The organism is Bifidobacterium choerinum, from assembly GCF_000741135.1.
In the GTDB taxonomy this organism is placed as follows: Bacteria; Actinomycetota; Actinomycetes; order Actinomycetales; family Bifidobacteriaceae; genus Bifidobacterium; species Bifidobacterium choerinum.
Genome location: NZ_JGYU01000001.1, coordinates 115,344 through 172,524, shown reverse-complemented (window position 1 = coordinate 172,524; position 57,181 = coordinate 115,344). Strand labels below are relative to the sequence as shown.

General features: G+C 65.8%; 52 protein-coding genes, 1 tRNA gene and 1 pseudogene (2 of these 54 only partly in view). 42 read left to right on the top strand and 12 right to left on the bottom strand.

Features of this window, described 5'->3' with window-relative positions; translation table 11 throughout:
• From ftsX to BCHO_RS00665, 11 genes are all read left to right on the top strand, one after another.
• On the top strand, positions 1-447 hold the 3' portion of the coding sequence (gene ftsX, locus BCHO_RS00715; protein WP_024540292.1) for a permease-like cell division protein FtsX. It extends 477 nt beyond the left edge of the window; only the last 447 of its 924 coding nucleotides appear in the window; its start codon lies beyond the left edge, outside the window; its stop codon occupies positions 445-447.
• 144 nt (positions 448-591) lie between these two features.
• Positions 592-2,034 carry a CHAP domain-containing protein gene (locus BCHO_RS00710; protein WP_024540291.1) on the top strand — a complete coding sequence of 481 codons (1,443 nt, stop codon included), beginning with the start codon at positions 592-594 and terminating at the stop codon, positions 2,032-2,034.
• 181 nt (positions 2,035-2,215) lie between these two features.
• Positions 2,216-2,710 carry an SsrA-binding protein SmpB gene (smpB, locus tag BCHO_RS00705; RefSeq protein WP_024540290.1) on the top strand — a complete coding sequence of 165 codons (495 nt, stop codon included), beginning with the start codon at positions 2,216-2,218 and terminating at the stop codon, positions 2,708-2,710.
• A 129-nt stretch (positions 2,711-2,839) separates the two neighbouring features.
• Complete coding sequence (locus BCHO_RS00700; RefSeq protein ID WP_024540289.1) at positions 2,840-3,778, top strand: ABC transporter substrate-binding protein; 939 nt, start codon at positions 2,840-2,842, stop codon at positions 3,776-3,778.
• A gap of 289 nt (positions 3,779-4,067) precedes the next feature.
• Positions 4,068-4,991 (top strand): ABC transporter substrate-binding protein, encoded by a 924-nt coding sequence (locus BCHO_RS00695; RefSeq protein ID WP_099721216.1) that lies wholly within the window; start codon positions 4,068-4,070, stop codon positions 4,989-4,991.
• Positions 4,992-5,026: 35 nt separating this feature from the next.
• The gene (locus BCHO_RS00690) at positions 5,027-6,013 is read left to right on the top strand and encodes an amino acid ABC transporter permease (RefSeq protein WP_024540287.1); all 987 of its coding nucleotides are present in this window, start codon (positions 5,027-5,029) and stop codon (positions 6,011-6,013) included.
• A 60-nt stretch (positions 6,014-6,073) separates the two neighbouring features.
• Positions 6,074-6,901, top strand: a complete 828-nt coding sequence (locus tag BCHO_RS00685) for an amino acid ABC transporter ATP-binding protein (protein ID WP_024540286.1) — start codon at positions 6,074-6,076, stop codon at positions 6,899-6,901.
• Between the two features lie 186 nt (positions 6,902-7,087).
• Complete coding sequence (glmS, locus tag BCHO_RS00680; protein ID WP_024540285.1) at positions 7,088-8,980, top strand: glutamine--fructose-6-phosphate transaminase (isomerizing); 1,893 nt, start codon at positions 7,088-7,090, stop codon at positions 8,978-8,980.
• A gap of 53 nt (positions 8,981-9,033) precedes the next feature.
• On the top strand, positions 9,034-9,729 hold the full coding sequence (locus BCHO_RS00675) for a pseudouridine synthase (RefSeq protein WP_029675245.1): 696 nt from the start codon (positions 9,034-9,036) through the stop codon (positions 9,727-9,729).
• 129 nt (positions 9,730-9,858) lie between these two features.
• Positions 9,859-10,263, top strand: coding sequence for a hypothetical protein (locus BCHO_RS00670; RefSeq protein ID WP_024540283.1), 405 nt, complete (start codon positions 9,859-9,861; stop codon positions 10,261-10,263).
• A gap of 143 nt (positions 10,264-10,406) precedes the next feature.
• Positions 10,407-11,786 carry an ABC transporter substrate-binding protein gene (locus tag BCHO_RS00665; RefSeq protein WP_029675243.1) on the top strand — a complete coding sequence of 460 codons (1,380 nt, stop codon included), beginning with the start codon at positions 10,407-10,409 and terminating at the stop codon, positions 11,784-11,786.
• Between the two features lie 10 nt (positions 11,787-11,796).
• On the opposite strand, the gene BCHO_RS00660 is transcribed toward BCHO_RS00665, so the two are convergent.
• A complete protein-coding gene (locus tag BCHO_RS00660; protein ID WP_024540281.1) occupies positions 11,797-12,558 on the bottom strand; it encodes a type III pantothenate kinase in 762 nt (253 codons plus the stop codon).
• A gap of 165 nt (positions 12,559-12,723) precedes the next feature.
• Between BCHO_RS00660 and BCHO_RS00655 the strand changes: the two genes are divergently transcribed.
• The 8 genes and pseudogenes from BCHO_RS00655 (at position 12,724) to BCHO_RS00630 (ending at position 21,008) form a co-directional block, all read left to right on the top strand.
• Positions 12,724-14,394: an ABC transporter substrate-binding protein gene (locus BCHO_RS00655; RefSeq protein ID WP_024540280.1), complete on the top strand. Its 1,671-nt coding sequence runs from the start codon at positions 12,724-12,726 to the stop codon at positions 14,392-14,394.
• Between the two features lie 65 nt (positions 14,395-14,459).
• Positions 14,460-15,422 (top strand): ABC transporter permease, encoded by a 963-nt coding sequence (locus BCHO_RS00650; RefSeq protein ID WP_024540279.1) that lies wholly within the window; start codon positions 14,460-14,462, stop codon positions 15,420-15,422.
• A gap of 82 nt (positions 15,423-15,504) precedes the next feature.
• A pseudogene (locus BCHO_RS09455) lies at positions 15,505-16,308 on the top strand (ABC transporter permease); the annotation flags it as partial.
• 18 nt (positions 16,309-16,326) lie between these two features.
• Positions 16,327-17,205, top strand: coding sequence for an ABC transporter ATP-binding protein (locus tag BCHO_RS09450; RefSeq protein WP_024540277.1), 879 nt, complete (start codon positions 16,327-16,329; stop codon positions 17,203-17,205).
• Positions 17,205-18,068: an ABC transporter ATP-binding protein gene (locus BCHO_RS00640; RefSeq protein WP_024540276.1), complete on the top strand. Its 864-nt coding sequence runs from the start codon at positions 17,205-17,207 to the stop codon at positions 18,066-18,068. Before BCHO_RS09450 ends, BCHO_RS00640 begins: the two co-directional genes overlap by 1 nt.
• 445 nt (positions 18,069-18,513) lie before the next feature.
• On the top strand, positions 18,514-19,530 hold the full coding sequence (locus tag BCHO_RS00635; protein ID WP_418214990.1) for a pyridoxal-phosphate dependent enzyme: 1,017 nt from the start codon (positions 18,514-18,516) through the stop codon (positions 19,528-19,530).
• Positions 19,531-19,616: 86 nt separating this feature from the next.
• On the top strand, positions 19,617-19,757 hold the full coding sequence (locus BCHO_RS09125; protein ID WP_155803909.1) for a hypothetical protein: 141 nt from the start codon (positions 19,617-19,619) through the stop codon (positions 19,755-19,757).
• Positions 19,758-19,823: 66 nt separating this feature from the next.
• The gene (locus BCHO_RS00630) at positions 19,824-21,008 is read left to right on the top strand and encodes a cystathionine gamma-synthase (protein WP_024540710.1); all 1,185 of its coding nucleotides are present in this window, start codon (positions 19,824-19,826) and stop codon (positions 21,006-21,008) included.
• Positions 21,009-21,028: 20 nt separating this feature from the next.
• Here the strand turns inward: BCHO_RS00630 and BCHO_RS00625 are convergent, their stop codons facing one another.
• The 3 genes from BCHO_RS00625 to BCHO_RS00615 all read right to left on the bottom strand — a co-directional run bounded on the left by BCHO_RS00625 (position 21,029) and on the right by BCHO_RS00615 (position 24,650).
• On the bottom strand, positions 21,029-21,565 hold the full coding sequence (locus BCHO_RS00625) for a hypothetical protein (protein ID WP_024540711.1): 537 nt from the start codon (positions 21,563-21,565) through the stop codon (positions 21,029-21,031).
• Positions 21,566-21,746: 181 nt separating this feature from the next.
• Positions 21,747-23,684 (bottom strand): DNA helicase RecQ, encoded by a 1,938-nt coding sequence (recQ, locus tag BCHO_RS00620; protein WP_024540712.1) that lies wholly within the window; start codon positions 23,682-23,684, stop codon positions 21,747-21,749.
• Positions 23,685-24,068: 384 nt separating this feature from the next.
• Positions 24,069-24,650: a GNAT family N-acetyltransferase gene (locus BCHO_RS00615; RefSeq protein ID WP_024540713.1), complete on the bottom strand. Its 582-nt coding sequence runs from the start codon at positions 24,648-24,650 to the stop codon at positions 24,069-24,071.
• Positions 24,651-25,207: 557 nt separating this feature from the next.
• Between BCHO_RS00615 and BCHO_RS09655 the strand changes: the two genes are divergently transcribed.
• From BCHO_RS09655 to BCHO_RS00605, 3 genes are all read left to right on the top strand, one after another.
• Positions 25,208-25,330 (top strand): hypothetical protein, encoded by a 123-nt coding sequence (locus tag BCHO_RS09655; RefSeq protein WP_272944775.1) that lies wholly within the window; start codon positions 25,208-25,210, stop codon positions 25,328-25,330.
• A 323-nt stretch (positions 25,331-25,653) separates the two neighbouring features.
• On the top strand, positions 25,654-26,091 hold the full coding sequence (locus BCHO_RS00610; RefSeq protein WP_024540714.1) for a GNAT family N-acetyltransferase: 438 nt from the start codon (positions 25,654-25,656) through the stop codon (positions 26,089-26,091).
• Between the two features lie 45 nt (positions 26,092-26,136).
• Positions 26,137-26,898, top strand: coding sequence for a DNA alkylation repair protein (locus tag BCHO_RS00605; RefSeq protein ID WP_024540715.1), 762 nt, complete (start codon positions 26,137-26,139; stop codon positions 26,896-26,898).
• On the opposite strand, the gene BCHO_RS08915 is transcribed toward BCHO_RS00605, so the two are convergent.
• A complete protein-coding gene (locus BCHO_RS08915; protein WP_157775129.1) occupies positions 26,883-27,341 on the bottom strand; it encodes a manganese efflux pump MntP in 459 nt (152 codons plus the stop codon). The genes BCHO_RS00605 and BCHO_RS08915 overlap by 16 nt on opposite strands.
• Between BCHO_RS08915 and BCHO_RS09335 the strand changes: the two genes are divergently transcribed.
• The 4 genes from BCHO_RS09335 to BCHO_RS00585 all read left to right on the top strand — a co-directional run bounded on the left by BCHO_RS09335 (position 27,294) and on the right by BCHO_RS00585 (position 29,463).
• On the top strand, positions 27,294-27,557 hold the full coding sequence (locus tag BCHO_RS09335; RefSeq protein ID WP_162174550.1) for a hypothetical protein: 264 nt from the start codon (positions 27,294-27,296) through the stop codon (positions 27,555-27,557). The two genes, BCHO_RS08915 and BCHO_RS09335, sit on opposite strands and share 48 nt — an antisense overlap.
• Before the next feature lie 122 nt (positions 27,558-27,679).
• Positions 27,680-28,063 carry a hypothetical protein gene (locus tag BCHO_RS00595; RefSeq protein WP_024540717.1) on the top strand — a complete coding sequence of 128 codons (384 nt, stop codon included), beginning with the start codon at positions 27,680-27,682 and terminating at the stop codon, positions 28,061-28,063.
• A gap of 286 nt (positions 28,064-28,349) precedes the next feature.
• A complete protein-coding gene (locus BCHO_RS08910; RefSeq protein ID WP_081707942.1) occupies positions 28,350-28,880 on the top strand; it encodes a helix-turn-helix domain-containing protein in 531 nt (176 codons plus the stop codon).
• 16 nt (positions 28,881-28,896) lie between these two features.
• The gene (locus BCHO_RS00585; RefSeq protein WP_024540719.1) at positions 28,897-29,463 is read left to right on the top strand and encodes a PIN domain-containing protein; all 567 of its coding nucleotides are present in this window, start codon (positions 28,897-28,899) and stop codon (positions 29,461-29,463) included.
• Positions 29,464-29,701: 238 nt separating this feature from the next.
• On the opposite strand, the gene BCHO_RS00580 is transcribed toward BCHO_RS00585, so the two are convergent.
• Positions 29,702-30,115, bottom strand: a complete 414-nt coding sequence (locus tag BCHO_RS00580; RefSeq protein ID WP_237742999.1) for a hypothetical protein — start codon at positions 30,113-30,115, stop codon at positions 29,702-29,704.
• 439 nt (positions 30,116-30,554) lie between these two features.
• Here BCHO_RS00580 and BCHO_RS00575 point away from each other — a divergent pair, with 439 nt between their 5' ends.
• The 4 genes from BCHO_RS00575 to BCHO_RS00560 all read left to right on the top strand — a co-directional run bounded on the left by BCHO_RS00575 (position 30,555) and on the right by BCHO_RS00560 (position 35,297).
• On the top strand, positions 30,555-30,971 hold the full coding sequence (locus BCHO_RS00575; protein ID WP_029675392.1) for a (deoxy)nucleoside triphosphate pyrophosphohydrolase: 417 nt from the start codon (positions 30,555-30,557) through the stop codon (positions 30,969-30,971).
• A gap of 67 nt (positions 30,972-31,038) precedes the next feature.
• Positions 31,039-34,209: a DUF3427 domain-containing protein gene (locus BCHO_RS00570; RefSeq protein ID WP_029675393.1), complete on the top strand. Its 3,171-nt coding sequence runs from the start codon at positions 31,039-31,041 to the stop codon at positions 34,207-34,209.
• Between the two features lie 66 nt (positions 34,210-34,275).
• A complete protein-coding gene (locus BCHO_RS00565) occupies positions 34,276-34,788 on the top strand; it encodes a Panacea domain-containing protein (protein ID WP_024540723.1) in 513 nt (170 codons plus the stop codon).
• The gene (locus BCHO_RS00560; protein ID WP_232513755.1) at positions 34,788-35,297 is read left to right on the top strand and encodes a Fic family protein; all 510 of its coding nucleotides are present in this window, start codon (positions 34,788-34,790) and stop codon (positions 35,295-35,297) included. Before BCHO_RS00565 ends, BCHO_RS00560 begins: the two co-directional genes overlap by 1 nt.
• Positions 35,298-35,324: 27 nt before the next feature.
• Here BCHO_RS00560 and BCHO_RS00555 read toward each other — a convergent pair whose 3' ends face one another.
• The 3 genes from BCHO_RS00555 to BCHO_RS00545 all read right to left on the bottom strand — a co-directional run bounded on the left by BCHO_RS00555 (position 35,325) and on the right by BCHO_RS00545 (position 37,125).
• Positions 35,325-35,804, bottom strand: coding sequence for a GNAT family N-acetyltransferase (locus BCHO_RS00555; protein WP_024540725.1), 480 nt, complete (start codon positions 35,802-35,804; stop codon positions 35,325-35,327).
• Positions 35,805-35,975: 171 nt separating this feature from the next.
• A complete protein-coding gene (locus tag BCHO_RS00550) occupies positions 35,976-36,209 on the bottom strand; it encodes a hypothetical protein (RefSeq protein ID WP_152595862.1) in 234 nt (77 codons plus the stop codon).
• A 118-nt stretch (positions 36,210-36,327) separates the two neighbouring features.
• Positions 36,328-37,125: a DUF1295 domain-containing protein gene (locus BCHO_RS00545; protein WP_024540727.1), complete on the bottom strand. Its 798-nt coding sequence runs from the start codon at positions 37,123-37,125 to the stop codon at positions 36,328-36,330.
• Positions 37,126-37,580: 455 nt separating this feature from the next.
• Here BCHO_RS00545 and BCHO_RS00540 point away from each other — a divergent pair, with 455 nt between their 5' ends.
• The 7 genes from BCHO_RS00540 (at position 37,581) to BCHO_RS00510 (ending at position 45,668) form a co-directional block, all read left to right on the top strand.
• On the top strand, positions 37,581-38,075 hold the full coding sequence (locus BCHO_RS00540; protein ID WP_024540728.1) for an S-ribosylhomocysteine lyase: 495 nt from the start codon (positions 37,581-37,583) through the stop codon (positions 38,073-38,075).
• A gap of 138 nt (positions 38,076-38,213) precedes the next feature.
• Positions 38,214-38,738, top strand: coding sequence for a GNAT family N-acetyltransferase (locus BCHO_RS00535; RefSeq protein WP_024540729.1), 525 nt, complete (start codon positions 38,214-38,216; stop codon positions 38,736-38,738).
• 141 nt (positions 38,739-38,879) lie between these two features.
• On the top strand, positions 38,880-40,247 hold the full coding sequence (gene alr / locus BCHO_RS00530; RefSeq protein WP_024540730.1) for an alanine racemase: 1,368 nt from the start codon (positions 38,880-38,882) through the stop codon (positions 40,245-40,247).
• A 48-nt stretch (positions 40,248-40,295) separates the two neighbouring features.
• Positions 40,296-41,582 (top strand): deoxyguanosinetriphosphate triphosphohydrolase, encoded by a 1,287-nt coding sequence (locus BCHO_RS00525; protein WP_024540731.1) that lies wholly within the window; start codon positions 40,296-40,298, stop codon positions 41,580-41,582.
• An 84-nt stretch (positions 41,583-41,666) separates the two neighbouring features.
• Positions 41,667-43,733, top strand: a complete 2,067-nt coding sequence (dnaG, locus tag BCHO_RS00520; protein ID WP_029675394.1) for a DNA primase — start codon at positions 41,667-41,669, stop codon at positions 43,731-43,733.
• Between the two features lie 381 nt (positions 43,734-44,114).
• On the top strand, positions 44,115-45,308 hold the full coding sequence (locus tag BCHO_RS00515; RefSeq protein ID WP_024540732.1) for an SLC13 family permease: 1,194 nt from the start codon (positions 44,115-44,117) through the stop codon (positions 45,306-45,308).
• A gap of 286 nt (positions 45,309-45,594) precedes the next feature.
• Positions 45,595-45,668 (top strand) — tRNA-Arg (locus BCHO_RS00510).
• Between the two features lie 267 nt (positions 45,669-45,935).
• Here BCHO_RS00510 and BCHO_RS00505 read toward each other — a convergent pair.
• Complete coding sequence (locus tag BCHO_RS00505) at positions 45,936-46,934, bottom strand: zinc-binding dehydrogenase (RefSeq protein WP_024540733.1); 999 nt, start codon at positions 46,932-46,934, stop codon at positions 45,936-45,938.
• Between the two features lie 157 nt (positions 46,935-47,091).
• On the opposite strand from BCHO_RS00505, the gene BCHO_RS00500 reads away from it, so the two are divergent.
• The 4 genes from BCHO_RS00500 to BCHO_RS00485 all read left to right on the top strand — a co-directional run bounded on the left by BCHO_RS00500 (position 47,092) and on the right by BCHO_RS00485 (position 51,387).
• Entirely contained in the window at positions 47,092-48,951 is a 1,860-nt protein-coding gene (locus BCHO_RS00500) for a 1-deoxy-D-xylulose-5-phosphate synthase (RefSeq protein ID WP_024540734.1), read from the top strand.
• A gap of 193 nt (positions 48,952-49,144) precedes the next feature.
• Positions 49,145-49,642, top strand: a complete 498-nt coding sequence (gene purE, locus BCHO_RS00495; protein ID WP_024540735.1) for a 5-(carboxyamino)imidazole ribonucleotide mutase — start codon at positions 49,145-49,147, stop codon at positions 49,640-49,642.
• A complete protein-coding gene (gene purK, locus BCHO_RS00490) occupies positions 49,626-50,792 on the top strand; it encodes a 5-(carboxyamino)imidazole ribonucleotide synthase (protein WP_024540736.1) in 1,167 nt (388 codons plus the stop codon). Before purE ends, purK begins: the two co-directional genes overlap by 17 nt.
• Positions 50,793-50,955: 163 nt before the next feature.
• The gene (locus BCHO_RS00485; RefSeq protein ID WP_024540737.1) at positions 50,956-51,387 is read left to right on the top strand and encodes a Fur family transcriptional regulator; all 432 of its coding nucleotides are present in this window, start codon (positions 50,956-50,958) and stop codon (positions 51,385-51,387) included.
• 78 nt (positions 51,388-51,465) lie between these two features.
• Here BCHO_RS00485 and BCHO_RS00480 read toward each other — a convergent pair whose 3' ends face one another.
• On the bottom strand, positions 51,466-54,147 hold the full coding sequence (locus tag BCHO_RS00480) for a bifunctional lysylphosphatidylglycerol flippase/synthetase MprF (RefSeq protein ID WP_024540738.1): 2,682 nt from the start codon (positions 54,145-54,147) through the stop codon (positions 51,466-51,468).
• Complete coding sequence (locus BCHO_RS00475; RefSeq protein WP_024540739.1) at positions 54,144-55,559, bottom strand: alpha/beta hydrolase; 1,416 nt, start codon at positions 55,557-55,559, stop codon at positions 54,144-54,146. Before BCHO_RS00475 ends, BCHO_RS00480 begins: the two co-directional genes overlap by 4 nt.
• A 404-nt stretch (positions 55,560-55,963) precedes the next feature.
• Here BCHO_RS00475 and BCHO_RS00470 point away from each other — a divergent pair, with 404 nt between their 5' ends.
• A protein-coding gene (locus tag BCHO_RS00470; protein WP_081707943.1) for an LTA synthase family protein crosses the window boundary here: on the top strand, positions 55,964-57,181 show its 5' portion. It continues 798 nt past the right edge of the window; the window shows 1,218 of its 2,016 coding nt (coding positions 1-1,218); it begins with the start codon at positions 55,964-55,966; the stop codon falls past the right edge of the window.

Genomic DNA, 57,181 nt, shown 5'->3' with positions numbered 1-57,181 from the left:
GGCGTCGAGGACGTCGTCGACCAGCGGCAGATCTTCGAACCGGTCTTCGCCGTGCTCAACCACGCGACGGCGGCGACGGCGATGCTCGCGGCCGTCATGGTCGTCGTCGCCGTCATGCTCACCGGCACGACGATCCGCATGTCGGCGGCATCACGTAGCGAGGAGACCGAGATCATGCGCTTCGTCGGTGCGTCGAACTGGACGATCCGCCTGCCGTTCATCCTCGAGGGCGCCGTGGCCGCGCTGCTCGGCTCGCTGCTGTCGTGCCTGGCGCTCAGCGCCCTCGTCAAGGTCTTCATCACCGACTGGCTCGCCCAATCGGTCACCTGGATCCCGTACGTCACGCAGGGCACGGTGCTGATGATCTCGCCGATCCTCATCGTCGGCGCGATCGTATTGTCCGTCATCGCCTCGTCGGTCGCGCTCAACCGCTACCTCAAGGCCTGAGCGCGTCCCGCCGGAGCATGGCGGGGAGGAATGTGAAGAATCTGTGCGCAAAACGCATGCCGGTCGCGGCACGCCGGCATGCCCTCAGGTGGCAATGCTAGGCTTGGGTGCCGTGACTGCCGTCGAGACGTCGAAAGGTGTGCAATGACTCGAGGAACTGCAAGTCGTCCATGGATCGCGACGCTGCTCGCCGCTTCGCTGTGCGCGGTCGGATTCGCGGCGCCGGTGATCGCGCCGGTTCCGCAGGCGCATGCGGACACCTACAGCGACCTCGTCAACGCGCAGAACTCGCATCAGCAAAGCGTGCAGCGCGAGGCCGAGCTGCGCGACCAGCTCGCCGGCGTCAACAGCGACCTGGCAGACAAGGTCGTCGAACTCGACGACCTGACGAACAACCAGATCCCGGTGGCCGCCAAGGCGGTCCAGGAGGCGAACGCCGCCGCCGCGTCCGCCAAGGCCGAGGCCGAATCGGCCGCGCAGCGCCTCAAGGCCGCGCAGAAGGACAAGGAGAACCTCGAGGCCGAGATCAAGAAGACCGGCGAGGACTACGACGACGCGCACGCCGCCGTCGCACAGGTCGCCCGCGAGTCGATGCACGGCTCGGACACGTCGGACGTCATGAGCGTCATGACTGGCGCGACCGACACGAAGGAATTCATCCGCCAGATGCAGTCGCGCGACGCGTTGTCGCGCAGCGAGGCGAACGCCGCCTCCGAGGCCGCCGACGGCCTGAGCATCTCGATGAACCGCGGCGACCGCCTCAAGGCGATCGAGACGCGCATCACGAAGTACAAGTCGGACGCCGACGAGAAGTCGTCGGCCGCCCAGTTGGCCGCCGCCGACGCGCAGGCGAAGCGTGACTCGCTCGACGCGCAGCGCGTCAAGGGCGAGCAGATCCGCGCCGACCTCGAAAGCCGCAAGAGCGAACTGAGCACGGCCGCGGCGCAGCAGGCGGCCGAGACGGTCATGCTGCAGTCGCAGATCGACGCGAACAACCGCAAATACCAAGCCGAGCAGGCCGCCGAGGCCGAACATGTGCGCCAGCAGCAGGCGCAGGGCACGACGCGGCCGCCGACGAACACGAACACAGGCACGAACACCACACAGCCGACACAGCCCGTGCAGCCGAGCCAGCCGACACAGCCCGTGCAGCCGAGCCAGCCGACACAGCCTGTGCAGCCGACGCAGCCGACGCAGCCGACGCAGCCGACGCGGCCTTCGAGCGGAGGTCAGGGCACGTCGAACGGCGACTACGGCAACGCCTACGCCGCCGGCCAGTGCACCTGGTGGGCCTATGAGCGCCGCCGGCAGATGGGCATCGGCACGCCGTCCTACCTCGGCAACGGCGGCGACTGGGCGGCGAACGCGCCGCGCTACGGCCTGCGCGTCGACAACGTGCCGCAGGTCGGCGCCGCGCTGTCGTTCCTGCCAGGCCAGGAGGGCGCGTCGTCGCCGTGGGGCCACGTCGCCGTCGTCGAAAGCGTCGGCGCGAACTCGATCACGATCTCCGAATCGAACGTCGCCGGCCTGTACACGATCACATACCGCACGCTGTACAATCCGGGACGCTTCCGCTACGTGCACTGACCGCATCGTCGCACGTCGTGCCGAATCCGCCGTATCCGCCATGCGCGGGCGGCGGATTCGCGTATGCTGCGCTAATGTGGGAGGTCGGGCGGCGCGCCGCACGGCGGCCTCGGGCGGCGCGGGCATAAGGACAGACATAGGACACAGGACACGTCAAGGACGCATCACGAAAGGAGCGGCGATGGCGAAGCAGAAGAAGGTCGAGGGCGACCAGGTCGTCGCGCGCAACAAGCGGGCACGGCACGACTACGAGATCGAGGACCGCTACGAGGCGGGCATCGCGCTCACCGGCACCGAGGTGAAGTCGCTGCGCGAGGGACGGGCGTCGCTCGCCGAGGCGTTCATCAGCATCGACAAGCGCGGGGAGATCTGGCTCGAAGGCGCCAACATCCCCGAATACCTCAACGGCACATGGAACAACCACGCGCCCAAGCGCAAGCGCAAGCTGCTGCTGCACGCCGCGCAGATCGAGAAGCTCGGCCGCCAGATCCAGGCGAAGGGCTACACGATCGTGCCGCTGAGCATCTACTTCAACAAGGACGGCCGCGCGAAGGTCGAGATCGCGCTCGCCCGGGGCAAGAAGGAATACGACAAGCGCCAGGCGCTGCGCGAGGAGCAGGACAAGCGCGAGGCGCAGCGCATGCTGCGCTACCGCAACATGCATGCCCGCGGCTGACGCATATGGCCGGACATGTCCACACGTTGCACAGGCGAAACGCGTTCGTAGCATGAGGCTGCGTACGCTGTGTGCGGATTCGGGCGCGGGCCCGGACGGCATACAGCAGGGAAGACAGAGGGTACGCCTATGCAGAAGAAGAACACGTTCAGGAACCTCGCGGCGCTCGTGCTCGGCGCGTCGCTGTGCGTCGCGGCCGGCGCATGCGGCACGAGCGACGCCGCGGACGGCGGCACGAAGAACGCCGCCGGCAAGACGACGCAGGGCTACGACGTGACGAAGGTCGAGACCGTCGATGAGATCGCCGCGCTCGTGCCGGACAGCGTCAAGCAGGACGGCAAGCTCACCGTCGGCATGGACACCTCCTACGCGCCGGCCGAGTTCCTCGCCGACGACGGCAAGACGCCGGTCGGCTACGACGTCGACCTGTCGAAGGCGCTCGCGAAGGTCATGGGGCTCGAAGCCCAGAACAAGGTCGCGAGCTTCGACCTGATCATCCCGGCCGTCGGCTCGAAGTACGACGTCGGCATCTCGTCGTTCACGATCACGCCCGAACGCATGGACGCCGTCGACTTCGTCAGCATGTACAAGGCGGGCTCCACATGGGTGACGAAGAAGGGCAACCCCGACGGCATCGACCCGAAGGACGTGTGCGGCCAGACGATCGCCGTGCAGACGGCCACCACGCAGGAGGAGCAGGTGACCGAGATGAACGAGCAGTGCAAGGCCGCCGGCAAGAAGGAGATCGAGGTCCTCACGAACAAGCTGCAGACCGACGTGACGACGAACGTGACGACCGGCAAGGCCTCCGCCTTCTACGCGGACACGCCAGTGTCCGGCTACGCGATCGCGCAGACCGGCGGGCAGTTGGAGAAGCTCGGCGAGGACGTCGGCGTCACCAAGCAGGGCATCGTCGTCAAGAAAGGCGACAAGCAGATGGCCGAGGCGGTGCGCAAAGCGATGCAGCATCTGATGGACGACGGCACCTACGAGGCGATCCTCGAGGAGTGGGGCGTCCAGGACGGCGCGATCGACAAGGCCGAGATCAACCCGACCGATACGAAGTGAGTCCGCCTGCATGCGGGGCCGCATATGCCCCGCACGGACGGACGACGGCGTGACGAGACACGCCGGGCGATGACATGGCGTGGTTCGCGCACAGCGCAGAACCACGCCATGCATGTTTATGCACTCGACTACATATTTATTCAGTACGACGTGTGCGGCCGCGCGAGGATCGACGTAACCGTCCCGTAGCACACGATGCACTACACTGACTGACGTATTTCGAAGGTGCGACCGGAAGCGTCAACGTCGACGGCTGCCGTCGGCATGATGATCTGAGGAGTGAGGAAGCATGTCCATGCATGGATTGAAGAGGTTCGCCGCCGCGCTCGCGGGCGCGGCGCTGCTGTTCGGCGCCGCCGCCTGCGGCACAAGCGACGATTCCGGCGACGCCGGCGCGGCGAAGCAGGGCGCCTTCGACGTCGCGAGCGTCAAGAAGGACGACGCGATCGCCGCGATGGTACCCAAGTCGGTCGCCGACAGCGGCAAGCTGACCGTCGGCATGGAGCTGTCCTATGCGCCGGCCGAGTTCCTCGCCGACGACGGCAAGACGCCGCAGGGCTACGACGTCGACCTCGCGAAGGCGCTCGGACGCGTCTTCGGCCTCGACACCGAGATCGTCTCGTCGACCTTCGACTCGATCGTGCCGTCGGTGGGCTCCAAGTACGACCTCGGCATCACGGCGATGACGATCACGCAGGAGCGCATGGACGCCGTCGACTTCGTCAGCTACTACAAGGCCGGCTCGAGCTGGGCCGTCAAGAAGGGCAACCCCGAGAACGTCAACACCGACGACCTGTGCGGCATGAAGATCGCCGTCCAGGTGGGCACGACGCAGGAGGAAGAGGCCAACGAGATCAAGGCGCAGTGCAAGGCCGACGGCAAGAAGGCCGTCGAGGTCCTGCCGAGCAAGCTGCAGACCGACGCGGCGACGGCCGTCGTCACCGGCAAGGCCGACGTGTTCTACGCCGATTCGCCGGTCGCCGGCTACGCGATCTCGCAGACCGGCGACCAGCTCGAGGAGCTGGGCAGCGCCGAAGGCGTCGTCAAGCAGGGCATCGCGATCAAGAAGGGCGACACCGAGCTCGCGAAGGCCGTGCAGGCCGGCATGCAGCATCTGATGGACGACGGCGACTACATGAAGATCCTCAAGGCCTGGGGCGTCCAGAACGGCGCGATCGACAAGGCCGAGATCGACCCGACCGACCTCGACTGAGGCCCGGGCTCATACACAACAGCTAAGGAGAGACCATGCCGCATCATGTCGAACCGGACGGTGAGGGACTGCCGATCCCGAACCGCATCTCAGCGAAGCCGGTCAGGCGCACCGGCTCGATCGTCGCCGCCGTCATCGTGGCGATCCTCGCGGCGATGCTCGTCAAGGGCCTCGTCACGAACCCGCGCTTCGAATGGAACATCGTCTGGAAGTACCTGTTCAACGAACGCGTGCTCGAAGGCGTCGGCTACACGCTGCTGCTCACCGTGATCTCGATGGTCGTCGCGATCATCCTCGCCGTGATCCTCGCGATCATGCGCAAATCGGTCAACTCGGTGCTGCGCGGCGTCAGCTGGTTCTACATCTGGTTCTTCCGCGGCACGCCTGTCTACACGCAGCTCGTGTTCTGGGGCCTGTTCGCCGTGCTCATCCCAAGGCTGTCGATCGGCATCCCGCTGACGTCGATCGAGTTCTGGAGCGTCGACTCGCAGGCCGTCATCACCGCGTTCAACGCCGCATGGATCGGCCTGGCGCTCAACGAGGCAGCCTACCTCGCCGAGATCGTACGCGCCGGCCTCGAGGCGGTCGACCCGGGACAGGCCGAGGCCGCGCAGGCGCTCGGCATGAAGCGTTCGATGATTATGCGCCGCGTCATCCTGCCGCAGGCGATGCGCATCATCATCCCGCCGACCGGCAACGAGACGATCGGCATGCTCAAGACGACGTCGCTCGTGCTCGCCGTGCCGTTCACGCTCGAACTGCAGTACGCGACGAACGCGATCGCGAACCGCATCTACAAGCCGATCCCGCTGCTGCTCGTGGCGAGCATCTGGTACCTGCTCATCACGTCGATCCTGATGGTCATCCAGTCGATGCTCGAGAAGCACTTCGGCAAGGGCTTCGAGGCGCGTCCGGTCGGCACGAAGGGCAAGCAGCCGCCGCTGCCGGGCAAGACCGAAGGCGAACCGAAGGACGACGTCGACAAGACGAACGAGGCGGCGTTCCTCGGATACAACGCCTAGCGCATGACATACGGCCGCCCGCGCGGCGGCCAACCGGACGGGAAGGACGTGACGGAAAGCATGAGTGACGAAAACAAGGACCTCGCGGAGCAGGACACGGCCGCCGAGCAGCAGGCCGCCAGACCGGGGCAGCCGGCCGTCGAGGCCAAGCAGGTGCACAAGGCCTTCGGCGACCTGCATGTGCTCAAGGGCATCGACATGAAGGTCATGCCGGGCACGGTGACGGTGATCCTCGGCCCCTCGGGTTCGGGAAAGTCGACGTTCCTGCGCCTGATCAACCAGCTCGAGACGCTCACCGGCGGCGAGATCGACGTCAACGGCGAGATGATCGGCTACAAGCGGCTGCCCGACGGCACATTGCAGACGCTCAACGACAAGGAGATTGCCGCCCAGCGCGCCAAGCTCGGCATGGTGTTCCAGAAGTTCAACCTCTTCCCGCACATGACGGCGCTCGAGAACGTCATGGAGGCGCCGGTGCACGTCAAGAAGATGCCGAAGGCGCAGGCGCGCGAGCTCGCCGTCAGGGAGCTCACGCGCGTGGGGCTCGGCGAACGCCTCGACTACTATCCGGCGCAGCTGTCCGGCGGCCAGCAGCAGCGTGTCGCGATCGCCCGCGCGCTCGCGATGAAGCCGCAGATCATGCTCTTCGACGAACCGACATCGGCGCTCGACCCGGAGCTCGTCGGCGAGGTGCTCGGCGTCATGCGCCAGCTCGCCGACGAGGGCATGACGATGATCGTCGTCACCCATGAGATCGGCTTCGCGAAGGAGGTCGCCGACCAGGTCGTGTTCATGGACGGCGGCGTCGTCGTCGAGTCCGGCGGCCCCGAGATTATCGACAATCCGAAGGAGCCGCGCTTCAAGGACTTCCTGCAGCACGTGCTGTGAGTCCTTTAGGCGGACGTGTGCCGTCGGCGGCCGTCGCCCATCGCGGGCGGCGGCCGTCTCGCGTTTTGCGTCCGGCATCCATGCATACGTCGTCAGCGGCGCGCGATGTGGACGAATCGTGGGGGAGTGGCGGGTTTCGCTGCCGGACGCATGCATTTGCGCCCTATGTCCGTTATGCTGTTGCCTATGTGTGGAATCGTAGGTTATGCAGGTAATGTGAACTCCCCGTCGATGCGGCCGCTCGAGGTGTGCCTCCAGGGTCTTGAGCGTCTCGAGTACCGGGGCTATGATTCGGCCGGCGTGGCGCTGACCGCGCCGGGCATGGAGCGGGTGGCCGTGCGCAAGAAGGCGGGGCGGCTGTCCAATCTCATCGACGACATCAAGGCCGATCCGCTGCCGGAGGCGACGGTCGCGATCGGGCATACGCGCTGGGCGACGAACGGCGTGCCGAACGATGTCAACGCGCATCCGCACGCGAGCCGTGACGGCAAGGTCGCGATCATCCACAACGGCATCATCGAGAACGCCTCGCAGCTGCGCCTCGACCTGCAGGCCGAAGGCTACCGCTTCGCGTCGAGCACCGACACTGAGGTGGCCGCCAAGCTCTTGGGCAAGATCGTCGACAACATCATCGCCGAGACCGGCGAGCCGGACCTGTTCGAGGCGATGCGCCGCCTGGGGCGCATGCTCGAGGGCGCGTTCACGATCCTGGCGATCGACTGCCGCCAGCCGGGCGTCGTCGTCGGCGCGCGTCACGATTCGCCGCTCGTCGTGGGCCTGGGCGACGGCGAGAACTTCCTTGGCTCCGACGTGGCCGCGTTCGTCGCGTACACGAAGACGGCGATGGAGATCGACCAGGATCAGGCCGTCATGATCTCGGCCGACGGCGTGAGCGTGACCGACTTCGACGGCAACCCGGTGCCCGACCCGGCCGTCTACGAGATCGACTGGGACGCATCGGCGGCCGAGAAGGGCGGTTGGGACTCGTTCATGGACAAGGAGATCCACGAGGAGCCGGCCGCCGTGCAGCGCACGTTGTTCGGCCGTCTCGACGACGAGGGCAACATCAACCTCGACGAGGTGCGCATCGACGAGCACGACTTCAGGGCGATCGACAAGATCATCGTCGTCGCCTGCGGCACGGCGAGCTATGCGGGCATGGTCGCCAAATACGCGATCGAGCATTGGGTGCGCATCCCGGTCGAGGTCGAGCTCGCGCACGAGTTCCGCTACCGCGACCCGATCCTCACGCCGCGCACGCTCGTCGTCGCGATCTCGCAGTCGGGTGAGACGATGGACACATTGATGGCGCTGCGCCACGCGCGCGAGCAGGGCTCGAAGGTCCTCGCGATCTGCAACACCCAGGGCGCGAGCATCCCCAGGGAGGCCGACGCCGTGCTGTACACGCACGCCGGCCCCGAGGTCGCCGTCGCCTCGACGAAGGCCTTCGTCGCGCAGATCACGGCCGCCTACATCCTCGGCCTGTACCTCGCCCAGCTCAAGGGCACCGTCTTCCGCGACGAGATCCACCAGACGCTCGACTCGCTCAAGGCGATGCCGCAGAAGATCCAGCAGGTGCTCGACACGCAGCCGCCGCGCGTCGCCAAGGCCGCCGAACAGCTCGCCGACGCCAACTCGTTCCTGTTCCTCGGCCGCCATGTCGGCTATCCGGTGGCGCTCGAAGGGGCGTTGAAGCTCAAGGAGATCGCATACACCTTCACCGAGGGCTTCGCCGCCGGCGAGCTCAAGCACGGCCCGATCGCGCTCGTCGACGAAGGCGAGCCGGTCGTCTTCATCGTCCCTCCCGCGCGCGGGCGCAACATCCTGCACGCGAAGGTCATCTCCGGCATCGAGGAGGTCAAGGCACGCGGCGCGTTCATCATCGCCGTCGCCGAGGAGGGCGACAAGGACGTCGAACGCTACGCCGACATCATCTTCTGGCGCCCGCAGTGCCCGACGCTGATGAGCCCACTCGTCGACGTCGTCCCGCTGCAGCTGCTCGCGATGGACATGGCCAAGCAGAAGGGCTATGACGTCGACAAGCCGCGCAACCTCGCGAAGTCGGTCACCGTCGAGTGAGCACGCCACGGCGTCACCGCTGGGTCGTCGATGAGCCCGACATCCCCTTCGCGATGCCGGTGCTGCACGAGGACGCGGCGATCATCGTCATCGACAAGCCGCATTTCCTCGCGACGATGCCGCGCGGCATGTGGTATCGGCAGACGGCGCTGATGCGGCTGCGCGCACAGTACGACGACCCGGACATCACGCCCGCCCACCGGCTCGACCGGGCGACGGCGGGCGTGCTCGTCTTCGTGCGCGACCCGGCGGCGCGCGGCGCCTACCAGACGATGTTCCAGGAGCGGCGTGCCGTGAAGACCTACGAATGCGCGGCGCCGCTGCGTCCGGCGTCGAGGCCCCGCACCGGCACCGTGCGCCGCCTCGAGCCGCCGCGCCCGTTCCCGCTCGAACGCCGTTCGCGCATCGTCAAGACGCGCGGCGTGCTGCAGGCGTGCGAGACGCCCGGCATCGTCAACGCCGAAACGTACATCGAACGCGCGCAGTCGCTTGGACACGCTGCTGACGGCACGCCGATCGCCCGCTACGTGCTGCGACCGCGCACCGGCAAGACGCATCAGCTGCGCGTGCACATGAACGCGCTCGGGCTGCCGATCGTCGGTGACGACCTCTATCCGGCGATCGAGGAACGCGCGTCGGACGACTTCTCCCGCCCGCTCGAACTCGTCGCGCGCCGCCTCGAGTTCGCCGATCCGCTGAGCGGCGAACGTCGCGTCTTCACGTCGCAGGTCCCGCTGCTGCACGGGTGACGCGGCGCGTGTCGGTCGTCGGTCGGCTGTTTTTGATCGTCGATTGTTCACGGATCGCTTGTGCAGGTAGCGCAAAACAGTTCCGCGGCTGCCCGGATTTGCTACAACGGTAGTGACCAAGGAGCAGACATGGGATATGCAATCACGATGTGCGTCGTCGCGCTCGCGGCCTTCGCGGCGATCGCCTACGTGCTCGGACGCGACGACGGCGAACGCGAGGAGCGCTACTTCGCCGGCATCGACGCGGACAAGCAGGACGAGCTCTACCGCACGCCGATCATCTACGACGACGACAAGCGCAGCAGCTGGCATCAGAAGGGAATCGTCAACCACATCGATCCGAAATCGGACGGCACCGCCGACGTGCGGATCCTGTGGTACAACGCCCATCCGAGCAAGACGGCGCGCAAGACCGAGACCGGCGTGGACAAGGTCAGCGTCCCGCAGCAGCGTCTCGCCTCGAACGGCGTCAAGGAAGGCGACATCGTGCGCATCGCCGTGCGCCCCGGCGAAGGCGTCAGCATCGATATCTGACACATGGGCGGCCGTCGTCATGCAGCCGTCTGCGGGCGGCTGTACGACGACGGCCGATAGCGCACATCGGCTATATTGAAACGGTGCAGTTTTTCCGCTTTGCGAAGATCCGCTTTCCGAGGACCGTCGGCGCGCGCCGACGGCTGACGCGTGCGCTCGCGGCGCTCCTCGCGCTCGCCGGCGCCGTGTCCGCGGCCGGCTGCGGACACGGCGACACGCGCACGCAGATCAGCGTGTGGTCGTGGGAGCCGAGCATGGCCGCGCTCATCCGGGGATTCGAGAAGGACAACCCGGACATCCACGTCACGCAGATCGGCACCGCCGACTATGCGAAGCTCAACTCGGCGATCCAGGACGGCTACGGCACGCCGGACGTCGTGCAGCTCGAATACTTCGCGCTGCCGCAGTACGCGGTCAGCGGACAACTGCGCGACCTGACCGACCGTACGAAGGGGTACGGCGATTTCTACACGCCCGGCTCGTGGGCGTCGGTGCAGTTGGCGGGCCGTGTCTACGGCGTGCCGATGGATTCGGGCCCGATGGCCTTCTTCTACAACGAGGACGTGTTCCGTCAGGCCGGCGTCGACGCGACGAAGATCCGCAGCTGGGACGACTACCGCGAGGCCGCCGTGAAGCTCAAGAGGATCGGCGTGTCGATCGCCGCCGACGCCGGCGACGCGAGCTTCTACAATGCGATGATCTGGCTCGCCGGCGGCACGCCCTACCATACGAGCCCGGATGGCAAGGACGTTTCGATCACGCTCGATACCGACGCCGGCACGCAGGCCTTCACCGAGTTCTGGCAGCGGATGATCGACGACGACCTCGTCGACACGACGCTCGTCACCTGGTCGGACCGTTGGAAGCAGGCGCTCGGCTCGGGCAGGGTTGCATCGGTCTTCGCCGGCGCATGGATGCCGTCGCTGCTGCTCGCCGATGTGCCCGGCACGGCCGGCCTGTGGCGCGTCGCGCAAATGCCGACGCGAGACGGCAAGGCGACGAACGCCGAGAACGGAGGATCCGCGCTCGGCGTGCTCAATTCGAGCCGCAAACCCGACGCTGCGTTCCGGCTCGTCGACTACGTATGCCACAGCCGCGCCGGCATCCGCACGCGCGTCGACGGCGGCTCGTTCCCCGCCGACAATGCGACGCTCGGCAGCGAGGCCTTCCTCGACAAGACGACCGTCACCGACGCGCGTGGCATCGACGTGCCGTATTTCGGCGGCCAGAAGTTCAACCGCGTGCTCGCGCAGGCGGCGGGACGCGTGAGCACGCGTTTCAGTTACCTGCCCTTCGAGGTGTATGCGCGCGCCGACTTCCGTGCGACCGTTGGCACCGCGTACACGTGGGCGAACGAGGCGGAACGCTACAACGACGCGATACGCCGCCTGCAGGAGGGGCTCGTCGACGTCAAGGACCTGCCGGAGAAGCCCGGAGCGAAGGTCACGCTGCGCGACGGCATCGCGCTGTGGCAGTCCGACCTCAAGGAGTACGGCGCCAACCAGGGCTTCACGATGCGCTGAGCCGCGCGGCTCACACGTTGCGGCGCCAGATCGCGAACATGCCTTTGAAGATGAGGTCGGGGTCGACGACGTCGATCATCGGCGTCTCGATGACGCGCGCGAGTCCGCCGGTGGCGATGACGCGGAAGTCGTCGTCGATCTCGCGGTGGAACTGCGTGATGATCCGTTCGATGCCACCGAGGAAATCGTAGTAGAGGCCCGCCTGGATCGCGCTCGTCGTATTCTTCGCGAGGATCGTCGTCGGCCGCGCGATCTGCACCTCCGGCAGCTGCGCCGTCGCCGAGGCGAGCGCCTCCGAGGCCGTGCGGATGCCGGTCGTCACGAGGCCGCAGGTGATCGTGCCGTGCGCGTCGACGTAGTTGTACGTCGTCGCCGTGCCCATGTCGATGACGAGGACGCGGCCGCCGTAGGTCGCGTACGCGCCCGCGCAGTCGGCGAGGCAGTCGGCGCCGAGCGAACGCGGATCGTCGATCCGGATGTTCATGCCCGTCCTGATGCCGGGGCCGACGACGATCGGGTCGACGTCGAGGAACTTGATGATGCTCGACGTGAACGAATGCATGACCTTTGGCACGACGGAGGCGATGATGACGTCGTCGACGTCGGCCGGCTTGAGCTTGTTGAGCGCGAGGAACTGCAGCAGCATCAGGCCGTACTCGTCCGACGTGTGGTTCGCCTTTGTCGTGACGCGGTAGGTGCCGAAGATCCGTTCGTCGTCGTCGACGAATCCCATGACGATGTTCGTGTTGCCGATATCGACCGCGATCAGCATATGCGCTCCTTTGCTTGGTGATGACGCCGCGCCTGGCACGGCAGATATGGACCGTCCTCTACAATAACGCGTGGTGGCCGACCCATCGAGGCGGCCAACCGCCCGCCGCGTGCCGACTGCACCCGTAAGCGGGGAACCCGACCAACGAAAACGAAAGACCAGAAGATGGCATCACCAGATGGTGCGCACGGCGAGGCCGGCGCAACCGAGAACCAGCACAGCAACCAGCAGCCGCAGCAGGCGGACACGAACACTTCGATGACGACGGATGCGTCGCTCGCCGCGAAGTCGAAGCGGCCGGGCGGCCCGCGTAAGGCGGCGCCGTGGATCGGCGTCGTCCTCGTCCTCGTCGTCCTCGTCGCCGTGATCTTCGGCGTGCGCGCCGCCAACTCGCGCGGCGGCGGCAAGGCCGACGACGGCGCCGCGTCGAGCGTCGCGATCGGCCTCAAGCTCGCGCCGACGAACCTCGACATCCGCAACACGGCCGGCTCGAGCCTCGACCAGATCCTCATCGGCAACGTCTACGAGGGGCTCGTCGCGCGTGACAGCGAGAACAAGGTCGTCCCGGCGCTCGCGAAAAGCTGGGAGGTGTCCGACGACGGCCTCAAGTACACGTTCCATCTGCGAGACGGCGTGAAATTCTCGAACGGCGACGCGTTGACGGCCGAGGACGTCGTCTGGTCGCTCGACGAACTCGTCTCCAAGCAGTACCACGACGCCGACTCGCTCAAGAACCTCGAGACGATCGGCGCGAGCGGCGACGACACCGTCGTCATCACATTGTCACAGCCGTATTCGCAGCTGCTGTGGGCGCTCACCGGACGCGCCGGACTCGTCTTCGACAAGGACGCGAAGTACGTCGCGAAGACGCAGGCCGTCGGCTCCGGCCCGTACCTCGTCAAGGACTTCAAGCCGAACACGATGATCACGCTCGAGGAGAACCCGACGTACTGGGGCGCCAAGCCGAAGACGCCGACCATCGTCGTGCGCTACTACGCCGACGACAACGCGGCCGTCAACGCGCTCAGGTCCGGCGAGGTGCAGGTGCTCGCGCCGATCAGCGCGCAGCTGGCCGAACCGTTCAGGAAGGACACGGCCAAATACGTCGTCAAGACCGGCGAAGGCACCGACAAGTACGTGCTCGGCATGAACAACGCGGCCGGCAGGCCGACGGCCGACAAGAAGGTGCGCCAGGCGATCCGCTACGCGATCGACCACGACCAGCTCATCGCGGCACGCGGCGGCGTCGACAAGGCGCTCGGCGGCCCGATCCCGTCGCTCGACCCCGGCTACGAGGACCTGACGAAGCTGTACCCGCACGACGCGGCCAAGGCGGAAGCGCTGCTCAAGGAGGCCGGCTACACGAAGGACCATCCGCTCAAGCTCACGCTCACCTACGCGAACACCTACGGCAGCGAGATCGGCGACCAGCTGCGCTCGCAGCTCAAGGAGGTCGGCATCGACCTCAAGGTCAACGTCGTCGAGTTCTCGACATGGCTGCAGGACGTGTACACCGACAAGGACTACGACCTCTCGCTCGTCGACCACAACGAAAGCCACGACTTCACGCAGTGGTCGAACCCCGACTACTACTACGGCTACGACAACAAGGACGTCCAGAAGCTCACCGACGAGGCGCTGCACGCGACCGACGACGCGACGCGCGACGAGAAGCTCGCGAAGGCCGCGCGCATCGTCAGCGAGGACGCGGCCGCCGACTGGTTGCTCAACTACCGCATCACGACGGCGATGGACAAGGGCGTGACCGGCTTCCCGCTCAACATGAACCAGACGTATCTGCCGCTGTGGAACGTCGCCTACACGCCGGCGAAGTGACGCCGTGCGCCGACTGATTTCCGATGATCCCCGATGATCCCCGATGACTGAAGGCTAACCCGCCGATGCTCAAGTACCTCGCACGCCGCTGCGCGCTGTTCGCGCTCGCGCTGTTCGTCGTCTCCGTCGTCGTGTTCCTTGCACTGCGCGTGCTGCCGGGCGACCTCGCGACGATCATGGCGGGACTCAACTCGCCACCCGAACGCGTCGCCGCGCTGCGCGCCGAACTCGGACTCGACCGTCCGCTCGTCGCCCAGTACGGCGCGTGGATCGCGGGACTCGCGCACGGCGACTTCGGCACGACGATGCTCACCGGGCAGCCGGTCGCGTCCGTCGTCGGCGCACGCGCGCAGATCACGTTCCCGCTCATCGTGCTGGGTCTGCTGATCGCGCTCGTGCTCGGCGTGCCGCTCGGCTGCGCGTCGGTGATGGCGAAATCCGCGCGCGCCCGCGGCCTCTACCAGGCGGTCGCGATCGTCGGCGGTGCCGTGCCGGCGTTGTGGGCGGGGCTCGTGCTCATCCTGCTGTTCGGGCGCGGCACCGGCCTGCTGCCGATCCTGCCGGCCTCCGGATTCCCGCAGGACGGCTGGTCCAGCCCCGGGCGTGCGTTCGCCGCGCTCGTGCTGCCGGCGGTCACCGTCGGCGTCATCGTCGGCGCGTCGATCATGCGTTACACGCGTTCGGCGCTGCAGTCGGTCGCCTCGACCGGCGCGATCGAGATGGCGATGGCCTGTGGCATGACGCGCCGACGCGCGCTCACGCACGTCGGCCTGCGCCTCGCGATGCCGCAGCTTGTCTCCGTCGTCGGACTGACCTTCGCCGAGATGATCACCGGCGTCATGGTCATCGAGAACCTGTTCGCGCTGCCCGGCATCGGCTCTGGGCTCGTCGACGACCTGACGCACCGCGACCTGATCGCCGTGCAGAGCGAACTGTTCATGCTCGCGGCGTTCTTCCTCGTCATCGGCCTGCTCGTCGACCTGACGCACCGCGCGCTCGACCCGAGATTGGGGCAGGACGATGAATGACAGTCAACACGCATCCTCTGCGGCCGCGCACGGCGTCGTCGAGTGCGGCCGGCTGCGGCGCGCCGGCGTCGTCGTCGCGTCGATGTGGGCGCGCGGCACCGGCCGCTTCGCGCTCGTCACGCTCGGCCTGTGGATCCTCGTCTCGCTTGTCTCGCTCGTCTGGACGCCGCGTTCGCTGTGGGAGACGAACGGCTACGACGTGTGGGCGAAGCCGTCCGCCGACCACTGGCTCGGCACCGACGGCGTCGGCGCCGACGTCTTCAGCTGGCTGATGGCCGGCTCGCGCACCGACCTCGTCATCGTCGCGCTCACCGTCCTCGTCGCGCTCGCGATCGGGCTGCTGCTCGTCGCCGCGATGACGTCGCGCGCCGCCGCGCTCGCGCACGGCTCGGTCGTGCTCATCGACGCGCTGATCTCGATTCCGACGGTGCTCATTGCGCTGATGCTCGCCGTGCCGCTCGGCGCGTCGGTCGCCGTCATCGTGCTCGCCTGCGGCTTCGGCTACGGCCTCAACCTCGCGCGCGTCGCGCGCCCGTCGGCGATGCTCGCCGCGCGCAGCATGTACGTCGAATCGGCGCGTGCGGACGGCGCAAGCGCGATGCGCGTCTTCGCCACGCACATCGTGCCGAACGTCATGCCGACGCTCGTCGTGCAGTGCTCGCTGTCGGCGGGCACGGCCGTCCTCGCCGAGGCCGGATTGACGTACCTCGGCGTCGGCGTGCCGTCGGGTGTGCCCAGCTGGGGGCATTCGCTGAGCACGTCGGTGCGTTTCATCAACATCTATCCGTTGACGGTGCTGTGGCCGGGCCTGCTCGTGACCGTCGTCGTCGTGGCGCTCAACCTCTTCGGCGACGCGCTGCGTGAGGCCGCCGACCCACTCACCAACCGAGATTGCGAGGTGACGATGGGCGTCGTCGTCGATGATCTGCGGGTCGCGATCGCATCGCGGCCGATCCTGCACGGCGTGCATCTCGAGGTGCGCGACGGGCAGCGCGTGGGGCTCGTCGGACCTTCCGGTTCGGGCAAGTCGATGATCTCGCGCGCGATCATGGGACTGCTGCCGCCGACGGCCGAGCGCAGCGGCTCGATTGAACTCGGCGGCCGCCAGCTCGTCGGGCTGCCGGACGTCGAGATGGCTGCGCTGCGCGGTGCCGCCGTCGGCATGGTCTTCCAGAATCCGGGAACGTCGCTCAACCCGCTGCTCACCGTCGGCAGGCAGATCGCGCTGCCGCTCGCGCTGCACTACGAGCTGACGGCCGACGAACGCGAAGCGCGCGTGCGCGCGATGATGCGCAAGGTCGGGCTGCCCGCCGATCTGTACGGCAGGCGGCCGCATGAACTGTCCGGCGGCCAGCAGCAGCGCGTCGGCATCGCGACGGCGCTCATCACGTCGCCGCGCCTAATCATCGCCGACGAACCGACGACGGCGCTTGATTCGATGACGCAGCGGCAGATCGTCGACCTGCTCGTCTCGCTCGTCGACGAGGCCGGCGCGGCGCTGCTGTTCATTACGCACGATTTCTCGGTGCTCGCGCGCGCCACGCGCTACTGCTATGTGCTCGACGCCGGGCGCATCGTCGAACAGGGGCGCACGCAGGCGCTGCTCGACGATCCGCATACGCCGCAGGCGCGCACGCTCGTCGGGGCGGCGCGTCGGCTGACATTGCACGTCGGCGATTCGCACGCGCGGGAGACGGCGGTCATGAGGGAAACGACTGTAGCGGAGACGACTACGGAGGAGACGGTCGTGGAGACTTCGACGACGGGAACGGAGGAGTGGTGATGAACGGGACGGATGGGAGGACCACGGCGGCTGCGACGACCGTATCCACCGCGACCTCCGTTGCGGACGCGCCGACGCTGCTCGAAGGCATCGGCATCCATAAGAGCTTCGGCAAGGGCAGGCGGCGGCACGAGGTGCTGCACGGCTGCTCGATCCGGGTGCACGAGGGCGAATGCGTCGCCGTCATCGGGGGTTCGGGTTCGGGAAAATCGACGTTGACGCGGATCCTGCTCGGGCTCGAGGCGCCCGACGTGGGCGACGTGCGCTTCGACGGCGAGCCGATCGCATCGGCCGACGGGAGGCATCGGCTGCGGCGGGCGTCGGGAATCGTCTATCAGGATCCGTTCTCGTCGCTCGACCCCAGATGGACGGCGTTCCAATCGGTGAGCGAACCGCTGCGGCTGCGTGCGCACGACAGGGGCGATGGCGGGAAACACGATGTGAAACATTCCGATGATGGGTTCGTCGCACGTGTATGCGAAGCGCTGCGCCTCGTGGCGCTCGATCCGCAGGAGTTCCTCGACCGCTATCCGATCGACATGTCCGGCGGGCAGGCGCAGCGCGTCGCGATCGCGCGCGCGATCGTCACCGGGCCGCGGCTGCTGCTCGCCGACGAGGCGATGAGCGCAATCGACGTCGCCGCGCGCCTGCAGATCCTCGACGCCTTCGCCGCGGTGCGCGCACGCGACCCGCGCATGGGGATGCTGCTCGTCTCGCACGACCTCGGCGTCGTGCAGTCGATCGCCGACACGATCGTCGTGCTCCACGACGGCGTCGTCGTCGAACAGGGGTGCGTTGCCGCCGTGCTCGGCGACCCGCAGGTCCCGTACACGCGCGAGCTCGTCGCCGCGGCGACGCTGTGAGCGGCCGGCTCATGGGCGACGGCGTTCAATATATGGACGCCGTATTTTTTGATTGTCGGTGTGGCGTTATATTCTTGCAACCATGATCAATCGCTCATGTTGTTGTTGTCGCTGACCGACGCCTCCGGCGCGCGGATATCGACGCATAACTTGAGACAGCAGAATCATTCATCGGGGTCATTCATCAGTACGAATCGACGCCAATATCTGATACTTCATCTGCGAAATCCAATGATTCCAAGCCTTTTCGGTCGTAGTCATCACGACTTCGACGAGAGGGAAACAGCGGAATCCATCGGTGTCTCCTAACGAAAAACTGTGCGTAATACGGTTCCAATGCGAGCATGTGGCGTCTCGAAAACCGCTGACCGAACATGAACAATCGCGTCGGCGAAGCAAACAAACAGACCACAGACCAGAACAATCGAACGCCGAAGGAACCATCATGCTGCAGGACACCATCGCCGAGAACATCGGCAACACGCCGATCGTCAAGCTCCACCACGTCACCGAGGGCGTGCGCGCCACAATCGCCGTCAAGGTCGAATACTTCAATCCGGGCGGCTCGTCGAAGGACCGCATCGCCGAACGCATCATCGACGCCGCCGAACGCGACGGCAGGCTCAAGCCGGGCGGCGTCATCGTCGAGCCGACCTCCGGCAACACCGGCGTCGGCCTCGCGCTCGTCGCCCAGCAGCGCGGCTACCGCGCGATCTTCGTGCTGCCGGACAAGGTCAGCGAGACGAAGCGCGCCGTGCTGCGCGCCTACGGCGCCGAGGTCGTCGTGACGCCGACCGACGTCGCGCCGGACGATCCGCGCTCCTACTACCGCGTCTCCGATCGCCTCGCGCAGCAGATCCCGGGCGCGTTCAAGCCGAACCAGTACTTCAATCCGGCCGGACCGCGCAGCCACTACGAGACGACCGGCCCGGAGATCTGGAAGCAGACCGACCATCAAGTCACGCATTTCGTCGCCGGCATCGGCACCGGCGGCACGATCTCCGGCACCGGCAACTACCTCAAGGACGTCTCCGACGGCGCCGTCACCGTCATCGGCGCCGACCCGGAAGGCTCGATCTACTCGAATCCGGACAACATCCACGGCTACAACATCGAAGGCGTCGGCGAGGACTTCATGCCCGGCGCCTACGACCAGCACATCGCCGACGAGATCGTGCAGATCACCGACTCCGAGGCGTTCCTGATGACGCGCCGCCTCGCCGCCGAGGAGGGGCTGCTTGTCGGCGGCTCGAGCGGCATGGCCGTCGCCGCCGCCGTCAAATACGCAAAGGAGCATGACCTCGACGAGACGCAGACCGTCGTCGTGCTGCTGCCCGATTCCGGCCGCGGCTACCTCGAGAAGATCTTCAACGATGACTGGATGATCGACCACGGCTACGCGGACGTCGTCGCCGCGACGGCGCGCCCGTCGATCGTCGACGAGGCGCTGCTGCAGATCTGAACGCGGCACATCACGACGGATACGACGGATACGACGGATACGACGGATACGACGGATACGACGGATACGACAGAGGAGACGGACCTATGAAGCACGACACGGTACACACGGCGCGCACGACGACGAGGACGGCCGGCGGCACGACCTTCATCATCCACCACGCGCCGCTGCGCGGGCACGGCAGCGGCAGCGTCACGAGCTACATCGCGAGGCCGCGCCGCGCTTGAACGCGCGCATGAATCGCCGAATCATCAATCATCAATCGCAGAGCATCCAAAGGAACAACAGCACCCATGAGCAACTTCGACGTCAACGAAACCACGACTTACGGCACCGCGACGCGCGGCATCCACGCCGGACAGGAGCCTGACCCGATCACCGGCGCCGTCTCCACGCCGATCTACATGACCTCGACATTCAAGCAGGACGGCGTCGGCGGACTGCGCCACGGCTACGACTACAGCCGCTCCGTCAACCCGACGCGCGACTCGTTCACCGAACAGCTCGCCGCCGTCGAAGGCGCAAGGCACGCGGTCGCGTTCTCCTCCGGACTCGCCGCGATCGACGTGCTGCTGCGTTCGACGCTCAAGCCGGGCGACGCGATCCTCATCGGCAACGACGTCTACGGCGGCACCTACCGACTGCTCGCGAAGGTCTTCGTGCCGTGGGGCGTCGAACTCGACGTCGTCGACATCACCGACCCGGCCGCCGTCAACACGGCGCTCGCGCGCAAGTCGTACCGCTACATCTGGGTGGAGACGCCGTCGAACCCGCTGCTGAACATCACCGACATCGCATTGACGGCGTCGCTCGCGCACGAGCACGGCACGCGCGTCGTCGTCGACAACACCTTCGCGTCGCCGATCCTGCAGCATCCGCTCACCGACGGCGCCGACGCCGTCGTCTACTCGACGACGAAGTACATCGGCGGGCATTCGGACGTCGTCGGCGGCGCCGTCGTCACGAACGACGACGAGCTCGCGCAGCGGGTCATGTTCCTGCAGAACGCGGCCGGCGCCGTGCCGTCGCCCTTCGATTCGTGGCTCGACATCCGCGGGCTCAAGACTCTCGACCTGCGCGTGCGCAAGCACAGCGAGAACGCGATGACGATCGCGCATTGGCTCGAAGGGCACGCCGGCGTGGAGCGCGTCTGGTATCCGGGGCTCGAATCACATCCGGGCCACGAGGTCGCCGAACGGCAGATGCACGGCGGCTTCGGCGGCATGATCTCGGTCGAGATCACCGGCGGCAAGGAGGCGGCGGAGCGTTTCGCCGCCTCGACGCGGCTGTTCACGCTCGCCGAATCGCTCGGCGGCGTCGAATCGCTCATCGAGGTGCCGGCCGCGATGACGCACATGTCCGTTTCGGGCACGGCGCTCGAGGTGCCGGCGAACCTCGTGCGCCTGTCCGTCGGTATCGAGGACGTCGACGACCTCATCGGCGACCTCGAAGGCGCCTTCGAAGCGCTGGGGAAGTAGCGGGCGGGTTTTCCGGTTCCTCATGTGGCCATCGCGGCACCCGTGGCGCAATCCGCCTCGGTCTGCTGCGAAACGGCGTACGGGACGACGCCGTCCGACATCGGCGGCGTCGTCCCGGTGAGCGCCCAACTGAGCGCGAGGGACGATGCGAGGACGGCGGCGACGACGCCGATTGCGATCTTCGCGTCGGATCCGTGCCGTTCGGGTTGCTTCGGCATCGAAAAATACGGGAACGAGCCGTACCGGTCGTAGGGACGGTCGTAGGGGCCGTACGGACCACGCTGCGGTCTGGGGCCTCGGTCGTGCGGCGACTGTCCGGGGCGGTATCCGTATCCGGAACCGGAGCCGGCCGTCGGATATGGGAACGGCGACTGCGTCGTGCCGAGATTCGGCTGGGCGTCTCCGGCGCCGTTCGCGCCCGTGCCGCCCTGACCGGGACAGCCGTACGGATCGGCCGGTCTGCCGTATTGGCCGAAGGACGGCCCTTGCGAATACGGATGTGGATGATCGGAGTCGCCGAACGGTGGTCCGTATGACGGGTCGTCGCCGTAGCCCATGATGTTCTCCTTCTCTGTTTCCTCGGTTCCAGGGCGGCCTTGTCCCGACCATTCCATCGCACCGGCGCTGGACGTTCCCCAGACGCCCCACTGTAGCAGCGACCATGGCGCCCGCGGCCATCGTGTCCGCATCGCAACAAGCGGCGGTGAGACGGGCGCGGACCGGGGAGACAGGGAAGCGTCACTCCTCGAAGTCGGCGATCGCCTGCATGAAGCGCTCGCCGTACTTGCTGAGCTTCGACGCGCCGACGCCGCTGACCTCGAGGAACTCGTCGTCGGTGTGCGGACGGCGCGTCGCCATGTCGCGAAGGGACCGGTCCGAGAACACGATGTACGGCGGCTTGCCGATCTCGCGCGCGATGTCGAGACGCAGCCCGCGCAGGCGTTCGAACAATGCCTCGTCGGTGCCGCCGTGCCCGCCGCCGAAGGTCGTCGGCTCGAGCGCCGGATTCGACTGCCGCGCCGGACGCACCGGCTTCGGTCGCGTGATGCTCTTCATCTCGTAGTGGAACGCCGGGTCGATCGTCTCGGCCGCGCGGGCGCCGAACATGACGATCGGCAGCCGCCCCTCGGTGATCGTCAGGAACCCGTCCGACACCATCTGGTTGAGCACATCGCGCACCGTCGACTGCGACACGTCGGCGAGCCTGCCGAAGGTCGGCACATGGTCGAGGCCGCGGTCGAGCACGTCCTTCGCCTGCGAGCCGCGCAGCACGGCGACGATCTTGCCGCTGCCGTACGACTGTCCCAGATCGTGCACGCACATGCTGATCGTGCGCGCGATGCGCGAGACGTCGGTCGTCGAGAACGTGCTGTCGCAGTTCACGCACCCGCCGACGCAGTGCGCGCCGGCCGGCATCTCGCCGTCCTCGCCGAAGTAGCGCGTCATATAGCGGTGCAGGCATTCGGTCGTGCGGCAGTAGCCGACCATCGCGTCGAGCAGATGGCGTTTCCAGCGGCGCACCTGCTCCTGCTCGTCCTCGGTGAGGCGCTCGTTGGCGCCGCCGTTGTCGAGCAGCCGGCGCCGCGTGACGATGTCCGACTCGTTCCACAGCAGCGTGCAGCGGCTCGGCTCGCCGTCGCGGCCGGCGCGTCCCGCCTCCTGGTAGTAGGCCTCGATGCTCTCCGGCATGTTGTGGTGGATGACGTAGCGCACGTTCGACTTGTCGATGCCCATGCCGAACGCGTTCGTCGCGACGACGAGCGGCACCGCGTCGGTTACGAAGTCGCGCTGCGCGCGCTCGCGCTGCGCCGGCGGCAGGCCTGCGTGATAGGCGACGGCGATAGGGGAGGACGACGGCGAGGCGGCGCCGGACACGGCGCGCAGCTGCGGGACGAGCGCGTTGATCGTGTCGGCGAGCTCCTCGGTCTGCTTGCGCGTCGCGCAGTAGATGATGCCGGATTCGTCGGCGTGTTCGGCCACGTAGCGCGCGATCCAGTTCGCCTTGTCGCGCGTGCCGAGCTTGAGGATGTCGAAGTACAGGTTCGTGCGGTCGAAGCCGGTGACGACGACCTGGGGGTCGCGCAGGCCGAGCATCTGGATGATGTCGCGGCGCACGCGTTCGGTGGCCGTCGCCGTGAACGCGGCGAGCGTCGGACGGTCGGGCAGCGCGTCGATGAAGTCGCCGATGCCGAGGTACGACGAACGGAAGTCCTGGCCCCATTGGGACACGCAGTGCGCCTCGTCGACGGCGACGAGCGCGATGTCCGCATGGGTCGCGAAGTTCACGAAGCGCTGCGTCTCCAGTCGTTCCGGCGCCACGTACAGCAGGCGGACGCGGCCGGCGTTCGCGGCGGCGAACACGTCCTCCTGCTCGTCGATCGACTGCGAGCCGTTGATGAAGGCCGCCGGGATGCCGATCTCGTTCGCGCCGTCCACCTGGTCCTTCATCAATGAGATCAGCGGGGAGATGACGATCGTCAGGCCATGCAGCAAGAGCGAGGGGATCTGGTAGCACAGCGACTTGCCGGAGCCGGTCGGCATGACGCCGAGCACATCGCGGCCGCCCAGGATGGCGCGGATGAGCGCGCCCTGTCCGGGACGGAAATCCTCATAGCCAAAGTATTGGCGCAATGTCGCGAGCGACTGCGCGTCGAGCTCCTCCTGCGAAATCGTCATAGCGCACCAGTGTAACCGCCGGGCGTGGTTTGGCATAGATGCCGCGCGTGTGTGCGGGCGCGGGGCTGGAGCGTCGCGACCGGCGTATGCGTGCGCAGACCGGTACGCTGCTGGGCTGGTATGTGGCCCGGATGGCGTATGCGTGCGCAGGCCGTGACGCTGCGGGGCTGGTGCGTGACCCGGATGGCGTACCTGTGCGCAGGCCGGGACGCTGTGGGGCTGGTATGCGACTTGGATTGCGTATGCGTGCGCGTTTGGAGACTCGGTGCGCTGCCTGGATGCGATCCGGAAGGTAGCCGCTATGTAATTTGATAGGTGGACCTTATGCAATTTGGATGTTAGGGATGGGTAAGCCTTACTGGCGCATGGCTTTTCCGATTTTCGTCAGCTCGACTGGAGCTCCTGCCAGCGGGCAAGCGTCATCCGGTTCTCATGGGCGGTGCGCGTCTCGTGCAGCAGCGGCACCGGCACGTCCGGTGTGACGCGTACAGGTTCGAAGCCGATCTTCTGCTGGGCGCGCGCCGATTTCGTGTTGCCGTCGTAGTACGCGCACCAGATCGCGGTCAGATTCAGGTCCTCGAAGCCGTGCCGCAGCAGTTCACGGGCCGCTTCGGGAACATAGCCGTTGCCCCAGAACGGTTCGCCGATCCAGAAACCGAGTTCGGTCTGTGTCATGTCGTCCTCGGGGAAGAGGTCGGAGTCGCCGGCGAACTTGAGCGCGATCGCGCCGATCGCCGTGTCCTGATCCTCGGCGAGCGTGATCGCGTAATCCTCGGGGCCGTTGAGCACGGTGCGGATCACGTCAAGGCTTTCCTCGACGCTGCGGTGCGCCGGCCATCCGGCGATCGGCCCGATGTTCGGGTTCTTCGCGTATTCATACAGCGCCTCCGCGTCCGATTCGCGCCATGGCCTGAGCGCCAATCGTTCCGTCGTCAGTGTCTCCGTCGTGTTCGCCATGTTCGTCATGGCCCCAAGCATAGCGGGTCCGCCATGGCGAACACCCTTTGAGACATTTCAGGATGGTTCCGCGGGTCCGTAAACGGCCGTTTTACGGGTGAGATCACCTGCAAAAAGTCCCCCAAATGGCCGTTTATGAGTAAGGTCACCCGTAGAGTGCCGTTGTTAGTGGACTGGGTGGCATTCTCCGGGTGAGGTCACCTGCAAAGTGCCGTTACCGGTGGGTCGGGCGGCATTCTGTGGGTGTCGCCACCCGTAAAGGGCCATTGGTGGTTGACTGGGCGGCACTCTGTGGGTGAGGTCACCTGCAAAGGGTCCAGGACGGATTCCCGAATGGCGGCTTCCCAGGCCGAGGTGCGAGCCGAATCTCATCAACCGACGTCCCCCTTCCGAGCCAGTCATTCCTCGTATCATCCTCGGGGCTCATCCTCAAGGCTGAGGGAACGCCGCCCAGCCTTGAGGATTCATCCCGAAGCCCGATGGGAAGCCCCGCGCGCAGACCGTATCTTGCAATCATCAGGCAACAAGAACGGCGCCGCAAGCGCCACGAACGAAAGGACAGAGCGATGAGCTTCCTCAGCATGATCTTCGGTTTCGACCACACGACCACCGGCGTCCCGACGACGTCGATGAACTCGGCGGCCACCGTCTCCGCGATGAGCGAGATCGCGGAGCGTCAGGCGAAGTGACGGCCCGCACAACCCGCGTACGCCGCGTACGCCGCAGACGACAACCGCACACCGATTCCCGACAACGAGAAGGGCGCCGACGATGAAGTCGGCGCCCTTCTCGTGTATCTTTCCCAACGATCCATTTCCGCCGGTTGCGCTCTCACGACCCGGTTTCGAAGAACCTCCGATACGATTCCCGTCGGTCTCGCCGTCCATGACCCGCCCGCATGCCGCATGACCGTCCGCATGACGCACCCGATTCCGCTATCTTGGGATGCGAAGCAATATCCGAGTGCATGGCCCAAGGCGCAACACGGCGTCCATCGACGAAACGGAGCGGGATGCATCTGACGATCCAGCAAGACACATTGACCCCCGAACTGTTCCTGACGCTGTACCGATCGGTCGGCTGGGACGCGCCCGGCATCGACCAGATGCATGTCGCGCTCGCCAATTCGACCGCCACCGTCACCGCTTACGCCGCCGAATCCGAAGCCGACCCTGAGCCGGTGAGCATGGTCCGTCTGATCGGCGACGGCGGTATGTCCTTCTACGTCAAGGATTTCGCCGTCGTCCCGGCCATGCAGTCCCAAGGCGTCGGCGCCGCGCTGATCGACGCGCTCGAACGCCATGTGCGCAGCCTGATCGAACCCGGCTGGGCCGTGAGCCTCGAACTCATCTCCTCGCAGGGCGCCGTCGCATTCTACGAGCGCCACGGCTTCGAGCGGCGTCCCAACGACTGGGACGGCCCCGGCATGTTCACGATGATCCGTGCATAGCCGACCGCCGACCGCCGCCCGCCCACGTTCAGCAAGGAGCCGCCCATGCCTTCGCCCATCCTCCCCGCAACGCCTCCCAACGGCGCGGCGTCGGTCCGCGCATGCTTGGAATCCCTCGCCGACCCCGACTACAAGACCTTCAACGCGAAGCTCGTCCCGACCGTCGACCCCGCCACGATGATCGGTATCCGCGTGCCGCGGCTGCGCGCGCTCGCGAAGCAGCTGCGTCGCGGCGACGCGCACGTCGTCGAGGAGTTCCTCGCCGACCTTCCGCACCGCTATTTCGAGGAGAACATGCTGCACGCGATCCTGATCGGCGACATGTACCCGTCACTCGCGCAGACGATCGCCGCGCTATCACGTTTCCTGCCGTACGCCGACAACTGGGCCGTCACCGACACGATCCGCGTTCCGATCCGCATCGACGCCGACGCGCGCGCATGGCTCGACCAACTCGCACGTTGGATGCGCGCCGACCACATCTACACAATCCGCTACGCCGTCGTGGCGTTGATGACCGATTTCCTCGACGAACGTTTCGACCCCGCGCAACTGCGGCTCGTCGAGCAGATTCACTCCGATGATTACTACGTGAACATGGCGCGCGCATGGTACTTCGCGACCGCGCTCGCCAAGCAGTGGGGGAGCGCGCTGCCGCTGATCGAGCAGCGGCGTCTGGATCCGTGGACCCACAATAAGACGATCCAGAAGGCCTGCGAATCCTACCGCGTATCCGCTGGACACAAGACGATGCTGCGCTCGCTGCGCATCCCGCAACGGCCGCCGCGCACTCAGAGCACCTTGTAGTACTGCAGCAGCTCGAACAGACCGAGCAGGATCAGGATCGCGCCGCCCTTCGACCCGATCTTGTGCCCGATCCTGTGCCCCGCGAACATCGCCGGAACGGTGATCGCCAACGACACGAGCGCCGCCGACAGCGCCGCCCACCAGATGACGAGCCTGTGCCCGAGCGCGAGCGATACGTCGACGGCGAGCGCGTCGAGGCTCATCGTCAGCGCCAACACGCTCATCGAACGCACGTCCATCTTCGCGAGCAGATCCTGCTGCTTGGCGTCGTCGCCGTCGTTGGAGAAGGCCTCGCGCACCATGTTGGCGCCGATGAGCATGAGCAGTCCGTCGGCGATCCACTCGGTGACGCGCTCGACCCTTTCGAGAACAGGCTTGCGCCGCAGAATCCGATGATGAGCATGACACCCTGGAACACGGCGAAATATGCGCCGGTGATCCACGGATCGCGCCGCCGCATGTCCTTGACCTGCGCGCCCTTGACGGTGCCGACCGCGAGTTCGTCCAGCGAGACGCTGACGCCGATGAGCAGATACTTCAGGAATTCCACGATGCTCCTCCAAGCCGGTGCCGCCCGTCATTTGCCGATTGCTACAGCCAGCCTAACCATTTCGCCGTCCTCCGCCGCGCGCTGCGCTCGCCGCGTATCCGCCGACTGATTCCGCGGACCAAGATGGGTGGGGCGCGGCCATGGCGTCCGCTGCTACGGTGTGACGGACGGAACCGTTGCCGTTCCTCCGACCGATGCCGACCGATACGACCGATATGACGAGGAGCGACGATGACCCAGCCGACTGCCGATGCCGATATGACGATGCCGACCGTAAGCGACGCCGCGCGCGATGACGCCGCGCACGACGACCGAACCTGCGACTGCGGCCGCCGCGCCGACGCCGGCCGCGCATGCCCGGTCAAGCCGTGGATTCAGCGTCACCGCACCGTGCTGCTCGTGTGCCTCGGCGTGTTCGGCCTGGTACTGCTGCTTATGCTCGGCAACCGCAAGACCGTGCTGAACGTGGCGAACCAGCCGTCGCAGGCCGGCGGCAACAACGCGAAGGTGGTCGTGATCGACAACCACGGCTTCTCGATGTTCCAGTGGATCTTCGTCGGCAACGGCTCGGGCAACAGCGGCAACTCGGGCTGCGCACATCCGGGTCGAGCGTAAGCGTTTTCTGCCGTATCTGCGCTGAGGCGGAGCATTTTCTCCGATATGGCCAAGTATCGCCTGCATAAACCGCATGATTCTGATGCGATCTGAGGCCGATATCCGGCGTCCCCCGAGAAAATGCTCCGCTTCAGCGCAGATATGGCAGAAGGAAGTGTCAGCTGATGCGTTGTTAGTGGTATGACCACGCCGATGTTTTCGAATATTGCGAATATTCTGTTAGACTGATGATGCAAGAAGTTCAAGTAGATGCATTTGTTGCAGCGCCGCGGGAAGGAGTTCGATGATGGCCAAACGCAGTATGTCGCAAGGTGGTGTGGCTTACATGCCTCCAACCGAGCCCGAGGCGCGGCGCAGAACGCGCGATGTTGGTGAGGCGCTTTCGCAATCGCGTTCACTGGGCGATTCCACAAATCGTGATTTTGAAGATATCGCCGCACAGCGTGATTTTCCCCTCCCGCTGCTCAAGATTCCCGGCGAGGAGGACCGTCCTCTGACGCCCGAACTCGCACGAATTCTGTTGCGTGTCGCTGAGTTGCTGTCGGGTGGAAAGGCCGTCTATATGGTCGAGTACGACACTCAACTCACGACTCAGGAGGCTGCCGATTTGTTGGGCGTCTCTCGGCCCACGCTGGTGAAGCTGCTTGAGGATGGCCATATTCCCTTCACCAAGGTCGGGCGTCATCGTCGTGTCATGCTGGATGATCTGCAGAAGTATGCCGCTCAGAGGCATCAAGAGCATATCGCTATGTTTGATGAGCTGGCCGCCGATGAGGATCCATCGCTTACCCTTGACAATCCGTTGATCCGACATTGAGAGGAGACAGCGAAGCATGGGATTCCCTGTCTTTTTCGACACCTGCACCTTATATGGCGAAATGGTGAATGACGTGATTCTACGGTTGGCAGAAGAACTGTTGTTCGTGCCATATTGGTCCAGTGGTGTATTGGAAGAGCTGGAGAGGAATCTCGCACCGCGTATCGGGGAAGGGCGGGCCAAGAAGCGCATAGATGCTATGTGTTCCGCCTTTCCCGACGCGACTGTGACCGGTTATGACGCTTTGATTGAAGATATGACCTGTGACGATAAGGACCGGCATGTATTGGCTGCAGCTGCCTATTCGCCGGCGGAAACGTTGGTGACCTTCAATCTCAAGGATTTCCCGTCGCAGTCGGTTCAAGATGTCGGTGTTGAGCTGAGGCATCCTGATGACTTCTTGCAGGATGTGCTCGATCTGGATCCTGGAAGGGTCAGCAGGGCATGTTATGCGGCACTGCTGAGCAACCGTTTATATCCGCAAACTCCTGTAGATTATGCGGATATGCTCAGCAGGAGCGCGCTACCGAATTTCGCAAATAGTTTATTGCCTTTGTTGGAAACACTGCACGAGTCTTGCTGATCTCGTGCGGTACGGAAGCCGTTGTGCCTTTGCTTCCGTTAACCTGAACGCCAACAGGTCCAATGTTCAGAATGAGCGTCGATTCTGAACATTGACGGCATCTGTGTTCAGAATGAGGCGTCACGATGAACATAGAGGCCGACTGTGCTCATCCATGCGAGCGCAGATTTCATTTTTGTTCATCGATGCGCCGGCCGATGCATTCAATGTGGCGTGGCAACGATGCCGAACGAAGACCTCACGTTTCTGATTCGCCGACCAGTTCCGCGATGCGCTCCGACAACACCTTCGGCGCCATGAGCGTATACAGGTCCCGTGAGGATTTGCCGATGACCGCCGGCGCGAACATCGACGTCAGCGCGTCGGCGTCGCACCGTTCGGTCAAGGCGCGGTACAACGACGATTTGCGCGGGAACCGCGAGACCGTGTCGTCACCATCCTCGAGCGCCCATGCGACCTCCGTATGTTCGTCGTCGTCCAGTTCATCCTTGCCCGGATAGAGCTTGCTTTCCATGAGTTCGAAGAGCATGTCGAGCAGCGTGACATGCTCGGTGCGTGCGCCCTCGTCGATCGTGCGTGCGACGAGCCGCGGATCGATCCGCTCAGGCGACGAGATCCGTTCGCGCCGCATCCGGTGTCCATGCGATTCCATGCCGGCATCGTAAACCGTGATCCTGTCATCCGTATTCGCGGATGCGTGACGCCGCCATGCATCCATGCCATGCATTACGCATTACTTATCCTTGTGCGCATATGCCGTGTTCCGATGTCGCCCGCTTGGCGCGCGCATATATCGCTTTTCCATCTGAACTCCTGATATATGCGACGACGTTCCTTGCGCGCGCCGACCGGCATCGACGAGGTCGTGCGATTGTGTCCGACGACGTGCATTCATGCGCGTATACGACTGATCGATTGTGCCATGTTGTTCGATTTCCTCCGATGCGCAGGGGAGTGCCGGCGCACTCCGACACATAGCTCGATCGTTCGCTCGAAAAGCCGAGTTATGCGACTGCGGACTCTTCAAAGGCACGACACCAAGGATCCGCGTTGTATCCTGGATCCAACCATTGTTCGTGAAAAGGGGATATATGACGGCTGATGAACCCAATGAGCCGAAACTGATCCGCGTGGTTGGCGCGGCGATCGTCAAGGACGGCAAAGTGCTGTGCGCGCAAAGAGGCGCCGGGAAATCGCTCGCCGGATACTGGGAGTTTCCCGGAGGCAAGATCGAAGCCGAAGAGACGCCGCGGCAGGCGCTCAGGCGCGAGATCGAAGAGGAGCTGCTGTGTGAGATCGACGTCGATAAGGAGATCTGCACAAGCGATTACCTCTACGATTTCGGTCGAGTGGAGCTGACGACGTTCCTGTGCCATCTGATCGAAGACACGCCGGTGCTGACCGAACATGAACGCATCGAATGGATGAATCCGGCCGGCATGCCGCAGCTCGATTGGGCGCCGGTCGATCACGACGCCGTGGAGCGTATCGCGAAAATGACGTTGTGACCGCATGGGCGGCGAACGTATTCATCATTGATCATCACAGATTGGGAGGGGAAACATGCAAAGCGGCATGGAAGAAGCGATTGCTCAGGGAACGCAGACGGCTCACGATGGTCGAAGCGACATCAACACAAGCATCATCGACGGTGTACTGAGCGGCCTGATACGACAGAATGACTCTGCTGATGAACGCTTCGTGCCCAGACTCATCTCGAACCAGTCGGGAAGTACGATGGGCAGCGCAATCCGCGAGGAAATCCGGGAAAGCGAAACCTTTGACATCTCGGTGGCATTTATCAACGAAAACGCATTGAAATCGATGTATCAGGCTTTCGTCGAACATGCGGACAACGGCGGGAAACGCAACCGCATTATCACGTCGACGAAAGAGTACTTCAACAAGCCTGGTGCCTTCAAGGAACTGATGAAACTCCAGCAGTACGCCAATGTGGAGGTGCTCATCTGGGAACGTCCGGGCAGCACGACAACGGACGACATAACCACACAGGACCAGCCGTTCCATCCGAAAGGCTACCTATTTGCACGGCATATGGAAGACGGTCGCACCTACTACAACCTGTACGTCGGCAGCTCGAACCTGACATCCTCTGCGTTGCAGACCCAACGCGAGTGGAACCTGCGTGTTTCATCGACCGGCGAGGCGCAGCTCATCGAACAGGTCAAGGAAGAACTGGACGATCAGGTGCGCCAGTCCGTCCCGCTCACCGATGAATGGCTTGCGCAATACGAGAAGGACTACAATCGGCATACGCCGCCGCGCGAGCAGATCCTCCAGCAGCTGCGCGACGAACAAATCGAGCCGAACGCGATGCAGCGCGAGGCGCTCGCGAACATCCAGCAGCTGCGCGACGATGGCGAGCAGCGAGCCATCGTCATCTCGGCGACAGGCACCGGCAAGACCTATCTTTCCGCATTCGACGTCCGGGCGTTCCACCCGAAGCGCATGCTATACGTCGCCAATCGCGACACAATTCTCAAAGCGGCGCGCGCATCCTACCAGCGCGTGCTCGGGTGCGACGAGAGCGAGCTGGGATTGCTCACCGGCAGCAGCAAGCAGCATGACACGAAATACGTGTTCGCCTCCGTGGATACGCTGCGTCTCCACATGATGGAATGGTATGAGCCTGACGATTTCGATTACGTGCTCATCGATGAGGCGCATCATTCCGGCGCGAACAACTACCGTTCGGTCATTGACTACTTCTCCGGTGCAGATTTCATGCTCGGCATGACGGCGACACCGGAACGTACCGACAATTTCGACATCTTCTCGCTGTTCGACCACAACATCGCCTATGAGATCCGTCTACAGAAGGCGCTCGACGAGAACATGCTGTGTCCGTTCCACTACTATGGCGTACATGAATTCCTCGGATCGGACGGCACCTACGTCGACTCGACTGAGGGGATCTCGACGCGAGACAAGCAGCACATGCAGTATTCACTCGAAGAGCTTACCGACTCGGATCGTGTGCGCTACATCATCCGCAAGCTCGAGCAGTACGGCTCATACGACGAGCGGGTGACCGGCTTGGTGTTCTGCTCCAAGATTGAAGAAGCGGAACGACTGTCCACGATGTTCAACAAGGAAATCAATCAGCAGGCCGAACGGACCTACCAGACGGTTGCAATCAGCGGCAACACGCCGCCCAAGCAAGTGGAGAAGGCAGTCAAACAGCTTGAGGGCGGAGACCTCGACTACATCTTCACCGTCGACAAATTCAACGAAGGTGTCGACATCCCCGCGATCAACCAGATCGTGATGCTGCGCAACACCCAATCCAGCATCGTGTTCACGCAGCAGCTGGGACGAGGCCTGCGCAAGTTCCCCCATAAGACATGCGTCACCGTCATCGATTTCATCGGCAACTACCAGAACAACTACCTCATCCCGGTCGCGCTGTACGGCAACGCGGGCGACAGAGACAAAGCGCGTAAGAACATGCAGCGGGAGGCAATCGGCCTGTCATCAATCAGCTTCGATGAAATCTCACGCAAACGTGTGCTCAAATCGTTGGACACGGCGTCGTGGTCCGATATGAAGATGCTGCGTGACAAGTATGCGGTGATTCGCAACGAACTTGGACGCGTGCCGATGCTGACGGACATCTATCTGCATGATCCATCATTGGTGATGACGATGGCGCAGAAGGGCAACAGCTATTACGAATTCGCGCGTGGATCGGAAACGGCGCTGTCGCGCAAGGAGAGCGAAGGAGGATTCATCGATACGTTTGCGCCGGTCGACACGCAGGGCGAGCAGTGGCTCAAAATGGCCACGGAAGTGCTGTTGGTCGCAATCCGTCCGCAGGAGCTGGTCATCCTCGACGAATTACTCGAGCCGGCGCCATCCCTCAGCCCGGCATCGGATCGATTGATCCCTGCGGAGCGTCTGAAGGAAGCGGTCGCACGGCGGTTCCCGACGTCGTACCATACCGATGCGCAGTTCGAATCGGCGCTTCGTGTGCTTGATTGGTCGTTCTTCGATTCGACGGCGAAGAAATCATATGGCGAGCGTGCGCTCATCAGGCGCGTCGGCGGCGAAATCGGTCTGACGTCTGAATTCGCGGCAATGCTTGCCGGCAACGACACGTTCGCGCGGTTCTTCGCGGACAATGTACGCACCGGGCTGCAACGATTCGCCGACCTTCTCGAGGAATCGGCGAAGACCGGACGTTCGCTGCAGGACGACCGCGGATTCGTTTATGAGCATCGGTACAAGATGTTCGAAGTGGAACGGCTGCTCGGCTGGCCTAAGCAGATCAACGGCAGCAGCGTCGGCGGCTACCTACTGCCCAAAGATGACGACAGCAGCGTCGGCGGCTATCGGATTCCGAAGTACGGCGACAGCATGCCGATATTCGTCAAGTATGCGAACAGCCAGTATGAGGATCGCTTTCTCAACCCGCAGGAGATGCACTGGTTCAGCAAGGACAAGCACAGCCTCAAGTCCAGTGAGATCACATGGATGATGCACGGACACGGCGAGGAAAACTGGACTTCGACGCACTTCATTCCGCTGTTCGTCATGCGCAAGGCGGATGCTGAGAAGCTCAAGCTGTACTACTACGTCGGGCATGTCGGATCGTATTCGAATCTGCATGAGACGACGCGCGACAAGAAAGGCGAGAAGGTCAGACTCGTGGAGATGGATCTGCGGCTGACCAAGCCGCTGAGCGCCGAGCTCTACCGGCATCTGACCGGCGACTACGAAGAATGAGTCGGCATGTATTGTTGAAGCTGCGTGAACATGGACGACGGACGAAGTCAGAAGGAATCGGACGATATGAACGCACTGCAGGTCGCACGGCGGATCGTCGCGGCATACGGGAGCGAACGGTTCCTGACGAATCTCAAACTCAATCTGCTCGTCTACTGGTGTCAGGTCGAAGCGCTGCGCACGACCGGCGCGCCGCTGTTCGCGGATGCGGTCGCCGTCGGGGAGCGCGGTCCCGTCGAGACGGACGTGTGGGACGAATATGCATCGTTCGGCTCGAGGATGATACGGCAGCGCGACGAATGGCAGGAGCCGACGCTCGGCGAATCGGCGGAACGGATCGTCGCGCATGTCGTCGATACGCTCGGCGCGCTGACCGCGATCGATCTGCTGGAGATGTCGGGCGCCGACGACGGTGCATGGCGACGCGCGAAGGACAGGGGATCGGCGACGGTCGACGTCGACGACACCCTCACGTCGGCGGACATGCGGCGCACGGTGCCGGCGCGCACGCTCGCCGGCTGTGTCGACAAGGTGACGCGGGAATACCCGAACGCGCTGCGGCTGTTGGAGAACTCGTGATGAACAGAGAGCAGGACATGCGCGGTACGACGGACGACGCTGCGCCGATCGAACTCGACGGCGATGTGATGCAGATGGACGCGATCGCCGAATCGATCTTCGAAGTGTATCTGGACACGATCCGCGGCACCGGACTCGACATCACGCCGACCGCGCCCGCCACCGTGGACGAGAAGATCCTCGGACGCGTGCAGTCGGTGCTCGGCGCGACCTTCCTGAGCTTCTTCGGCGTCACGCCGCGGCAACGCTACGCGGACGTGTTCGCACAGGTCGCCGACTTCGCGACGCGCTTCGCGAAGGACCACATCTTCCCCGACGGCAACAAGCGCACGGCGGTGAAGATGGCGCTCGCAATACTCGCGATGCGCGGCTGGGACGTGCGGGCCGTGGACGCCGAGGACGCCGAAGGCAACGAGCTGTATCAGTGGGTGCAGGACATCGTCACCGGACGCGGCGGCGCGGACGAGCTCGCCGGCTTCCTGCGCGATCACGCGGTGCGGGTGGGGTAGGCAATCGCAAGCTGAGCGGGCGCGCCGTTACAGCAGCTGCTCCATGCCGTACTTGTAGACGCGCATGCCGAGCGACTCGTAGAACCTGACAGCGGCGGGATTCGCGGCCCAGGCGTTGAGCGTCACGTTGTGGTAGCCGTGCGCGCGGGCGTAGTCGAGGATGTGACGGTACAGCGCGGTGCCCACATGTTTGCCGCGGGCGGCCTCGTCGACGCAGATGTCGTCGATGTACAGCGTGGCGATCGGCTGCAGGTTGTTGCTGCCGGCATGGTCCTCGCGCACGCAGAAGGCGTAGCCGAGCACGTCGCCGTGCTCGGCTACGGCGACGAAGATCGGACGGTCGTCATCGCCGATGATCCGTGCAAGCTCGTCGGACGTGTACTTGGTGCGGCCCTCGATGAACAGGTCGGGGCGGCCGTGCGCGTGCACGTCGTTGACCTGACGCAGCAGGTCCATGATGGCGGCGGAATCGGAAAGCCGGGCGCGGCGGATGGTGAGATTCGACATGTTCCCTATAGTACGCGCGTAGTACGCGCGGAAAGGGACGCCGGAGCTGGCGTCCATCGGTCGAATCGACGTGCGTTACCGGTCGCGTGTCCGCTGCGTCCGCTTCGCCTGCTGGACGCGTTCCTGCAACGCCTGTCGGATCAGACGGATCCGGGCTTCCGGCATGAGTCCTTACTCTCTCAAGTGGCGGGTGACGTCCTCGGGCCGGTCGTCCAGCGCATCCGGATCATAGCGGCCCCAATGGCGTATCGGATGCAGCTGCCTGCGCGCTGTGGGAGATTTGGTCGTGACGAAGAACGGCCTGGCCCTGTAGTCCGCATTGCTGATGCGCAGTTCGCGCCGGCCCACAGCGAGGCTCCCGTATCGAACAGGATCGAACGCCAAGGTCTCGTGGGTGCGGGTCATGATGATGCTACACCGCGTGATCGCTCGGATTCTCGTCTGCATACCCGAGCACAGCAGTAGAACAGCGCCTCCCGGAGAATATCGGGAGAGGCGGCTCTACTGCGCGATGCGTCGGATTTCAGCCGATGAGCCACTTGGCGTTGCTCAGGCTGCGCAACGGGATGAAGGGGATGAGGATCGGGGTGTGCTCAGCGTAGCGCCGATAGTGGGGGTCATCGGCGTATTCCTTGTTCTGACGAAGCTCGAGTCTGCGGGCGCCGCCGAACATGATCCAGCAGATGCACAGATAGCCGCCAATCGCGGCGATCCACTGCCAGACGCCGTTGAGGATGGTGACGCCGGAGATGAATACGCCGGTCCATGTGATGATTTCGCCCAGATAGTTCGGGCAGCGCACGAGACGGAACAGACCGACGTCGCACAAGTCGTGCGGATGCTGCTGCTTGAAACGGTTCTTCGTCAGGTCCGCTGTCGATTCGAGGATGATGCCGGCCGCCATGATCGCGGCGCCCGTGATGGCGACGGCGTCGGTGCCCGCATGGTTCTGCAGGCGGAACACGATTGGCGAGGCTTCGCACGCATACAGCAGCGCGCACCCGACCCAGGTCAGGAGCTTGAGCGGCAGCTTGACCTGCGAGCCGTTGTCGATCGCCTGCTGCATCACTTGTCGGTAGGAGGAGCTGCGGTACTCGCGGATGAGCAGATATCCGCCGAGCCGTAGTCCGTAGACGATGAGCAGCGCAGCCATGACGGCCGTGACCGTCGTTAGTCCGCCGCGGAGCCCGAAGTAGATGAGCAGCGTCGCGCCGATGCCAGCGATTGAGAAGCCGTAGCCGATTGAGATGAACCATATGTAGCGGTGAAAGCCCACTGCGCTGATCGCCAGCGCCACGATAAACACGATTAAGAATGCCATAGGCCAAGCGTATCGGACTGCGGATGGTCGCATCGGTCGCACGACGAATAGCGCTGTGGGCGCATATCCGGGCGTGTCGGCGCGTTGCGCTGATACGACGATTAGTATTCCGGCTGAGGGGGCGGCACATACAGTTTGCGAACAGGATGGTGGTGGAATGCGCCGGTGGTGATCGCCGGGACGCTCCATGGGAGGGTACGGGCGGCGGCGAAGAACTGGTGATGTACCGGCGCGCCGGCGCGCCTGCGCGCTGATACACTCGCGGCGATACACTGTGGGTTGGCATGCGCCCGGACGGCTTCGGCATGATGTCCGCCCGGCGTCCCGGACGCCATCACAAGGTGGCAAGTACCATCCGCACGGCGTCCCGCATCGTGCCGTCCAGGCGACATGGATCCGCCGGGGCGCGACGGTCAAACGGCATGACGAACAACGACGAAACGAAAGAGGAGACCATGGCACAGGAGCAGCAGGACAAGCCGGTCGTCGAAAGCTTCCAGCTCGACCACACGAAGGTCAAGGCGCCGTACGTGCGTTACATCGACACGCAGACCGGACCGAACGGCGACGTCATCTCGAACTACGACCTGCGTCTCGTCCAGCCGAACGAGAACGCGATCCCGACCGGCGGCCTGCACACGATCGAGCACACGATCGCCGTGCTGCTGCGCGAACGCATCCCCGGCTACATCGACTGCTCGCCGTTCGGCTGCCGCACCGGCTTCCATCTGCTCACCTGGGGCGAGCATTCGACCGAGGACGTCGCGAAGGCGCTCAAGGAGTCGCTCGAGTTCATCGCGAACGAGGCGACGTGGGACGACGTGCCGGCCACGACGATCGAAAGTTGCGGCAACTACCGCGACCACAGCCTGTTCACGGCGAAGGAGTGGGCGAGGGACATCCTCGCGAAGGGCATCAGCTCCGACCCCTTCGAGCGCAGGATCGTCTGAACCGCAGCATCATCTGCATCAATCGTCGGAATCAACCGTCGTCACATCGTCCGTCCGCAGGCGGTCGTCCGTGCCGCCGCGCGCCGTGGCGGCACGGACGGACACGGCATCGACAACAAGGAAGAGGCACAAGAGGCAATGGCCAGCGCATCGACACGGCGGTTCCGCCACGCGACGATGAAGGACTATCCGCAGATCGAACGCAACTACGCCCGCGCGCGCGAACTGATGGCGCGCAACGGCAACCCGACGCAGTGGGGCCACACGTTCCCGCGGCCCGAGGTGGTCAGGGACGACATCGCCAACCACCGCACGATGCTGCTCGTCGACACGGTCGGCGGCCATGAGCGCATCCTCGCGCAGTTCGCCGTCTGCCCGGGCATCGACCCGACCTACGTGAAGATCAACGGCGCGTGGCTCGACAACTCCTCCTATGTGACGATCCACCGGATCGCATCGAGCGGCCTCGTGCGCCACGCGGCGCGCGACTGCATCGAATGGTGCCTCAAGCACTACGGCAACGTGCGCGTCGACACGCATCCGAACAACAAGGCGATGCAGCATGTGCTCGAGACCTGCGGCTTCGCGCGCTGCGGCCTGATCCAGCTGCTCGACCGCGACGAGGACACGACGCGCATCGCCTACCAGCGGCACGAGTGGTGAGCGTGCGGCGCATCCCGCCGCACATCCAACACGCTTATTCCGCACGCCACCATATCCGCCCGTCGCGTGTGCCGGCGGGGCCGCGCACACGATGAACCGCCGTCCCCGCCGACGTCACAGCGGTGCGCGACAATACCGGGTATGACCGCACAAGCACTTGCCGAACCGCATTTCTCCTCGCCCCAGGGCGAAGCCAACTACTGGGCCGCACGCCGCCACTACCCGGCGCAGGCGATCGTGGACCTCGCCGCCATCCGCGACAACATGCGCCACCTCGTCGACGTCGTGAACCGCGAAGGGGGTGCAACGGCGGTGATGGGAGTCGTCAAGGCCGACGCCTACGGCCACGGCCTGATCCCGACGGCGCTCGCCGCGCTCGCCGGCGGCGCCACCTGGCTCGGCACCGCGCAGGCGCGCGAGGCGCTGCTGCTGCGCCGCGCCGGCATCGGCCCCGACCGCGCGCGCATCCTCACCTGGGTGAACAACCCGCTCGAGGCGCCGTACCGCGAACTCATCGACGCGGACATCGACCTGTCGGTGGCCACGACGACGGCGCTCGAGCACATCGCCGCCGCCGCGCGCGAGGCCGGACGCCCCGCCCATGTGCACATCAAGGTCGACACCGGCTTCGGCCGCAACGGCTTCACCTTCGAGAACCTGCACGAGGCGACCGGCTCGCTCGTCGCATTGCGCGACGAAGGCGTCCTCGACATTGTCGGCCAGTGGAGCCACCTCGCCGTCGCCGACGCCCCGAGCAACGCCGACTTCGTCGAACAGACCGAAGCGCAGATCGCGCGCTTCGAGGAGTTCACGGCACGCCTCGCCGACGCCGGCATCGAACCGCGGATCCGCCATCTGGCGAACACGGCGGCCACGTTGAGCCGACCGCAGATCCACTACGACCTCGTGCGCCCCGGCGTCGGCCTGTACGGCTACGAAGCCGACCCGGACATGGGCAGCCCGGAACGCTACGGGCTCAAACCGGCGATGACGCTGCAGGCGCAGCTGAGCTCGGTCAAGGACGTCGACGCGCACAGCGGCCTGTCCTACGGCCGCATCTACCTGACCGAGGACCGCACGAGCGTCGCGATCGTACCGGTCGGCTACGCCGACGGCATCCACCGCTCCGCCTCCGGCGCCGACACGCTCGGCGCGCTCGGCGAGCGCGGCCGCACGATGCCCGGCGGCCCGGTGCGCGTCATGACGAAGGACGGCCCCCGCCTCATGCGCGTCAGCGGCCGCGTCTGCATGGACCAGTTCATCATCGACCTGCACGGCATGGCCGACGACCTCGGCGTCTCGATCGGCGACACCGTCGCACTGTTCGGCCCCGGCCGCGGCGAGCGGTACTGCGAGCCGACCGCCGACGACTGGGCGCGCGCCGCCGACACGATCAGCTACGAGATCTTCACGTGCCTGCGCAACCGCATCCCGCGGCTGTACGAACACGCGACCGACGTGCTCGACGCCGACGACCTGAGTAGACTCGACCCCGCGAGCATCCTGTAACGCGCGGGCCGCCGCGCCGCGCGCCGCACACGAGGGGGTGGATTGCCGATGGACGAGACGACGACAGCCGGCGAACCGACGCCGGACGGCTACACGGCGCACGACGCCGAACGATGGGTAGCCGAGTCGCCGAAATCGGGACGCCGCACGCCGTTCGAACGCGACCGCGCGCGACTCATCCACTCGTCGGCGCTGCGCAGGCTCGGCGCGAAAAGCCAGATCCTCGTCGCCGGCACCGACGACTTCGCGCGCACGCGCCTGACGCACACGCTCGAGGTCGCGCAGATTGGCCGGCAGATCGCGCGGATGCTCGGCTGCGACCCCGACGTCGTCGACTGCGCATGCCTCGCGCACGACCTCGGACACCCGCCGTTCGGACACAACGGCGAGCACGCGCTCGCCGCGCTCGCGAAGGACATCGGCGGATTCGAAGGCAACGCGCAGACCTTCCGCCTGCTCACCAGGCTCGAACCGAAGATATTCCGCGACGCGGGGCGCCCGGCGGGCGTCAACCTCACGCGCGCATGCCTCGACGCGTCCGTCAAATACCCGTGGGACTATGCGCGCGCCGACGCGCATCCGAAAGGCGAGCGCGGACGCAAGTTCGGCGTCTACCCGGACGATGTCGACGTCTTCCGATGGCTCAAGGAGGGCGCGCCGCCGGAGACGGTGCCGCTCGAGGGGCAGGTCATGGACCTCGCCGACGACATCGCGTACAGCGTGCACGACTTCGAGGACGCCGTCGCGACCGGCGCCGCCGACCTGGGCGAACTGAAGCGCCCGGCGACGCTCGACGCGATTGTGCGAGAGATCATCGCATGGTACGGGCCGCAGTGGGACCCCGACATGCTCGTGCGCGCCTTCGGCAGGCTGCGCGCGGTCGGCGCGTTCCCGGAGGCCTTCGACGGCTCGCGGCGCGCGCTCGCGCAGCTCAAGAACGTCACGAGCATGCTCATCGGCAGGTTCGCGCTGAGCGTCGAGGAGACGATGCGCGCGATCCACGGACCCGGCGCATTGACGCGGTACATGGGCGCGCTCGCCGTGCCCGAAGCGACGCGCTACGAGATCCTCGTGCTCAAGGGCATCGCCGTGCACTATCTGATGGAGCCGCGCGACCATTCGCCGATGCAGGAGGACGAGCAGCGGATCGTGACCGACCTCGTCGCCGTGATCATGGACGATTCCTCGACGCCGCCCTTCGCGTTGGAGCGCGTGTTCTGGGAGGACTGGATGGAGGCGGGCGATGACGGCGCGCGGCTGCGCGTCGCGATCGACCAGGTCGCGAGCCTGACCGACGCGTCGGCGATGACGATGCACACGCTGCTGTGCTCGTGAGACATGCGTTCGTGAGACATGCGTTCGTGAAGCATCGGTGCATATCGGCGGGACGATGACGGTCGGCTGATATGATGTTGGCTCATGGCGGGTCTGATCAGGCAAGAGGACATAGACAAGGTAAGGAACGCAGCCGATCTGTACGACATCGTGTCCGCGAGCGTGTCGCTCAAACCGGCGGGCACGGGTTCGTTCTCCGGCCTGTGCCCGTTCCATGACGAGAAGACGCCGAGCTTCTATGTGCGTCCGTCGATGGGCCTGTGGCACTGCTTCGGCTGCGGACGCTCAGGCGATGTCTTCGGCTATGTGCAGGAACGGGAGAACCTCGACTTCCCCGACGCCGTCGAACTGCTCGCAGACAAATACCACATCGAATTGCACCGTGAACAGGGGCGCGGATCCGACAACGCGCGCAAAGGGTCGAAGCGCACGAGGCTGCTCGAGATGAACGAGGAGGCGCAGCGTTTCTTCGTCGAGCAGCTGACGACACAGGAGGCGCTGCCGGCGCGCCAGCTGCTCGGCGGACGCGACTTCAGCCGCGAGGACTGCGCGCGTTTCGGCTGCGGCTACGCGCCGCAGGGCTGGGACAATCTCGTGCGCCATCTGTCCGGCAAGGGCTACACGCAGCAGGAGATGCTCGACGCCGGGCTTGCACGTCAGGGGCAGCGCGGCGTCTACGACTACTTCCGCGGACGCGCCACATGGCCGATCCGCGATTCGACCGGACGCACGCTCGGCTTCGGCGCGCGCAAGCTGTACGACGACGACCAGATCGGCGCGAAGTACATCAACACGCCGGACACGCAGCTCTACCACAAGAACCAGGTGCTCTACGGCATCGACCTCGCCAAGGACGCGATCGTCAAGAAACGGCAGGTCGTCATCGTCGAAGGCTACACCGACGTCATGGCGATGCATCTGGCCGGCATCGACACGGCCGTGGCCACCTGCGGCACCGCGTTCGGCGAGGAGCACGCGAAGATCGTGCGCCGCCTCATCCACGACGACTCGCTCGGCGCCGTGCAGCTCGTCGGGCCGCTCAACGTCGAAGGGCAGGCGCTCAGCTCGCGCATCGTCTTCACGTTCGACGGCGACGCCGCCGGACAAAAGGCGGCGCTGCACGCGTTCGGACTCGACACGGCGTTCCTGTCGCAGACCTTCGTCGCCGTCGCCGAGGACAACCTCGACCCCTGCGACCTGCGCATCCGACACGGCGACGACGCGCTGCGCGCGCTCGTCGAGAACGCGAAACCGCTGTACGACTTCGTGCTCGGCGCCGCCGTCAACCGCTTCGACACCTCGTACACGACCGGACAGATGGGCGCCGTCAAGGCGACGGCGCCGCTCATCGCGCAGATCCGCGACCGTTCGCTGTGGGATCTGTACGCCCGCAAGGAGGCGCGCGCGATCGGTGTCGACCTCGACGTCATGCGGCGCGAGGTCATCGCGGCGCGCAAGGCGCTGCATGTGCGTGACGAGGACGCGTACGCGCCGCGCCGCAGCCGCTACCCACGCGCCGGCGAAAGCGAACGTCAGAGCGAGCCGACGGCCGTGCAGGTGCGTCTCATCGAGCAGGCGAACGCCGAGAGGCAGACCTTCTACCGCGTGCCCGACCCGGTGTTCATCTGCGAGCAGCAGTTCATGGCGACGCTGATCCAGATCCCGCGCGCCGTCAACGCCGAACTGTTCCGCGGGCTCAACGTGCACTGCTTCCAGACGCCGGTGTTCCAGACGCTGTACCAGGCCGTCGACGTGGCGGGCGGGCTGCCGCCGGATTCGGCGACGCAGCAGCAGTGGTTCGAGCATCTGATCGATGCGGGCGGCCCGATGCTCGGACAGGTCATCAACGAACTCGCGGTCATGCCGCTGCCGTTGCGCTTCGACGAGGGCGCCGTGCAGCGCGAGCAGGACGCGAACGGCAGCGCCGGCGTCGTCATGCAGCCGCTGCGCGAAGCCACGCAGGCGGAACGGCAGTACGCGAACCAGCTGCTCGCGAAGCTGCTCGACGCCGGCTACATGCGCACGATCGAGCAGACGAAGCACCGCATCGCGCATGTGCAGGACTCGAAGCAGCAGATCGAGCTGCTCGGCGTGCTGCAGCGCCTCGAGACGGCACGCAAGGAACTCAAGACGAGCATCTTCGGCGGGTGAGCGCCGGCGGGTGCCGCGTCATCGCGCGCGGCGGCGGGCAGAGCGGGCGACGGTCGACGTCACCTGCGTCGTCCGCGTCGTCCGCGTTGCTTACGTCGTTCACGTCGTCCACGTCGTCCACGTCGTCCGCCGCCGACCGTGTCGCCTGCGGCGTCGGGAGGCGCGGAAGGCGACGTATTTAGTCATTTCGGCGAATTAACGATGCGCCGCCGCCGCAGCCGGCCGTCCATGCATGAAAATGTCGGCGCGCGAACGCAATGATTGCAACAGATTGCGGGCGAGATGCGCGCGAACGGTCGGCGATACACCACGCCGAATCGTTGCAACGGCGCGATTTCGTGTAGGATAGACCTGTTTTTGCAAGTGCGTTCTGGAGGATGAATGCGGCAACGGGTGCTCACGTTCATGCGCAGCGAGACCATATTGATCGTCGCGTCCATACTCGCGTTGATTTCATGCTTCATCGTGCCGCCGGACGGGCAATACGGCGGATACGTGCACGTGAGCACGATCGCGCAGCTCATCTGCCTGATGCTCGTCGTCGCCGGGTTCCAACGCATCGGCGTGTTCAGGATCATCGGCGCGTCGCTGCTGCGGCGCGTGCACACGGCGCGCGGCCTCGTGCTCACGTTGTTGTCGCTGACGTTCATCTCGTCGATGTTCATCACGAACGACGTCGCATTGCTCACCTTCGTCCCCTTCGGCCTGGCCGTGCTCACGATGGCGCGCATGGAGGACAAGGCGATCATCGTGTGCGCGCTGATGACGGTCGCTGCGAACACCGGCAGCATGCTCACGCCGATCGGCAACGCGCACAACCTGTACTTCAAGGCGCTCACGAGCATCAGCACCGGACGCTTCCTCGAGATCATGGCGCCGTATTCGGCGCTGTCGGCCGTGCTGCTCGTCATCGTCACGGCGGTCGTGTTCCGCGGACGCAAGATCACCGAGTTCGAAGGCATGGACAGCAAAGGCATCGAACGCCGCGTGCTCGCGCCGGACGCCTCGCGCGCGCAGCCGGACGAGATCAAGGTCACCGGCTACGGCGCCGGCTACGGCGGATGGCGCGCGATCGTGTACACGGCCGTGTTTCTCGTGTGCGTGCTCACGGTCAGCGACCTCATCCCGCTATGGGTGATGTGCGTCGTGACCGTCGTCGCGATGCTCGTCTGCGACCGCAGGTCCTTCCTGCACGCCGACTGGGGACTGCCGCTGACGTTCATCATGTTCTTCATCTTCATCGGCAACATGAAGCGCGTGCCGGAGTTCTGCGCGATCGCGCAGGCCTTCGTCGGGCAGCATCCGCTCGAGGTGTCGATCATCTCCAGCCAGGTCATCAGCAACGTGCCGACCTCGCTGCTGCTGTCCGGATTCTGCGACCAGTGGGTGCCGCTCATCATCGGCACAAACATCGGTGGCATGGGCACGCTCATCGCCTCGATGGCGTCGCTGATCACCTACAAGAACTACGCGCGTGCCTATCCGCATAAGAAGAGCCGCTATCTGGCCATGTACACGGCCGTGAGCGTGCTGTTCCTGCTGCTGCTGTACCTGCTCGCGCTGATCATCGAATAGCGCGGCCGCGTTTTGGGCGCGTGTCGGCCGTTGCGCAGGCGCGCTTGGCGTGTGCCGGCATAGGGTGGACTTGTGCGGTTGGACGGGTTCCGGTGCTGGACGGATTCGTGCGGTTGGACGGCGCCTGCTTGCGTCCCGTTCCGTCGGCGGCGTCGACGGGTTGTCCCGTAAGCCGGTCTGGTGCGTCCCGGTTCATCGATGGGGCAGACGAAACGGGACGGAATGTGGCCGATGAAGGCTTATGTACGGCGTCGTGCCGTGGGATGCGCTATACTGGTTCAAGTTTGGCCCCGTAGCTCAGCTGGATAGAGCATGTGACTTCTAATCTCAAGGTCGACGGTTCGAGCCCGTCCGGGGTCACGATCAGGGATGGCGTCCGCGCCATCCCTGTTGCATATGCATAGGGAAAGCATATTTATTGTCCCGGACCGCGTATGCGTGCGCAATCCAGGACGGTGGGGAGCTGGTGGGCGTCCTGTGGGGCGTATGCGTGCGCTGTGCGGGACACCGGGAGGCCCGTAGATGACACGGCTGGCGTATGCGTGCGCAATCCGGGACGCTGTGGAGCTGGTAGGTGTCCTGGATTGCGCACGCATACGCAATCCAGGACACTGCGCCGCGCCGGGACTAGAACGTGAGCACGACTTTGCCGAAGAGGTCGGTGGACAGGACGCGGGCGAAGGCGTCCCTCGCGTAGTCGACCGGATAGGTCGCGTCGATGATCGGATGCAGGTTCGTGTGCTCGACGAAGCGCAGCATCCGCGCGAAATCGTCGCGCGAACCCATCGTGTTGCCCTGGATGCGGATGTCCTGGAAGAACACGCGCGTCAGCTCGGCGCCCGGCTGGTCGCCGCTCGTCGCACCGCAGGTGACGACGACTCCGCCGGGACGCACCGAACGGATCGAATGGCTCCATGTGTCCGAACCGACCGAGTCGAGCACGGCGTCCACCTTGTGCGGCAGCCGTTCGCCGGTGGCCACGGCGGCATCCGCGCCGATACGCCGCGCCGCCTCGAGCTTGTCGGAACTGCGCGACGTGACGAAGACCTCGAGCCCGGCCGCGTGCGCGAGCTGGATCGCCGCGCTCGCCACGCCGCCGCCCGCGCCCTGGACGAGCACGCTGTCGCCGGGCTGCACCTGCGCGCCGTGCTCGCGCGAGAACAGCATCGAATACGCGGTCAGCCAGCTCGTGCCGAGCGCCGCCGCCTCCTCAATCGTGCAGTTCGCCGGCTTCGCGAACAGATTCGCCGCCGGCACCTGCGTTTCGTCGGCCATCGTGCCCGGATACCGCTCCGACAGGATCGTGCGGTGCTCGCCGGCCGGCACACCCGCGCCGTCGGCGCCGATGACCGTGTATGCGACGACCTCGTCGCCGGCCTTGAGCCCGGTGCGTCCCTCGGGTTCCTCCTCGAGCACGCCGCACACGTCGGTGCCGAGGATCATCGGCGTCATGTCCGCCAAGAGACCCACGCCGCGAAGCGACCAGATGTCGTGATGGTTGACCGAGACGGCGCGCGTCCTGATGCGCGTCCATCCGTATGGCAGCCTCGGCGTCGGCAGTTCGCCCACCGCGAGCGCCTCCAACGGCTGTTCCGGATTGATGCTCTGTGCGTATACGGCCCTCATCGCGGCTCCTTACGTCCGTTCGGGCGGCCACGTCGTCCACCCGCCATCCGCCATTCTAACGCGGCGCGGACCGCCTCGAGGCCGGCACACTATAATATGGTTCCCGGGGCGCGCATCCGCGTCCTTAGAACGCGACCGTAAGGATCTGATCAGACTCATGACCGGCGACATTCTGGCGAACATGCATGCACCCGCGGACGTCAAGAGGCTCAGCGCGGGCGAACTGGATGCCCTGTGTGCGCAGATCCGCGGCACGCTCGTCGATTTCGGCAAACGTCACGGCGGCCATATCGGCTCGAACCTGGGCCTTGTGGAGGCGACCGTCGCGCTGCACCGCGTCTTCGAGTCTCCGTTCGACAAGATCGTCTTCGACGTCTCCCACCAGAGCTATGTGCACAAGATGCTGACGGGCCGCGCGCAGGCGTTCCGCGACCCCGCGCTGTTCGACACGGTGAGCGGCTTCACGAACCCCGACGAGAGCGAGCACGACCTGTTCGTGCTGGGGCACACCGGCACGTCGATATCGCTCGCCTGCGGCCTGGCGAAGGAGCGCGACATGCAGCGCGCGGAGGGGCGCACGCCGCAGACGAACAACGTCGTCGCCGTCATCGGCGACGGCGCGCTGAGCTCCGGCATCGCCTTCGAAGGGCTCAACAACGCCGCCGAGCAGGGCGGCAACCTGATCATCATGTTCAACGACAACGAGATGTCGATCGCCGAGAACCACGGCGGCATGTACGCGACGCTCGCCGAGATGCGCTCCTCGCGCGGCCGCTGCGCCACGAACCTGTTCCGCGCGTTCGGTCTCGACTACCGCTACGTCGGGGACGGCAACGACGTGCACGCGCTCGTGCGCGCCTTCGAGGACGTCAAGGACATCGACCATCCGATCGTGCTGCACATCCATACGACGAAAGGCCTCGGCATGGACGCCGAGGACGCCGCGCACGGCCTGACGGCGGGCCGCTGCGAGGCCAACCACTGGCAGTCGCCGATGCGCGACGCCGGCAAACCGCTCGGTGCGCGCAAATACTACGGACGGCTCGCGATGGAGGCGCTCGAACGGCGCTTCGGCGACGAGCCGGGACTCGTCGTCGTCTCGCCGGCGACGCCCGGATCGAACGGCATCACGCAGGAGTTCCGCGCGCACGCCGGCGCACACTACGTGGACACCGGCATCACCGAGGAGCATGCGGTCGCGTTCGCGGCCGGCGTCGCGAAGGCTGGCGGACGGCCAGTCGTCGCCACGTCGGCGACGTTCTTCCAGCGCGCCTTCGACCAGCTGCAGCAGGAGGTCGCGATCAACGGCGCGCCGGTGACATTGCTGTCCTTCGGCGGCGGCATCTCCGACGCCGACAACACGCATTCGGGCGCCTTCGACATCACGATGTTCGGCAACATCCCGGGACTGCGCTGCCTTGCGCCGACGTCGCGGCGGATGTTCCTCGACATGCTCGCGTGGGCGACGTCGCAGGCGAACACGGCGCCGACGCTGATCCGCGTGCCCGGCGAGGCGATCCTCGACGCCGAGCGCGCCGGGACGCTCGACGCCGAGGCGACGGCCGAGCCTCAGCGCACCGACGCGGACGAGCCGTGGAGCGGCTACCGCATCGCACACGACGGGCACGACGTGGCCGTGCTCGGACTCGGCAACGCGTACCCGACGGCGAAGGCCGTCGTCGACATGCTCGCCGACGGCGCCGCCGGCGAGCACGTCGACGCGACGCTGATCGATCCGCTGCAGTTCTCGACGCTCGACGAGCGTACGCTCACGGCGCTCGCGTCGCGCCACCGCGTCGTCGTCACGCTCGAGGACGCGCAGCTCGAAGGCGGCTGGGGCGAGAAGGTCACGGCGTTCTACGCGAACATGCTGCCCGACGCGGACGTGCGGGTGCTCAACTTCGGCGCCGACAAGGAGTTCACCGACCGCACGCCGCTCGCCGAACTCGACTCGCGCTACGGGATGACGTCCGATGCGATCGTCGCGCGCATCCGCACGCTGCTGCGCACGGCGTGAGACGACGGGCGCGACGACGTCCGCGACGACGTCCGCGCGCGGCATATGCGACGCACGGACGTCGCGGCTGCGATATCCGCCGCGCCCACCGCGATGTGAGACGGCGCAGGCCCTGTGGAACGCCGTGTGCGCCGGGTCGGCGTACAGTGGAACACGCAGCAAACCACCCGTCCACATCATTGCGGAGGTAACAATGACAGCCAGCAAGCCCGAAGTGGCCGTGATCATGGGATCGGCCAGCGATTGGGAGACGATGAAGCACGCCTGCGAGATGCTCGACCGATTCGGCGTCCCGTATCTCAAGCAGGTGATCTCCGCGCATCGCACACCCGAACTCATGGGCGAGTTCGCGCATGCGGCGCGCGCCAACGGCATCAAGGTCATCATCGCCGGCGCAGGCGGCGCGGCGCATCTGCCGGGCATGGTCGCCGCGCAGACGACGCTGCCGGTCATCGGCGTGCCGGTGCAGTCGCACGCGCTCTCCGGCTGGGATTCGCTGCTGTCGATCGTGCAGATGCCCGGCGGCATCCCGGTCGCCACGACGGCGATCGGCAACTCGGGAGCGACGAACGCCGGCCTGCTCGCCGTGAGCATGCTGTCGATGAACGACGCGGCGCTCGCCACGGCGCTCGACGACTACCGCGAGGAACTCAAGGAGAAGGTGGACGAATCCAATGCCAAGCTTGTCTGAAGAAACCGGCGGCAGCGCCAGCACGCTCATGCCGGGCGCCACGATCGGCATCGTCGGAGGCGGCCAGCTCGGCCGCATGATGGCGCTGTCCGCGAAATACATGGGATTCCGCGTCGGCACGCTCGACCCGACCGAGGACTGCCCGACCGCGCAGGTCGCCGACTTCCAGATCGTCGCCGACTACGACGACACGGCCGCGATCCGCGCGCTCGCCGAACGAAGCGACGTGCTCACCTACGAGTTCGAGAACGTCGACGCCGACGCGCTTGACGCCGTGCGCGACCGCGTCGCGATCCCGCAGGGCACCGACCTGCTGCGCGTGACGCAGAACCGCATCGCCGAGAAGACCTTCATCAACGACCACGGCATCGCAACGGCGCCGTGGGCGCCGGTGAACAGCCGCGCCGAACTGGACGCCGCGCTCGAAAAGATCGGCTACCCGGCCGTGCTCAAGACGGCCGAAGGCGGCTACGACGGCCACGGCCAGATCGTGCTGCACGACGCCGACGACCTCGAACGGGTCTGGTCGGACGACGGCTTCCCGCCGTCGATCCTCGAGGGCTTCGTCGACTTCGCCTACGAGGCGTCGATCCTCGTGTCCGGCAACGGCGAGGACTACGTGACCTTCCCGGTCGTGCGCAACATCCACTGCGACAACATCCTGCACAAGACGATCATGCCGGCGCCGATGGATGCCGACATGCAACGGCGCGCCCGCGAACTGGCCGTTGCGCTCGCGCAGGGCTTCGAACTGGCCGGCACGCTCGCGATCGAGCTGTTCGTGTGCGCCGACGGCACGCTCATCGCCAACGAGCTCGCGCCGCGCCCGCACAATTCCGGACACTACACGATCGAGGCGTGCGACTTCGACCAGTACGACCTGCATGTGCGCGGCATCTGCGGCTGGCCGCTCGCGCAGCCGCAGGCGCTGACGCCGGCCGCCGTCATGGTCAACGTGCTCGGCCAGCATGTCGGGCCGACGCGCGCGGCGATCCCCGAGCATCCCGAATGGCATGTGCACGACTACGGCAAGGCCGAGGCGAAGCACAACCGCAAGATGGGACACATCACCGTCCTGACCGACGACCCGGAACGCACCGTCGCCGAACTCGACGCGACCGGCTGCTGGGCCGACATCACCGATCGCTGACCGGCGGCGCCGACTCCCGCCCGCGCACGTGCACGTTCCGTGCATATCGCGCGGCGCCGGGACTCGGCGGCCCGATCCATCGGTAGAATCATAGGCGTCCGTGAACGGGACGGGCATCGGCACCGTCGTCAGGGCACCGCTTGGGAAGGAGCACAGCGACCGCATGCGCAACACACGGCAGAAGGATGTGATCCGCGAATCGCTCAAAGGGGGAGACGGCTTCGTCTCCGCACGTCAGCTGCACGAGAAACTCGAGGAGGCCGGCGAGCACATCGCATTGGCCACCGTCTACCGTCAGCTCAACGCGATGGAGGAGCAGGGCCTCGTGGACACGGTGCGCATGAACGGGCAGCAGCTGTTCCGTCTGTGCGGCGACGACCGCCACCATCACCACCTCGTGTGCGTGTCGTGCGGCAGGACCGTCCAGATCGATCCGCCGAGCGAACAGTGGCTGAGGAAGGTCGCCGACACCTACGATTTCACGATCGAATCCCATACGCTCGAGGTCTTCGGCCTGTGCGCCGAATGCCGCGAACGCGAGGGGAGGGACACCGAGGCCGCCGATACCGGTACTACCGGCACGGACGCCGACTAGAGGGAGCGAAGGGCCGCGCACGATTGTTCGTGCGCGGCCCTTTCCATGTCCGCCGCCGGCGTCACATCCGCTTGGGCATCACGCCTGCTTCGGTGGATCCTGATGCGCGACCTGTGCGCCAGGATCATGCTGCGCGGAGTCCGGATCCTTCTTCGCGTCCGCATCCTTCTTCTTGTCCGTGTCGTCGTCCGCCTTCTTCGGCTTGAAGCTCGAGAGCATGCCGAGGGCGCCGCGGAACGTGAGCGTCGGCAGATAGGCGCGCACGATCGCGATGCCGAGGTTCGCCAGCAGCGCCGAATCCGGGTAGCAGATGTAGACCGGATGCTCGGAGGGCTGGAACTTCTTCTTGAAGTTGTACAGCGACTTGAATCCGTAGGCGGGTTCGAGCAGGTCGGCGACGAGCGCGAGCGAATGCTGGAGCATGACGGTGCCGTCGATGTTCGCCCCGTCGTCCGGCTTCGCCTCCGATGCGTCGTGCAGCCCGGTCAGCGGCGCCGCCGACAGCGAGATGAAGTCGACCGGCTCATCCGGATGCGCCTCGTCCCAGTCGTGCATGCGTTGCGCCATGCGCGCGATGAGGAACTCCATGATGCCGTTGTAGCTGCCCGAACGGTAGCGCATGAAGTCGAGCGTCCATCCGGCGATGTGTCCGTCGCGCCACGTCGGCAGCCAGCTCGTGACCGCCTGCACGACGCCGTCCGCGTCGATCGCGTAGAGGATGCGCACGCGCGGGTCCTTAAGCTCCTCGACGCCGCCGAGCGTGAACTTCATCTCGGGCAGCGCCTTGCCCTGCGACCACTGTTCGGAGATCTCCTGGATCTGCGTCTGCACGTCGGACGGCGCGTCCGCGTAGGTGCCCATCACGTCGGTGATGCCTTCGCGCTTCGCCTTGTTGATCGCGGTGCGCACGTCCTGCCACTTCTTGCCGGTCGTCTTCCAGGCCCGCGGGTCGATGACCATCTCGTCGCCGACCATGATCGAATGCCATCCGAGGCGCGCCAGATGGTCGCGCGCCGGCCGGTGCACGGCGTAGAACACCGGCGACCACGAATGGTCGCGGCAGAAGCGCGCGAACTCGTCGAGGTCGCTCATCCACTCCTCGGAATCGCCGAAGGGGCCGGTCGTTGTCAGCGCGATGTGGTTGAGCACGCGGTAGGCGACCGCCGAACGTCCGGTCGGCGAGATCCAGTATTCGTTGCCCTCCCACGTCGTCATGAAGCTCATCGACTCGCCGCCGTGCTCGACGAGCTCCTCGGCGCGCGCATGCGCCTTGCGGTCGTAGTCGATCGTCGCGTTGAGCCATGCGAAGGCGACGACGACGAAGACGATCCAGAACACGATGCCGACGCCCTGATAGACGGCCGAGGCGAGCGCCGTGCCCGGCACGAAGGCCAGCCGCGTGTTCGTCAGGAAGCCGATCGGCAGGAAGCGGCCGGGCAGTTCGGCGAGCAGTACCCGCAGCCCCGGACGCGGCGCGAAGTCGGCGGCGTGCGTCAGTCCGAAGACCAGATAGACGGCCGCGCACAGCACGAGGGTCGCGCCGAGCACGATCAGGCCGACGTGCAGCGGGCGCGCCTTCGTGCGGATCGAGAAGTCGGGCAGCTTCGCGATGAGCGCGACGGCGTACAGCAACGGCACGAGCGTGTTGACGACGCAGGTCTCGACCGCGCGTCCCGAGAACGGCATGGCGGCACCGGACGCGAAGGGCATGACGAGGTAGTAGCAGACGGTGATCGCGCTCGAGGCCAGATAGAAGACGATGCTGCAGACGGCGGCCGCACGCCGTCCCAGATAGACGCCGATCGCGAGCGCGACCATGACGAGCAGCGGCAGGACCGAACGCAGCAGATCGCCGGTCATGCTCGCGCGCATCAGCTCGTACTGGTGGAAGCAGCCGCTCGTGATCTGCCCGTGCATGCAGCTGGCGAGCTTGCCGGTGTTGACCGAGACGGGGCTGAGCACCCAGGCCAGGCCGGTGAGCGGGCCGGCGTGCGAGCGCGACGTGGCGGCGATGACCGGGCCGACGGCGAGCACGACGCCGATCGCGCCGAGGATGCGGCGCGTCTCGGACGAGCTGCTGTACTGCCAGTGCCACGCCTCGTCCTCGATCGGGGGACCGGCCATCGCGCGGCCGATGAGCTGGCCGGCGATTGCGGCGACGAGCAGGCAGTAGTCGCCGGGGTTGCCGCCGTAGAGCAGCACGACGAGGATCGTCGTGTAGCCGATCAGCAGGATGCGCCGGCGCCACAGCTGGTAGGCGAAGGCCGTCGACGCAAATAGCGCGCCGACGACGAGCACGAGCGGCGACAATGTGAACGGGACATGGTAGATGATCGCGTTGTCCTGCAGCAGCGCGTTGAATCCTGCGCACAGCAGCAGGCCGAACGCGATGCCGATGACGGCGCTCGACAGGCTCGCCGTGACGGTGCGCCACACGCCCATCATCGGTTCGGCGATGCACAGCATGCACACGATCAGCAGCGCCTCGACGATGAGCTGGAACACGCTGCGCGTGAGCACGAGCGACGGCAGAAGCCGCGCGAGGTCGAAGGCGCCGAGCGTCGTATGCATCGACGCGTACGGCAGCGTGCGGTGCTGCGCCGCGTACCACAGCCACCAGCACAGGTTGACGACGACGAATCCGAAGGTCGTCCACAGCGCGAAGCGCTGCTCGTGTGCCCACCGGCGCAGGTCGCGGCCGAGTTGGCCGCCCGCGCCGCCGTCGTCATGCGGCCGTCTGGCCGTCGTCTGTCCGCTCATTGCTGCACCTCGATTCCCGCACGCTCCTGCATCCGTCTTTCCTCCCGTTGTCTCTCGTCGGTGCCCGACCCGTGCCGGGACATGTCGCCGACGTCCAGGCCCATCCGGTCGCACAGCCACGGCAGCGCGACGGCGAAGGCCTCGTTGACCGCGCGCCAGTCGTGTCCCGCGTCCTTCACCTTGATCCGGACAACCGTCCATCCGGCCTGTTCGGCCGCATCTCCAATCGTAGCGATGTTCGCCACCGACGTCGTGTCCTTTTCTCCGGCCGCCAGAACCATCGTCTGCTTCGACGGCGCGTGCGCGCGCAGCGCGTTGACGGGCACCTGCCGCTCGTAGGCGGCGCGGTCGCCGCCGAAGTAGCCTTCGACCATCTGTTCGACGTTGCCGTCGGTCGGCGCGATCTCGCCGTCCACGGCGAGCACGTTGCCATAGAGCTCCGGGTGGTTCGGCCCGAGCTGCGTCGAGCAGGTGCCGCCCTGCGAGAAGCCGCCGATCGTCCAGTCGGCCGGATCGCGGCTCACCGGCAGGTTCGCGCGGATCCAGTCGGGCACGTCGCGCGTCAGATACGTCTCGGCCTTACCCCAGCGCGTCGTGTCCGAGCACAGCGAGTTGCGCGAGCTCGCCGTGTTCTGGTCGGGGGAGACGACGATCGGCGCCAGGCCGTCGTGTTCGTTCGCGTACTTCGTCAGGTCGTCGATCGTGTCGCTCGCCGTGAAGAAGCGCGTCGGGCTGCCCGGCTGCCCGGCGAGCATGACCATGACCGGCAGCTTCGGCGGCCGCTTCGCGAGCGCCGCCGGTGGCAGCCACACGAGTCCCTTGCGCGCGCGGAACTTCGAGGCGGGGTTCGGGATGTCCACCGACAGCAGCCTGCCCTCCTTCTCCGGCGTCACCTCGCCGGAGGCGACCTGCTTCGCCCATGCGTCGACGCTGACCGTGTCGAGCGAGACGTGCAGCGTCGAGATGTGCGGATACGGCGAATAGTCGACGAGCGAGCCGATCGTCTGGTATTCGCCGTAGATCGCGTTGACGCGCACGCCGGTGGCGAGCAGCGTCAGTGGGACCATGACGATCGCGACGACGCGCCGCCATCCGTGCGTGCCGACGGCGGCGGCGACGAAGAAGCCGAGCAGCAGGAAGCCGACGGCGCAGGCGACGATGACGTCCCATCCCAGTTCGACGCCGAAGAGCACGATGCCGTCCGAGACGAACCATGCGGCCGCGCCGCCGACGAGGCCGCAGACGATCGCGACGACGCACTGGCGCGCCAATACGCGACGCCTGCCGCGCTGCGCCTGCGCGGCGACGAGCACGGCGAGCCCGATCGCGACAAGCGTCCAGCACAGGATCGGGAACCATCCCCTCGTGATATGGATCGCATAGAACCACTGCCATGCGGCGACGGAAGCCATGATCGTCCTCCTCGATTGACGGTTGCGTTGTGACGGTTGCGCCGGCGGTCGGGCGGCCGTTCTTCGACAGACGTCCGGCGTGCGGGCGGTACACACTGTAACGTCGCCGTTGACATGCGCCCGACGATTCGCCGCATCGCTGAAACGGCGCGGGGAGGCGCGCGCCGGAGCCGCGCACAGCGGATTGTCAGCTTGTCGGAGGACAATGGACGCGGCCTTTCCCCGTCGCGAAATCGCACCGCCGACGCGACGCGGACGAATCGGCACCCACGAATCCAAGGAACCAACACCAAGACATCTGGAGCGGCACGACAGTGGACAACGAACAACGGCAGGCGGACGCCGGCAACGTCGACATCGAGGAACTGACGATCCGGACGATCGACCCGGAGCAGGCCCGCGCGATGCCCCCGCGCGGCGCGCACGGCACACGCACCGTCTGGACGGTCGTCTACGCCGTCCTTTTCCTCCTCGCCGACTATGCGGCGCTGGCGATCATGCAGTGGGGCGTCGCACTGACGTCGACGCGCGTGCAGCTGTCGAGCGCGAACGAGGGGCTCGGCGCGATGTGGCACAAGATGTTCACGCAGGGCAACTGCGTGCTGCTGCTCAACCTGCTGCTCATCGGACTGATCTATCTGATCCTGTTGATGGCGACGAACCGCTTCTGGGTGGCGACGCCGATCCTGCTGTCCGCCGCCGCCGTCATCGCGGCCGCCGAGAAGATGAAGATCGCGACGCGCTACGAGGCGATCCTGCCCTCCGACCTCAACTTCCTGGGCGGCAACACCGGCGACCTGATGAAGTTCCTGCCGCCGGAGGCGGGCGGCATCATCGGCGTCGCCGCCGCGATCATCGTCGTCTCGATCGCGATCGCCGTCGTCTGCTGGCGTCTCGACCCGCGCCGCGGCGCACTCGTCTCCGGCGGCAACAAGGCCGTCGGCGCCTGTACGCGCATCCTGCTCATGCTGCTGCCGGCGCTCGCCGTCGCCGGCTACGCGACGTCGGTCGGCAGCGTCGACTCGTGGGGGTACCACGTCTCGCGCGGCATGGGTGACAAGCCGTCGATGTGGGACTCCGTCTACGACGCGCAGCGCAACGGCGTCGTCGTCTCCTTCCTGCGGCAGGTCGACCCGAAGGTCATGGACGAGCCGGCCGACTACAGCAGGGAGACGATGGACGAGGTCGCGGCGCGCTACGCGAAGGAGGCGGCCGCGATCAACCGCACGAGAACGCATTCGCTCGACGACAGCACCGTCGTCTACGTGCTGTCCGAATCGTTCTCCGACCCCACGCGCGTGCCCGGCGTCGAACTCAACAAGGACCCGATGCCCGACATCCGCAAGATCAAGGGGGAGACGACGAGCGGACTCATGCTCTCGTCGGGCTACGGCGGCGGCACCGCGAACCTCGAGTACATGGGACTGACCGGCCTGAGCATGGTCAACTTCGACGCCTCGCTGACGAGCCCCTACCAGCAGCTCGTGCCCGGCGCCTGCTGGACGCCGAGCGTCAACCAGCTGTGGGGGCCGCCGAGCAACTCGATCGGCCTGCACCCCTACGAGCCGAGCATGTATTCGCGCGAGACGAACTACAAGAAGCTCGGCTTCTCGCACTTCTAC

Excerpts from the sequence above, each read along its gene's own strand:
- BCHO_RS00585 (WP_024540719.1), top strand. The coding sequence starts at position 28,897 with ATGGGATTCCCTGTCTTTTTCGACACCTGCACCTTATATGGCGAAATG.
- BCHO_RS00500 (WP_024540734.1), top strand. The coding sequence starts at position 47,092 with ATGACCGGCGACATTCTGGCGAACATGCATGCACCCGCGGACGTCAAG.
- BCHO_RS00630 (WP_024540710.1), top strand. The coding sequence starts at position 19,824 with ATGAGCAACTTCGACGTCAACGAAACCACGACTTACGGCACCGCGACG.
- purK (WP_024540736.1), top strand. The coding sequence starts at position 49,626 with ATGCCAAGCTTGTCTGAAGAAACCGGCGGCAGCGCCAGCACGCTCATG.
- BCHO_RS00650 (WP_024540279.1), top strand. The coding sequence starts at position 14,460 with ATGCTCAAGTACCTCGCACGCCGCTGCGCGCTGTTCGCGCTCGCGCTG.
- smpB (WP_024540290.1), top strand. The coding sequence starts at position 2,216 with ATGGCGAAGCAGAAGAAGGTCGAGGGCGACCAGGTCGTCGCGCGCAAC.
- BCHO_RS00560 (WP_232513755.1), top strand. The coding sequence starts at position 34,788 with ATGAACAGAGAGCAGGACATGCGCGGTACGACGGACGACGCTGCGCCG.
- recQ (WP_024540712.1), bottom strand. The coding sequence starts at position 23,684 with ATGACGATTTCGCAGGAGGAGCTCGACGCGCAGTCGCTCGCGACATTG.
- glmS (WP_024540285.1), top strand. The coding sequence starts at position 7,088 with ATGTGTGGAATCGTAGGTTATGCAGGTAATGTGAACTCCCCGTCGATG.
- BCHO_RS00565 (WP_024540723.1), top strand. The coding sequence starts at position 34,276 with ATGAACGCACTGCAGGTCGCACGGCGGATCGTCGCGGCATACGGGAGC.
- BCHO_RS09655 (WP_272944775.1), top strand. The coding sequence starts at position 25,208 with ATGAGCTTCCTCAGCATGATCTTCGGTTTCGACCACACGACCACCGGC.
- BCHO_RS00615 (WP_024540713.1), bottom strand. The coding sequence starts at position 24,650 with ATGACGAACATGGCGAACACGACGGAGACACTGACGACGGAACGATTG.
- purE (WP_024540735.1), top strand. The coding sequence starts at position 49,145 with ATGACAGCCAGCAAGCCCGAAGTGGCCGTGATCATGGGATCGGCCAGC.
- BCHO_RS00655 (WP_024540280.1), top strand. The coding sequence starts at position 12,724 with ATGGCATCACCAGATGGTGCGCACGGCGAGGCCGGCGCAACCGAGAAC.
- BCHO_RS00545 (WP_024540727.1), bottom strand. The coding sequence starts at position 37,125 with ATGGCATTCTTAATCGTGTTTATCGTGGCGCTGGCGATCAGCGCAGTG.
- dnaG (WP_029675394.1), top strand. The coding sequence starts at position 41,667 with ATGGCGGGTCTGATCAGGCAAGAGGACATAGACAAGGTAAGGAACGCA.
- BCHO_RS00480 (WP_024540738.1), bottom strand. The coding sequence starts at position 54,147 with ATGAGCGGACAGACGACGGCCAGACGGCCGCATGACGACGGCGGCGCG.
- BCHO_RS00610 (WP_024540714.1), top strand. The coding sequence starts at position 25,654 with ATGCATCTGACGATCCAGCAAGACACATTGACCCCCGAACTGTTCCTG.
- BCHO_RS09335 (WP_162174550.1), top strand. The coding sequence starts at position 27,294 with ATGAGCATGACACCCTGGAACACGGCGAAATATGCGCCGGTGATCCAC.
- BCHO_RS00485 (WP_024540737.1), top strand. The coding sequence starts at position 50,956 with ATGCGCAACACACGGCAGAAGGATGTGATCCGCGAATCGCTCAAAGGG.
- BCHO_RS00700 (WP_024540289.1), top strand. The coding sequence starts at position 2,840 with ATGCAGAAGAAGAACACGTTCAGGAACCTCGCGGCGCTCGTGCTCGGC.
- BCHO_RS00535 (WP_024540729.1), top strand. The coding sequence starts at position 38,214 with ATGGCCAGCGCATCGACACGGCGGTTCCGCCACGCGACGATGAAGGAC.
- BCHO_RS00625 (WP_024540711.1), bottom strand. The coding sequence starts at position 21,565 with ATGGGCTACGGCGACGACCCGTCATACGGACCACCGTTCGGCGACTCC.
- BCHO_RS09450 (WP_024540277.1), top strand. The coding sequence starts at position 16,327 with ATGGGCGTCGTCGTCGATGATCTGCGGGTCGCGATCGCATCGCGGCCG.
- BCHO_RS00695 (WP_099721216.1), top strand. The coding sequence starts at position 4,068 with ATGTCCATGCATGGATTGAAGAGGTTCGCCGCCGCGCTCGCGGGCGCG.
- BCHO_RS00505 (WP_024540733.1), bottom strand. The coding sequence starts at position 46,934 with ATGAGGGCCGTATACGCACAGAGCATCAATCCGGAACAGCCGTTGGAG.
- BCHO_RS00475 (WP_024540739.1), bottom strand. The coding sequence starts at position 55,559 with ATGGCTTCCGTCGCCGCATGGCAGTGGTTCTATGCGATCCATATCACG.
- BCHO_RS00690 (WP_024540287.1), top strand. The coding sequence starts at position 5,027 with ATGCCGCATCATGTCGAACCGGACGGTGAGGGACTGCCGATCCCGAAC.
- BCHO_RS00540 (WP_024540728.1), top strand. The coding sequence starts at position 37,581 with ATGGCACAGGAGCAGCAGGACAAGCCGGTCGTCGAAAGCTTCCAGCTC.
- BCHO_RS00525 (WP_024540731.1), top strand. The coding sequence starts at position 40,296 with ATGGACGAGACGACGACAGCCGGCGAACCGACGCCGGACGGCTACACG.
- BCHO_RS00635 (WP_418214990.1), top strand. The coding sequence starts at position 18,514 with ATGCTGCAGGACACCATCGCCGAGAACATCGGCAACACGCCGATCGTC.
- BCHO_RS08910 (WP_081707942.1), top strand. The coding sequence starts at position 28,350 with ATGGCCAAACGCAGTATGTCGCAAGGTGGTGTGGCTTACATGCCTCCA.
- BCHO_RS00675 (WP_029675245.1), top strand. The coding sequence starts at position 9,034 with ATGCCGGTGCTGCACGAGGACGCGGCGATCATCGTCATCGACAAGCCG.
- BCHO_RS00555 (WP_024540725.1), bottom strand. The coding sequence starts at position 35,804 with ATGTCGAATCTCACCATCCGCCGCGCCCGGCTTTCCGATTCCGCCGCC.
- BCHO_RS00575 (WP_029675392.1), top strand. The coding sequence starts at position 30,555 with ATGACGGCTGATGAACCCAATGAGCCGAAACTGATCCGCGTGGTTGGC.
- BCHO_RS00685 (WP_024540286.1), top strand. The coding sequence starts at position 6,074 with ATGAGTGACGAAAACAAGGACCTCGCGGAGCAGGACACGGCCGCCGAG.
- alr (WP_024540730.1), top strand. The coding sequence starts at position 38,880 with ATGACCGCACAAGCACTTGCCGAACCGCATTTCTCCTCGCCCCAGGGC.
- BCHO_RS09125 (WP_155803909.1), top strand. The coding sequence starts at position 19,617 with ATGAAGCACGACACGGTACACACGGCGCGCACGACGACGAGGACGGCC.
- BCHO_RS00710 (WP_024540291.1), top strand. The coding sequence starts at position 592 with ATGACTCGAGGAACTGCAAGTCGTCCATGGATCGCGACGCTGCTCGCC.
- BCHO_RS00515 (WP_024540732.1), top strand. The coding sequence starts at position 44,115 with ATGCGGCAACGGGTGCTCACGTTCATGCGCAGCGAGACCATATTGATC.
- BCHO_RS00595 (WP_024540717.1), top strand. The coding sequence starts at position 27,680 with ATGACCCAGCCGACTGCCGATGCCGATATGACGATGCCGACCGTAAGC.
- BCHO_RS00550 (WP_152595862.1), bottom strand. The coding sequence starts at position 36,209 with ATGACCCGCACCCACGAGACCTTGGCGTTCGATCCTGTTCGATACGGG.
- BCHO_RS00660 (WP_024540281.1), bottom strand. The coding sequence starts at position 12,558 with ATGCTGATCGCGGTCGATATCGGCAACACGAACATCGTCATGGGATTC.
- BCHO_RS00570 (WP_029675393.1), top strand. The coding sequence starts at position 31,039 with ATGGAAGAAGCGATTGCTCAGGGAACGCAGACGGCTCACGATGGTCGA.
- BCHO_RS00580 (WP_237742999.1), bottom strand. The coding sequence starts at position 30,115 with ATGGAATCGCATGGACACCGGATGCGGCGCGAACGGATCTCGTCGCCT.
- BCHO_RS00605 (WP_024540715.1), top strand. The coding sequence starts at position 26,137 with ATGCCTTCGCCCATCCTCCCCGCAACGCCTCCCAACGGCGCGGCGTCG.
- BCHO_RS00670 (WP_024540283.1), top strand. The coding sequence starts at position 9,859 with ATGGGATATGCAATCACGATGTGCGTCGTCGCGCTCGCGGCCTTCGCG.
- BCHO_RS00640 (WP_024540276.1), top strand. The coding sequence starts at position 17,205 with ATGAACGGGACGGATGGGAGGACCACGGCGGCTGCGACGACCGTATCC.